Origin of the sequence: Sphaerisporangium fuscum, assembly GCF_018531465.1 — a bacterium.
GTDB lineage: Bacteria > Actinomycetota > Actinomycetes > Streptosporangiales > Streptosporangiaceae > Sphaerisporangium > Sphaerisporangium fuscum.
In genome coordinates this window covers 226,693-283,568 of the sequence record NZ_JAHDTF010000008.1, presented here as the reverse complement: position 1 = coordinate 283,568, position 56,876 = coordinate 226,693, and the positions used below count along the sequence as shown (strand labels likewise).

General features: G+C 71.1%; 55 protein-coding genes and 1 other RNA gene (2 of these 56 only partly in view). 34 read left to right on the top strand and 22 right to left on the bottom strand.

The window, feature by feature from the left end:
* Positions 1-142 carry the 5' portion of a transposase gene (locus KIK05_RS12115; RefSeq protein WP_214410773.1) on the bottom strand. Its footprint begins 101 nt before the window's first position, so the window shows 142 of its 243 coding nt (coding positions 1-142); the start codon lies at positions 140-142; the stop codon falls past the left edge of the window.
* 329 nt (positions 143-471) lie between these two features.
* Between KIK05_RS12115 and KIK05_RS12110 the strand changes: the two genes are divergently transcribed.
* The gene (locus KIK05_RS12110; protein ID WP_308249876.1) at positions 472-1,449 is read left to right on the top strand and encodes an alpha/beta hydrolase; all 978 of its coding nucleotides are present in this window, start codon (positions 472-474) and stop codon (positions 1,447-1,449) included.
* 332 nt (positions 1,450-1,781) lie between these two features.
* Here KIK05_RS12110 and KIK05_RS12105 read toward each other — a convergent pair whose 3' ends face one another.
* Positions 1,782-2,129 carry a hypothetical protein gene (locus KIK05_RS12105; protein ID WP_214410730.1) on the bottom strand — a complete coding sequence of 116 codons (348 nt, stop codon included), beginning with the start codon at positions 2,127-2,129 and terminating at the stop codon, positions 1,782-1,784.
* Positions 2,130-2,288: 159 nt separating this feature from the next.
* Between KIK05_RS12105 and KIK05_RS12100 the strand changes: the two genes are divergently transcribed.
* From KIK05_RS12100 to KIK05_RS12090, 3 genes are all read left to right on the top strand, one after another.
* On the top strand, positions 2,289-3,095 hold the full coding sequence (locus KIK05_RS12100; RefSeq protein ID WP_214410729.1) for a helix-turn-helix domain-containing protein: 807 nt from the start codon (positions 2,289-2,291) through the stop codon (positions 3,093-3,095).
* Positions 3,083-3,262 (top strand): DUF397 domain-containing protein, encoded by a 180-nt coding sequence (locus KIK05_RS12095; protein WP_214410728.1) that lies wholly within the window; start codon positions 3,083-3,085, stop codon positions 3,260-3,262. The genes KIK05_RS12100 and KIK05_RS12095 overlap by 13 nt, the downstream gene beginning before the upstream one ends.
* Positions 3,263-3,534: 272 nt before the next feature.
* On the top strand, positions 3,535-3,969 hold the full coding sequence (locus tag KIK05_RS12090) for a hypothetical protein (protein ID WP_214410727.1): 435 nt from the start codon (positions 3,535-3,537) through the stop codon (positions 3,967-3,969).
* A 101-nt stretch (positions 3,970-4,070) separates the two neighbouring features.
* Here the strand turns inward: KIK05_RS12090 and rnpB are convergent.
* From rnpB to KIK05_RS12070, 4 genes are all read right to left on the bottom strand, one after another.
* Positions 4,071-4,466, bottom strand: an RNA gene (rnpB, locus tag KIK05_RS12085) — RNase P RNA component class A.
* A gap of 49 nt (positions 4,467-4,515) precedes the next feature.
* The gene (locus KIK05_RS12080; RefSeq protein WP_214410726.1) at positions 4,516-5,760 is read right to left on the bottom strand and encodes a bifunctional RNase H/acid phosphatase; all 1,245 of its coding nucleotides are present in this window, start codon (positions 5,758-5,760) and stop codon (positions 4,516-4,518) included.
* Positions 5,757-6,497 (bottom strand): zinc ribbon domain-containing protein, encoded by a 741-nt coding sequence (locus KIK05_RS12075; RefSeq protein ID WP_214410725.1) that lies wholly within the window; start codon positions 6,495-6,497, stop codon positions 5,757-5,759. Before KIK05_RS12075 ends, KIK05_RS12080 begins: the two co-directional genes overlap by 4 nt.
* A complete protein-coding gene (locus tag KIK05_RS12070) occupies positions 6,494-7,339 on the bottom strand; it encodes a Nif3-like dinuclear metal center hexameric protein (protein ID WP_372455582.1) in 846 nt (281 codons plus the stop codon). The genes KIK05_RS12075 and KIK05_RS12070 overlap by 4 nt, the downstream gene beginning before the upstream one ends.
* Before the next feature lie 72 nt (positions 7,340-7,411).
* Between KIK05_RS12070 and KIK05_RS12065 the strand changes: the two genes are divergently transcribed.
* From KIK05_RS12065 to KIK05_RS12055, 3 genes are all read left to right on the top strand, one after another.
* Complete coding sequence (locus KIK05_RS12065) at positions 7,412-8,842, top strand: flavin-containing monooxygenase (protein ID WP_308249875.1); 1,431 nt, start codon at positions 7,412-7,414, stop codon at positions 8,840-8,842.
* 63 nt (positions 8,843-8,905) lie between these two features.
* Positions 8,906-9,955 (top strand): dipeptidase, encoded by a 1,050-nt coding sequence (locus KIK05_RS12060; RefSeq protein ID WP_214410723.1) that lies wholly within the window; start codon positions 8,906-8,908, stop codon positions 9,953-9,955.
* A gap of 204 nt (positions 9,956-10,159) precedes the next feature.
* Entirely contained in the window at positions 10,160-10,390 is a 231-nt protein-coding gene (locus KIK05_RS12055) for a hypothetical protein (RefSeq protein WP_214410722.1), read from the top strand.
* Positions 10,391-10,470: 80 nt separating this feature from the next.
* On the opposite strand, the gene KIK05_RS12050 is transcribed toward KIK05_RS12055, so the two are convergent.
* The 4 genes from KIK05_RS12050 to KIK05_RS12035 all read right to left on the bottom strand — a co-directional run bounded on the left by KIK05_RS12050 (position 10,471) and on the right by KIK05_RS12035 (position 12,176).
* The gene (locus KIK05_RS12050) at positions 10,471-10,941 is read right to left on the bottom strand and encodes a hypothetical protein (protein WP_214410721.1); all 471 of its coding nucleotides are present in this window, start codon (positions 10,939-10,941) and stop codon (positions 10,471-10,473) included.
* Between the two features lie 72 nt (positions 10,942-11,013).
* The gene (locus tag KIK05_RS12045) at positions 11,014-11,448 is read right to left on the bottom strand and encodes a type II toxin-antitoxin system VapC family toxin (protein WP_308249874.1); all 435 of its coding nucleotides are present in this window, start codon (positions 11,446-11,448) and stop codon (positions 11,014-11,016) included.
* Positions 11,411-11,692: a type II toxin-antitoxin system Phd/YefM family antitoxin gene (locus KIK05_RS12040; RefSeq protein WP_214410720.1), complete on the bottom strand. Its 282-nt coding sequence runs from the start codon at positions 11,690-11,692 to the stop codon at positions 11,411-11,413. Before KIK05_RS12040 ends, KIK05_RS12045 begins: the two co-directional genes overlap by 38 nt.
* Positions 11,693-11,744: 52 nt before the next feature.
* Positions 11,745-12,176 carry a hypothetical protein gene (locus KIK05_RS12035; RefSeq protein ID WP_214410719.1) on the bottom strand — a complete coding sequence of 144 codons (432 nt, stop codon included), beginning with the start codon at positions 12,174-12,176 and terminating at the stop codon, positions 11,745-11,747.
* Positions 12,177-12,284: 108 nt separating this feature from the next.
* On the opposite strand from KIK05_RS12035, the gene KIK05_RS12030 reads away from it, so the two are divergent.
* The 8 genes from KIK05_RS12030 to KIK05_RS11995 all read left to right on the top strand — a co-directional run bounded on the left by KIK05_RS12030 (position 12,285) and on the right by KIK05_RS11995 (position 23,736).
* Positions 12,285-12,887: a helix-turn-helix domain-containing protein gene (locus KIK05_RS12030; protein ID WP_214410718.1), complete on the top strand. Its 603-nt coding sequence runs from the start codon at positions 12,285-12,287 to the stop codon at positions 12,885-12,887.
* Between the two features lie 617 nt (positions 12,888-13,504).
* Positions 13,505-15,376 (top strand): APC family permease, encoded by a 1,872-nt coding sequence (locus KIK05_RS12025; protein ID WP_250562633.1) that lies wholly within the window; start codon positions 13,505-13,507, stop codon positions 15,374-15,376.
* Between the two features lie 367 nt (positions 15,377-15,743).
* A complete protein-coding gene (gene kdpF / locus KIK05_RS12020) occupies positions 15,744-15,833 on the top strand; it encodes a K(+)-transporting ATPase subunit F (RefSeq protein WP_214410717.1) in 90 nt (29 codons plus the stop codon).
* Positions 15,833-17,494 (top strand): potassium-transporting ATPase subunit KdpA, encoded by a 1,662-nt coding sequence (gene kdpA / locus KIK05_RS12015; protein WP_214410716.1) that lies wholly within the window; start codon positions 15,833-15,835, stop codon positions 17,492-17,494. The genes kdpF and kdpA overlap by 1 nt, the downstream gene beginning before the upstream one ends.
* Entirely contained in the window at positions 17,495-19,636 is a 2,142-nt protein-coding gene (kdpB, locus tag KIK05_RS12010) for a potassium-transporting ATPase subunit KdpB (protein ID WP_214410715.1), read from the top strand.
* Complete coding sequence (locus KIK05_RS48075) at positions 19,636-20,499, top strand: potassium-transporting ATPase subunit C (protein WP_214410714.1); 864 nt, start codon at positions 19,636-19,638, stop codon at positions 20,497-20,499. Before kdpB ends, KIK05_RS48075 begins: the two co-directional genes overlap by 1 nt.
* Before the next feature lie 10 nt (positions 20,500-20,509).
* A complete protein-coding gene (locus tag KIK05_RS12000) occupies positions 20,510-23,071 on the top strand; it encodes a DUF4118 domain-containing protein (protein ID WP_214410713.1) in 2,562 nt (853 codons plus the stop codon).
* On the top strand, positions 23,068-23,736 hold the full coding sequence (locus tag KIK05_RS11995; protein WP_214410712.1) for a response regulator: 669 nt from the start codon (positions 23,068-23,070) through the stop codon (positions 23,734-23,736). The genes KIK05_RS12000 and KIK05_RS11995 overlap by 4 nt, the downstream gene beginning before the upstream one ends.
* On the opposite strand, the gene KIK05_RS11990 is transcribed toward KIK05_RS11995, so the two are convergent.
* The gene (locus KIK05_RS11990) at positions 23,726-25,267 is read right to left on the bottom strand and encodes an AMP-binding protein (protein ID WP_214410711.1); all 1,542 of its coding nucleotides are present in this window, start codon (positions 25,265-25,267) and stop codon (positions 23,726-23,728) included. The two genes, KIK05_RS11995 and KIK05_RS11990, sit on opposite strands and share 11 nt — an antisense overlap.
* A 210-nt stretch (positions 25,268-25,477) precedes the next feature.
* Between KIK05_RS11990 and KIK05_RS11985 the strand changes: the two genes are divergently transcribed.
* Entirely contained in the window at positions 25,478-25,828 is a 351-nt protein-coding gene (locus KIK05_RS11985) for an avidin-fold protein (protein WP_308249873.1), read from the top strand.
* Between the two features lie 116 nt (positions 25,829-25,944).
* On the opposite strand, the gene KIK05_RS11980 is transcribed toward KIK05_RS11985, so the two are convergent.
* Entirely contained in the window at positions 25,945-26,619 is a 675-nt protein-coding gene (locus KIK05_RS11980) for an Lrp/AsnC family transcriptional regulator (RefSeq protein ID WP_250562632.1), read from the bottom strand.
* 130 nt (positions 26,620-26,749) lie between these two features.
* On the opposite strand from KIK05_RS11980, the gene KIK05_RS11975 reads away from it, so the two are divergent.
* The 8 genes from KIK05_RS11975 to KIK05_RS11940 all read left to right on the top strand — a co-directional run bounded on the left by KIK05_RS11975 (position 26,750) and on the right by KIK05_RS11940 (position 35,897).
* On the top strand, positions 26,750-28,360 hold the full coding sequence (locus tag KIK05_RS11975) for an ABC transporter substrate-binding protein (RefSeq protein ID WP_214410709.1): 1,611 nt from the start codon (positions 26,750-26,752) through the stop codon (positions 28,358-28,360).
* The gene (locus KIK05_RS11970; RefSeq protein WP_214410708.1) at positions 28,335-29,435 is read left to right on the top strand and encodes an ABC transporter permease; all 1,101 of its coding nucleotides are present in this window, start codon (positions 28,335-28,337) and stop codon (positions 29,433-29,435) included. The genes KIK05_RS11975 and KIK05_RS11970 overlap by 26 nt, the downstream gene beginning before the upstream one ends.
* On the top strand, positions 29,432-30,283 hold the full coding sequence (locus tag KIK05_RS46830) for an ABC transporter permease (protein ID WP_308249872.1): 852 nt from the start codon (positions 29,432-29,434) through the stop codon (positions 30,281-30,283). Before KIK05_RS11970 ends, KIK05_RS46830 begins: the two co-directional genes overlap by 4 nt.
* Positions 30,280-31,476: an ATP-binding cassette domain-containing protein gene (locus KIK05_RS11960; RefSeq protein ID WP_250562631.1), complete on the top strand. Its 1,197-nt coding sequence runs from the start codon at positions 30,280-30,282 to the stop codon at positions 31,474-31,476. Before KIK05_RS46830 ends, KIK05_RS11960 begins: the two co-directional genes overlap by 4 nt.
* Positions 31,473-32,387 carry an ABC transporter ATP-binding protein gene (locus KIK05_RS11955; RefSeq protein WP_214410707.1) on the top strand — a complete coding sequence of 305 codons (915 nt, stop codon included), beginning with the start codon at positions 31,473-31,475 and terminating at the stop codon, positions 32,385-32,387. The genes KIK05_RS11960 and KIK05_RS11955 overlap by 4 nt, the downstream gene beginning before the upstream one ends.
* Entirely contained in the window at positions 32,384-33,364 is a 981-nt protein-coding gene (locus tag KIK05_RS11950; RefSeq protein WP_214410706.1) for a M24 family metallopeptidase, read from the top strand. The genes KIK05_RS11955 and KIK05_RS11950 overlap by 4 nt, the downstream gene beginning before the upstream one ends.
* Before the next feature lie 82 nt (positions 33,365-33,446).
* Positions 33,447-34,811, top strand: coding sequence for a sensor histidine kinase (locus KIK05_RS11945; protein WP_308249871.1), 1,365 nt, complete (start codon positions 33,447-33,449; stop codon positions 34,809-34,811).
* Positions 34,812-34,913: 102 nt separating this feature from the next.
* Positions 34,914-35,897, top strand: coding sequence for an AurF N-oxygenase family protein (locus KIK05_RS11940; protein WP_214410705.1), 984 nt, complete (start codon positions 34,914-34,916; stop codon positions 35,895-35,897).
* 74 nt (positions 35,898-35,971) lie between these two features.
* Here KIK05_RS11940 and KIK05_RS11935 read toward each other — a convergent pair whose 3' ends face one another.
* The 6 genes from KIK05_RS11935 to KIK05_RS11910 form a co-directional block, all read right to left on the bottom strand.
* On the bottom strand, positions 35,972-36,229 hold the full coding sequence (locus KIK05_RS11935; protein WP_308249870.1) for a type II toxin-antitoxin system PemK/MazF family toxin: 258 nt from the start codon (positions 36,227-36,229) through the stop codon (positions 35,972-35,974).
* Entirely contained in the window at positions 36,219-36,449 is a 231-nt protein-coding gene (locus tag KIK05_RS11930) for a hypothetical protein (RefSeq protein ID WP_214410704.1), read from the bottom strand. Before KIK05_RS11930 ends, KIK05_RS11935 begins: the two co-directional genes overlap by 11 nt.
* A gap of 82 nt (positions 36,450-36,531) precedes the next feature.
* Positions 36,532-37,917 (bottom strand): glycoside hydrolase family 5 protein, encoded by a 1,386-nt coding sequence (locus KIK05_RS11925; RefSeq protein WP_214410703.1) that lies wholly within the window; start codon positions 37,915-37,917, stop codon positions 36,532-36,534.
* 72 nt (positions 37,918-37,989) lie between these two features.
* Positions 37,990-38,859 (bottom strand): carbohydrate ABC transporter permease, encoded by an 870-nt coding sequence (locus tag KIK05_RS11920; protein WP_214410702.1) that lies wholly within the window; start codon positions 38,857-38,859, stop codon positions 37,990-37,992.
* On the bottom strand, positions 38,856-39,857 hold the full coding sequence (locus tag KIK05_RS11915) for a carbohydrate ABC transporter permease (RefSeq protein ID WP_214410701.1): 1,002 nt from the start codon (positions 39,855-39,857) through the stop codon (positions 38,856-38,858). The genes KIK05_RS11920 and KIK05_RS11915 overlap by 4 nt, the downstream gene beginning before the upstream one ends.
* A 105-nt stretch (positions 39,858-39,962) precedes the next feature.
* Positions 39,963-41,255, bottom strand: coding sequence for an extracellular solute-binding protein (locus KIK05_RS11910; protein WP_250562630.1), 1,293 nt, complete (start codon positions 41,253-41,255; stop codon positions 39,963-39,965).
* Positions 41,256-41,495: 240 nt separating this feature from the next.
* Here KIK05_RS11910 and KIK05_RS11905 point away from each other — a divergent pair, with 240 nt between their 5' ends.
* The 5 genes from KIK05_RS11905 to KIK05_RS11885 all read left to right on the top strand — a co-directional run bounded on the left by KIK05_RS11905 (position 41,496) and on the right by KIK05_RS11885 (position 46,741).
* Positions 41,496-42,518, top strand: a complete 1,023-nt coding sequence (locus KIK05_RS11905; RefSeq protein WP_214410700.1) for a LacI family DNA-binding transcriptional regulator — start codon at positions 41,496-41,498, stop codon at positions 42,516-42,518.
* Positions 42,519-42,649: 131 nt separating this feature from the next.
* The gene (locus tag KIK05_RS11900) at positions 42,650-44,155 is read left to right on the top strand and encodes a glycoside hydrolase family 30 protein (RefSeq protein ID WP_308249869.1); all 1,506 of its coding nucleotides are present in this window, start codon (positions 42,650-42,652) and stop codon (positions 44,153-44,155) included.
* A complete protein-coding gene (locus KIK05_RS11895; protein WP_214410761.1) occupies positions 44,155-45,192 on the top strand; it encodes a Gfo/Idh/MocA family protein in 1,038 nt (345 codons plus the stop codon). The genes KIK05_RS11900 and KIK05_RS11895 overlap by 1 nt, the downstream gene beginning before the upstream one ends.
* A complete protein-coding gene (locus KIK05_RS11890) occupies positions 45,189-46,070 on the top strand; it encodes a DUF6807 domain-containing protein (protein WP_308249868.1) in 882 nt (293 codons plus the stop codon). The genes KIK05_RS11895 and KIK05_RS11890 overlap by 4 nt, the downstream gene beginning before the upstream one ends.
* Complete coding sequence (locus KIK05_RS11885; RefSeq protein ID WP_214410699.1) at positions 46,067-46,741, top strand: cupin domain-containing protein; 675 nt, start codon at positions 46,067-46,069, stop codon at positions 46,739-46,741. Before KIK05_RS11890 ends, KIK05_RS11885 begins: the two co-directional genes overlap by 4 nt.
* A 50-nt stretch (positions 46,742-46,791) precedes the next feature.
* On the opposite strand, the gene KIK05_RS11880 is transcribed toward KIK05_RS11885, so the two are convergent.
* Complete coding sequence (locus tag KIK05_RS11880) at positions 46,792-47,562, bottom strand: class I SAM-dependent methyltransferase (RefSeq protein ID WP_214410698.1); 771 nt, start codon at positions 47,560-47,562, stop codon at positions 46,792-46,794.
* A gap of 156 nt (positions 47,563-47,718) precedes the next feature.
* Here KIK05_RS11880 and KIK05_RS11875 point away from each other — a divergent pair, with 156 nt between their 5' ends.
* Both KIK05_RS11875 and KIK05_RS48830 read left to right on the top strand, forming a co-directional pair.
* The gene (locus KIK05_RS11875) at positions 47,719-48,306 is read left to right on the top strand and encodes a copper resistance CopC family protein (RefSeq protein ID WP_214410697.1); all 588 of its coding nucleotides are present in this window, start codon (positions 47,719-47,721) and stop codon (positions 48,304-48,306) included.
* Positions 48,303-49,361, top strand: coding sequence for a CopD family protein (locus KIK05_RS48830; RefSeq protein WP_308249867.1), 1,059 nt, complete (start codon positions 48,303-48,305; stop codon positions 49,359-49,361). Before KIK05_RS11875 ends, KIK05_RS48830 begins: the two co-directional genes overlap by 4 nt.
* A 67-nt stretch (positions 49,362-49,428) precedes the next feature.
* On the opposite strand, the gene KIK05_RS11865 is transcribed toward KIK05_RS48830, so the two are convergent.
* Positions 49,429-50,586 carry a hypothetical protein gene (locus KIK05_RS11865; RefSeq protein WP_308249866.1) on the bottom strand — a complete coding sequence of 386 codons (1,158 nt, stop codon included), beginning with the start codon at positions 50,584-50,586 and terminating at the stop codon, positions 49,429-49,431.
* A gap of 121 nt (positions 50,587-50,707) precedes the next feature.
* Here KIK05_RS11865 and KIK05_RS11860 point away from each other — a divergent pair, with 121 nt between their 5' ends.
* Both KIK05_RS11860 and KIK05_RS11855 read left to right on the top strand, forming a co-directional pair.
* Positions 50,708-53,311: an alpha/beta fold hydrolase gene (locus tag KIK05_RS11860; RefSeq protein ID WP_214410696.1), complete on the top strand. Its 2,604-nt coding sequence runs from the start codon at positions 50,708-50,710 to the stop codon at positions 53,309-53,311.
* Positions 53,312-53,372: 61 nt separating this feature from the next.
* Positions 53,373-54,242, top strand: a complete 870-nt coding sequence (locus KIK05_RS11855) for an ABC transporter permease (protein WP_214410695.1) — start codon at positions 53,373-53,375, stop codon at positions 54,240-54,242.
* A gap of 1 nt (position 54,243) precedes the next feature.
* Here the strand turns inward: KIK05_RS11855 and KIK05_RS11850 are convergent, their stop codons facing one another.
* Together KIK05_RS11850 and KIK05_RS48070 are read right to left on the bottom strand one after the other, a co-directional pair.
* Positions 54,244-54,891, bottom strand: a complete 648-nt coding sequence (locus tag KIK05_RS11850) for a response regulator (RefSeq protein ID WP_214410694.1) — start codon at positions 54,889-54,891, stop codon at positions 54,244-54,246.
* A gap of 4 nt (positions 54,892-54,895) precedes the next feature.
* The gene (locus KIK05_RS48070) at positions 54,896-56,044 is read right to left on the bottom strand and encodes a sensor histidine kinase (RefSeq protein WP_214410693.1); all 1,149 of its coding nucleotides are present in this window, start codon (positions 56,042-56,044) and stop codon (positions 54,896-54,898) included.
* 163 nt (positions 56,045-56,207) lie between these two features.
* Here KIK05_RS48070 and KIK05_RS11840 point away from each other — a divergent pair, with 163 nt between their 5' ends.
* Positions 56,208-56,876, top strand: partial view of an ABC transporter ATP-binding protein gene (locus KIK05_RS11840; RefSeq protein WP_214410692.1) — the 5' portion only. The gene runs 45 nt beyond the window's last position; only the first 669 of its 714 coding nucleotides appear in the window; the start codon lies at positions 56,208-56,210; its stop codon lies off the right edge, out of view.

Genomic DNA, 56,876 nt, shown 5'->3' with positions numbered 1-56,876 from the left:
TGCCGCCGCGGGTGATGCGAGCGGCGGTGTGCAACAAATACCGCCGGTCGTCGGGGATCTGGGCAAGCGCGTGGTCCAGGACGGTGATGTGGTCGGCGGCGGTGTTGGACCCAGCCCGCCCGGGGCGCAGGATCCCGGCCAACCCCTCGCCGGTGAAACGACACCTCGCCCGTCGGACGTTACGGACAGCCTCGAACGAGACGCTGTAGAGCTCACGTGAAACTGCTCCCGGCTGCGGCGCTTTGATCCCCGACAAGTCGGATCATCGCAGCTCAGGGTGCACTTCTGCGTTCCGGTATCAAGATCGGGACTTACTCGGTGAGACTGGTCGAGATCGAGCAGGCCCACGCCTGACCCGCGCCGCTGATCCGCCCGGCCCTGCTGCGCGATCGGCAAGGTGGTGAAATCCGGATAATGCGAAAGGAACAGGGGCGCTAGCCTGCGCGTATGGCCCTTGAACCTGGAAAGACCGTGCCCGCCGTTCCCGTTCCTCTCGATGCCGAACTCCAGGTCGCTTATGACGCCTACCTGGCGGAGGAACCGGACTTGGCACCGATGAGCCTCGAGAAGCTGTCGGTGATCCGCGCGGAGGTCGACGCCGCAGTGGCGGCGCTCGAGGACCTCAGCCATGGCGGGCGCTTCACCGTCTTCCAGCCTTCGGTGCCCGGCCTGGACGGCGCCCCCGAGATCCCGCTGCTGGTGTGCACACCCTCCGGCGCGCCCGCATCGCGGCCGGCGCTCTACTTCATACACGGCGGCGGCTTCTACGGTGGCGATCACCGCACCGGGCTCGACCAGATACTCGAGACGGCCGAGCGGTTCGGGGCCACGCTGATCTCGGTCGGCTACCGGCTCGCGCCCGAGCACCCCTACCCCGCCCAGATCAACGACGCTTACGCCGGTCTGTTGTGGGTCGCCGACCACGCGGACGAGCTCGGCATCGACTCGGAACGCATCGTCGTCACGGGCTTCAGCGCCGGCGGCGCCCTCAGCGCCGCGCTCTCTTTGACCGTGCGCGACAAGGGCGGTCCCCGCCTGCTCGGCCAGCTGCTGATTGCCCCGCTGCTCGACGACCGCAACGACAGCGCCTCGGCCCTGCAGATGGACGACGTCGAACTCTTCGACCGCAGCCGCAACGGGTTCGCCTGGAGCTCGCTGCTCGGCGACGCCCAGGGCGAAGCTGACGTGCCGCAGTACGCTGCGCCCGCCCGCGCCACCGACCTGGCCGGCCTGCCGCCCACATTCCTCGACGTCGGCTCCGCCGAGTGCCTGCGCGATGAGATCCTCGCCTACGCCGACCGGATCTGGCAGGCCGGTGGCGAAGCCGAGCTGCACGTGTGGCCCGGCGGAATCCACGGTTTCGACCGGAAAGCCCCCGAGGCGCGGATCAGCAAGGCCGCTGTCGCGGCACGCCGCAACTGGCTGGAGCACCTTCTCGCCACCAACTGACGGTCTCCTCCGGCGGTAGTCGGTCGCGGGATGGACAACGTGCCGGCCAGGCGTCCCGTAGCAACGAGGTCGAGGAACCTTGCGACGGAACTCAGGCGGATAGCTGCGTGACACGGAGCCCTCCCAAGGTTCTGGACCAACAAGTGTCCAGCATCCCGGCTCCGTCAAACCCCGAGCGCATTAGACGGCCTCGAACGAGACGTTGTGGAGTTCACGTGGCAAGTGCTCCCAGCAGCGATGCTTTGATCTTCGATAAGTCGGATCATCACAGCTCAGGGAGCACTTCTGCGTTCCGACATCAAGATCCGGACTTGCCCGGTGAACGCGTCAGGCTAGAGCGCCGGGCCGCCGGGCGGCGCGTCCCGTCCCGTGAAGAACAGGGTCATCCGCCGCGCCGGGACGTAATACGCGAGATTGGGGAAGTGCTCGATCATATTGGACGGGACATCGGCGACGATGATCCCCTTTTCGTCCCGGCGCACTCTCGCCAGGGTCGAACCGTAGGTGTAGCTTTCCGGGGTGTACATCAGACTGATCAATATGATTCGGATATCGCCCTTACCGCCCGGTATACGGCGTAGCGCGGTGAGCAGCCGGCGTTCCGCCACCGGGCACGAGTTCGTGACGCCGCACGAACCGCGCCGCGCACCCACCACTTTCCACGCATAGGCGACTTCCACTGGACGGAGGATCTCTGGTTGCATTGGTTCCTACCTGCGGAGTTGACGAATTCAGTTACCCCCGACAGTGGACCGAGCGCATGATGGGAGGAAGCGGAACCAGGACTACCTGAGAACCGCAACCCCCGCCCATCGACGTGTAACGAGGTGTATCGCGCCATGGCCGGCACCACCGGATCCCCCCGCGTCTTTCTCGGCCGAGAACTCCGCAGAGCGAGGGAGATGAAAGGCATTTCTCGCCTCGCCCTGGCGAAACATCTCTACATCAGCGAAAGCCTCGTGAAGCTCTGGGAGACCGGACATCGGATTCCCACGCCCGACCACCTGACCCGGCTGGACGACCTGTACGGCATGAACGGGATTCTGGTGCGCATCCGCGAAGACCTCGTCAAAACCTCAGTGCCCCTGGAGTGGTTCGGCCGATGGCCGGAAATCGAAGCTCGCGCGACTGCGCTGTGGTCCATTCACGCGCACGTCTTCCCCGGACTACTTCAGACCGAGGCGTACGCCCGCGCGGTCCTGCAAGCGGGAAACCACCTGGCGGAGACCGAGGACCTCGTCAATGCGCGCCTGGAACGGCAACGAGTGCTCGCCAAGGAAGACCCCCCGATGATCGTCGCGCTTCTCATCGAGAGCGCTCTGCATTACGGCATCGGCGGCCCGGAGGTGATGCAGGAGCAGCTCATGCACCTCGTGAAGCTCGGCGAACGCGACGATGTGATCATTCAGGTCGTACCGAACAAGGCTCGGGCCTGCGCCAGGTTCACCGGGCCGTTCGTCATCGCGAACTTCGAGGGCGGAGACGACGTCGCATACGTGGACAACGCCATCGCAGGCGAGGTGGTCGAAGACGCGGAGGACCTCATAAGGCTGCGCAGAATATTCGATACCCTCAGGGCCTCCGCGCTCTCCAAAGATGAATCAATCGAACTGATACAGAAAGTGGCGAGAGAATGGATGCCGTGACCTGGTGCAAGAGTTCCCACAGTTCCGCGAACGGCGGCGAGTGCGTCGAAGTGGCCAAGCTCCCCCAGCGGATAGCGGTGCGTGACAGCAAGAACCCCGGGGGCCCCGTACTGGTCACCACGCCGGACGAGTGGACGGCGTTCATCATGGCCGTGAAGGAGAACTGAAGCGACAGTGCCGCGGCGGAGAACCGAGGTGACAGTGCCACCGCTCGCGGGTCGGCGTCCTCGACCGGGGCGGACGCGGTCGGCCCCTCCCTTGCCGACCGGTTCCCACGGTCGGGTACACCCTTTCCACTCGATGAAACGCTGAACGTCACCCGCTTGACTCGAACGTGCAGGGATTCTTGCCCAGGCTTGTCCAAACACGGCAACGGAGTCAGAATCAGTTAAGTCTTCAACTACTTGGTTGGGAAGCCACCGCACGGATGAGGAGAGGCATGAAGCGCACCATCTCCGTTCTCGCCGTCGCCACCGGCGTCCTCGGCGCCACGCTCACCTGCATCAGTCCCGCGTCCGCAGCCGCCCCCGCAGTCGACTGCTCCACCGGCGGGTACACCCGGGTTCTGAACAGCTACGTCCCCACCAACGTCCAGCGGCCGGCCGTGGACGGTCGTAGCTACAACATCGCCGGTCCGACGGCGTACACGTACGAGGTCTGCCTCGACATCCCGGACACCTCGACATTCACGATCGAGGCACGGATCCGGTCCGCCGACGGGTCCACCAGCGTGTTCGTGGACGCCCGACCCGGGGACAAGGTCTTCCGCTACTCGCCCGGCGCCAACAGCTTCTGGCAGGTCTACGGCACGATGACCGGGCCTGACAGCACCTACATCTACTACACCTGGTACGAAAAGCAGATCCCGGTCTGACCTGGAACGGGGCGGCGTCCTGGGGCTCATGCCCTCCGTGTGCCCTGAAAGTGCCCTGACCTCCGGAAGGTGGGGAACCACGCCGGTCAAGCGAGCGGGGGCGGACGAGTCGGCCTGTAGGCCGGGTTCTGTCCTCTGCTTGCGCAAAGGGGCGACCATCCATCTAGGACCGCCGTTGCCGGCGGCCTCAAGCGGTCTACCCGCGCGGCTCGGGCGGGTCACCCTCGAACGTCGCGCGCGGGGCCTTCCGTGGAAGGCCCCTTCTTGACCTTGCTCCAGGTGGGGTTTACCGAGCCGCCCACGTCACCGTGGGCGCTGGTGGTCTCTTACACCACCGTTTCACCCTTACCTCCCCTGGACGGGGAGGCGGTCTGTTTTCTGTGGCACTTTCCCGCGGGTCACCCCGGGTCGGCGTTACCGACCACCTTGCCCTGTGGAGCCCGGACCTTCCTCGGCGGGGCTTGGAGAAGCCCCGACGCGGCCGCCCGGCCGGCTCGTCCGCCGTCGCCCAAGTTTAACGGATCAGCGGCCGCCACCGATCCATGATCACCGGAGGTGGGCGGTGTCGTTGAACGCCCTGACCAGCTCGGGACCATCGGCGAAGTAGTCGACCGCCGACAGGGACGCCAGGTCGAGGTGCATGCGGTAGAGCGCGGCCGGGGGCGCCAGCAGCGCGAAGCGCAGGAGCAGCTTGATCGGCGACACGTGCGAGACGACCAGGACGTTCTTGCCCTTGTGGTCGAGCAGCAGCCGGTCGCGGGCCGCCCGCACCCGCAGCGCCACCTGGTCGAAGCTCTCGCCGCCGGGCGGGGCCACCGAGGGGTCGTCGAGCCAGGCGGCCAGCTCGCCGGGCCAGCGGCGCTGGATCTCGGTGAAGGTGTGGCCCTCCCACTCGCCGAAGTCGACCTCACGGAGACCGTCGTCCACCTCGACCTTCAGGCCGGTGCGGGCGGCGACGGCCTCGGCCGTCCGCCGGGCCCGCCGCAGCGGGGAGCTGACGATCACGTCGAGGGCGTACGGCTCGCGTGACAGCCGCGCGGCGGCGGCCTCGGCCTGCGCCATGCCCTTGGGAGTGAGCTCGGGGTCGGCGCCGGTGCCGGAGAATCGGCGCTCGACCGACAGCGGCGTCTCGCCGTGGCGGAGCAGCAGCAGCGACGTCGCCGTGGCGGCCGGCCCCATCCAGCCGCTGCCGGATCCGGCCTCCGACCGGACGGCGGGCTCGCCGGCGGTGACCGTGCTCTGCCCGGCGCCGGGGGTGACGTCGAAGAGGGTTTCGGCACGGCCGGTGCCGGGGGACGTGGCGCGCCCGGTGGCCTCGGCGGAGGAAGGGCCGGGCTCGGCCGGGGGTGTGACCACCGGGAGCGTGGCGCCCTGCCACCGCTCGCCCTTGGCGGCGGCGTCCATGGCCTCGTTGGCCAGGCGGTCGGCGTCGCGGTTGCGCTCGCGCGGGATCCACTTCCAGGTCACCCGCAGGCGCCGGGCCAGGCCGGCGGCTTCGAGCGCGAGGGGACGCAGCCCTTCGTTCTTGATCTTCCACCGGCCGGCCATCTGCTCGATGACGAGCTTGGAGTCCATGCGGACCTCGACCGGGGCGCCCTCGCCGCCGAGGGCGAGCGCCGAGCGCAGCCCGGCGATCAGGCCCTGGTATTCGGCGACGTTGTTGGTGGTGACGCCGAGCGCGTCGGCCGCCTCGGCGAGCACCTGGCCGTCGGTGTCCTTGACGACCGCGCCGTACCCGGCGGGGCCGGGGTTGCCGCGCGAGCCGCCGTCGGCCTCGACGACGAGGTTCACAGCCCCGACTCGGCGGTGCGGACGAGGATGCGGCGGCACTCCTCGCAGCGCAGCACCTCGTCGTGGGCGGCGGCGCGGATGCGGCTGAGGTCGGCGATCGAGAGGGAGACCTTGCAGCCCTGGCACCGCCCGCCGTGCAGCATGGCGGCGCCCACGCCGTACTGCCCGCGGAGCTTCTCGTACAGGGCGAGCAGGTCGGCGGGGATGTCGGAGGCGATGCCGCCGCGCCGGCCCTTGGTCTCCTCGGCCTCCTTGTCGATCTCGCCGAGGGCGGAGTCGCGCTTCTCCTCCAGGGTGGACAGGCCCGCGCCGATCTCGGCGCGCTCGGCGCCCAGCTGGGCGACCCTGGCGTCGGCGGCCTCCCGGCGCTCCATGATCTCAAGGACGACGTCCTCGAGGTCGGCCTGGCGGCGGTGGAGCGAGGCGATCTCCGACTGGAGGTTGGACAGGTCGCGCGGTGAGGAGACCTGTCCGGAGTCGAGGCGCTTCTGGTCGCGCTCGGCGCGCACGCGCACCGCGTCGACGTCGGACTCGGCCTTGGCCTGCTCCCGGGCGAGGTCGCCGGCCTCGGTCTCCGCGCCGATGATCTCGGTGGCGAGGCGGGCGAGCTTGGCCGTACGCTCCTCGATCTCCGCGAGCTCGGGCAGCGTACGGCGGCGGTGCGCCAGCCGGTCGAGGACCGCGTCGAGCTCGGCGAGCTCGAGGAGGCGCTTCTGTGCTTCCGGGGCTGCTTTCACTTTTCCTCGCACTGTGCTGTTGTCGTCCAGGCGTCCGTGACCGTCTCGGAGACGCGCGTCTCAACACTAATCCCCTGCGCGGCCAACCCGGACGCGAGAAGGGCGGCCGCCTGCGGCAGCCAGGGCCATTCGGTGGCCCAGTGGGCGGCGTCGATCAGCGCCGGCCCGCCCCCGGAGAACGCCCCGGCCTCGGTGAACTCGCTGGCCGGGTGGTGCCGGAGGTCGGCGGTGAGGAAGACGTCGGCGTCGATGGCGGCGCCGAGCAGAGAATCACCGGCGCCGCCGCTGACCGCGACCCTGCGGACCGGCCGGGAGGGGTCTCCGGCGACGCGCAGGCCCCACGCGGTGCGCGGCAGCCCGCGGGCGGCCTGGGCGGCGAAGTCCCGCAGCGTCATCGGCTCCTCCAGCACCCCCACACGGCCGAGGCCCCGCGCGGGGTCGTCGGGGGACGGCCGCAGCGGGCGCAGGTCGCCGGTGAGCCCGACGGCCCGGGCGAGCGCGTCGGAGACGCCCGGGTCGGCGACGTCGGCGTTGGTGTGCGCGGTGAAGAGGGCGACGTCGTTCCTGATCAGCCGGTGGACCAGCGCGCCCTTGGCGGTGGTCGCCGCCACCGTGGTCGTCCCGCGCAGGTAGAGCGGGTGGTGGGTGACGATCAGGTCGGCGCCCCAGGCCAGCGCCTCGTCGGCGACGGTCGCGACCGGGTCGACGGCGAACAGGATCCTGCGTACGGATTGCGCCGGATCTCCGCAAACCAGCCCCACAGCGTCCCAGGGCTCCGCCCAAGCGGGGTCATACGTGGACTCAAGTTCCGCGATTATCGCGGTCAACGCTGCTGCGGACACGTGCGCAGACTACCGGCACGACTTAACGTGAGCATGTCCTGACACCTGGAGGGCTGTCGAATGGCACCGTCGGTGGCGATCATAGGGGCGGGCTTCGGTGGGCTGTGCATGGGGATCCAGCTCCAGAAGGCCGGCATCACGTCGTACACGATCTTCGAGAAGGCCGGCGGCGTCGGCGGCACCTGGCGTGCCAACACCTATCCCGGGGCCGCCTGCGACGTGCCCTCCCACCTGTACTCCTACTCCTTCGAGCAGCGTCACGACTGGACGCGCCGCTTCCCCGCCCAGCGGGAGATCCTGGCCTACCTCGAAGGGTGCGCCGACAAGTACGGCCTGCGTCCCCACCTGCGGCTGAACACCGAGGTGACCGCCGCGGCGTTCGACGAGAGCGTGAACCGCTGGCGGCTGACGACGTCCGACGGCGGCGAGGAGCTGTTCGACGTGGTCGTCTCCGGTGTCGGGCAGCTCAACCGGCCGCGCCTGCCCGACATCCCCGGCGTGGACGCCTACGAGGGCACCGCCTTCCACTCCGCCCGCTGGAACCACGGGCACGAGCTCACCGGACGGCGGGTCGCGGTGATCGGCAACGGGTCGTCGGCGGCGCAGATCATCCCCCGCGTCGCCCCCGTCGTCGATCACCTGGACGTCTACCAGCGCACGCCGAGCTGGGTGATCCCCAAGGTCAACGGCGAGTACGGGCGCAGTGAGCGGCTGGCGTTCCGGTACGTGCCGTTCCTGCAGGCCGCCAACCGCGAGCGCATCTACCGGGTGATCGAGGGCCTGGTCTATCCCGTGCTGGTCGGCGGCTGGAGCCGGCGCATGGTCACCCGGCGCGCCCAGGAGCACCTCAGGCAGCAGGTCGGCGACCCCGGACTCCGGGCCAAGCTCACGCCCGCCTACCCCATCGGCTGCAAGCGCATCGTGATCGACAGCGACTTCTATCCGGCGCTCACCAGGCCGAACGTCGAGCTCGTCACCGACCCGATCGCCCGCCTCGTCCCCAAGGGCGTCGAGACGGCGGACGGCGTCACCCGCGAGGCCGACACCCTCATCTACGCCACGGGCTTCCACACCACCGACTTCCTCGCCCCGATCGAGATCACCGGGCGCGCGGGCCGCCGGCTGCACGAGATCTGGAAGGACGGCGCCGAGGCCTACCTGGGGGTGGCCGTTCCCCACTTCCCGAACCTCTTCCTGCTGTACGGCCCGAACACCAACCTCGGCCACAACTCGATCATCCTGATGATCGAGGCGCAGGTCCGGTACATCATGGGCTGTCTGCCCCTGTTGTCCGCGCGGGGCCCGATGGAGGTCCGGCAGGCGGCCCTGGACGGCTGGCGCCGGGCCCTCGACCGGGCGATGGCCCGCACGGTCTGGCAGGCGAGCTGCCACAGCTGGTACAAGAACGCCGCGGGGCGGGTGACCAACAACTGGCCGGGCCCGACCACGCTCTACCGCCGCATCACCCGCGCCCCGCGCCCGGACGCGTACCGCTTCGGCTGACCTGCCGCGCCCCCCGTCCGCCGTCCGCCGCGTATACGGTCGGATCGGACGAGAGGAGTCACAGTGTTCGAAGACCTGCATCGGGACGCGATCGTGGCGGACACCCACAACGACCTTCTGATGGCCGTGTCGGCGCGGCCGCCGCAGAAGTGGGCGTCGTTCTTCCGGGAGCGCTGGCTGCCGCAGCTGCGTGAGGGTGGGGTCGACGTGCAGGTCCTGCCCGTCTTCATCGACCACAACTTCCGGCCCGAGGGCGCCCTCCGGCAGACGCTGCGGATGATCGAGTGCGCCCACGTGCTGGCCGAGGGCAACCCGGACGAGGTGAGCATCTGCCTGGACGCCCGGCAGATCGACGAGGCGGTCGCCGCCGGAAAGATCGCCCTGGTCCTGGCCCTGGAGAGCATGCCCGGCGTCGACGCGAGCGTGGAGCTCATCCCCACCCTGTTCCGCCTCGGCGTCCGCGTCGGCTCCATCGCGCACTGGGGCCGTACGCCGCTCGCCGACGGCAGCGGGGAGGACGATACCGGCAGCCGCCTGACGTCGCCGGGCGTCGAGGCGCTGCGGGAGATGGAACGGCTTGGGATGATCTTCGACATCTCGCACCTCGGCGCGTCCGGGGTGGCGCACGTGCTGGAGATCGCCACCCGGCCGGTCATCGCGACGCACTCCTCTGCCCGCGCGCTGCGCGACCATCACCGCAACCTCACCGACGACCAGTTGCGGGCGGTCGCGGCGAACGGGGGCGTGGTGTGCGTGAACTTCCTGGCGGCGTTCCTGTCGGACGATCCGGAGGGGTACACGGTGGAGCGGCTGGCCGACCACATCCTGCACGTGGCGGAGGTCGCCGGGATCGACCACGTGGGCCTCGGGCCCGACTTCATCCGCGAGGTCATGGACGACCTCACGCCGCCCTGCGAGACGGAGGACACCACCGGCCTCGACACCCGGGGCGCCATCCCCGGGCTCGACGGGCCGAGCGGCATGCCACTGGTCACCGAGCAACTGCTCAAGCGGGGCGTGGCCGAGGACGACATCCGCAAGATCCTCGGCGGAAACGTCATGCGGCTGTTCCACGCCGAACTCGGCCGCCCCTCCGGTCAGCCGGCCGGGTGAGGTAGGACGGGAGCGCCGCTGGCCGGTCGGCGTCAGGCCCGGTCACGGAGGAACATCCGGCGAGGGCGCGGAGTGTACGGGGTTTGGGACCGTCCCGAAATGGGAGATTCACCACATGATCTTGGTGTACGGATGATCTGGAACGGCCTGCGACGGCCGTGTAATGATCATTCGCGAGATCGAGCGATTCACCGGAGGGCTCACATGAAGAACGGTCTCAAGCGCATGTCCGCAGGTCTCGCCGTCGTCGCCGCCACGGCCGCCGCCGGCGTCGTCCTCACCGCGGGCCCGTCCTCCGCCGTGACGATCGTCAAGGAGTACCCGTACACGGCGACGGGCGCGCGGCAGTGCCAGATCGACCTCAAGACGGCCCCGGCCGGCTACTACTGCGGCCTCATCTACCGCCCCATGGGTTACGCCCTCATGCACAACTGATCCAGGCGGCCTTACCGAACGCCGCCCCGGCCCCCGGAGGCGGCGTTCGGCATCCAGGGGTTCCCGTTCCGTGCCGCCCTTCACGAGTCCGTGGACGTGTTCCTGTCGTAGCCGGCGACTCTGGCCTCGTTCTCGGTGCAGAAGAGGTGGGATTCCAGCGGCGTGATGCCGTAGTCGTCGTCCCTGGGGATGGAGTAGGTCATGGGGGAGGCGAAGTCGGTCGTGACGACGGGCAGCCCGCCGCATCTCAGCACGTGAATCGGGTAGCTCGCCATCAGGGCGGTCGAGGGGGTGACGAGCGCGGCCAGGTAGACCACGGCCACGGCGACCAGCGCCCGCAGCCAGTCGGGCAGGGCCCGCACGCGGACCATCAGGAGCACGATCAGGCCCGCGAGGTAGGCGGCCACCAGGAGCAGGCCGTACGGCAGGACGAACCGGAGGACGCCGCCCGGGGCCAGCACCACGATCATCACGGGCAGGAACAGCGCGGGAACGCCGAAGACGAACACGGCCAGCCAGCCGCTCGCACGTCCAAATGATCTGTGCTTCACATGTTGTCGGACGCCCCGGAGCAACGGTTGGTTCTGACCGGAAGGGCCTCGTCACCCATGTTGGGGGCGCCGTCACACGGTAACCACGGTGAGCGAGCTGTGCAGTCCCTTGAAGTCGGCGCCGTTACGCGTGAAGAGCGGCAGGCCGCGGGTGGACGCTACCGCCGCGATCATCAAATCGAGCTTACGAGGACGAGGATCTCGCCCAGCCGCGATCGTCAGGGCCACCAGGGTGCCATAGCGCGCGGCTGCGTCGGAATCGAAAGGAAGCGGCTCGAAGTCGGTGACCGCCGCCCCAAGCTTCTCCATGCGGGCGGCCCTGCTCTCCGCGTCCTTCGCCATGGCGACGCCCTGATGAAGCTCCGCCAGCGTGATAGCGGTGATCTCAGGAATGACAGGCAACCGCACTGGATCGATCAGAGCGAGGTCGATGTACGTGCAGGTGTCCAGGACTCCCACATCGGCACGCTCAGCCACGGCGACGCTCCCACGGATCGTCGTCTTCACCCACTCGCTCGTCACTGCCGAAGAACTCCTCGGCCTCTCGCCTCATTCGCTCGTAATCGACCACAGGCAGCCGCCGGTGCCGAGCCACGAGTTCCTCAGCCGTCAGACGTCTCTTACGTGCCAGCGGACGCAATTCGGCGACTTCCACACCGTTGCGGGTGATGTGGTAGACCTCACCAGCTTCAACGGCGTCCATCACGGCCGCGGAATTATTACGGAACTCACGTTGGGTGATTATCTTCATACATCGAATGTAGCCCTACGTGTCTCACCGCGCTACGCCATCTGCGAGAAAGTCAACGGCGGCGGGGGGACAGGAGCCAGGCGAGGTCGATGACGGTGATGGCGCCCCAGATCCAGCAGACGACGGTCACTCCCCCGGGTGCCAGTGCCGTGGCGAGGGCGCCGAGTGCGACGGTGGCCAGGACGACCTTGGCGCCGCTCCGGGCGGCCAGGGCCGAACGCAGCGGGCCGGGTTCGGCCAGGCGGTCGGCCAGGTAGGCGTCGAACGCCTCGGCGACCTGGTCGTCGATCTCGTCCCGGAGGCGGGAGTCCAGAACGTCGGGGCCGCCGGTCTCCCCGGGCGCCCGGGACGGGACGCCGACCCCCAGGGGCACGGCGGCGGGCCGGGAGGGGACGGTGGACTGTTCCGGGCGGGCGCCGGAGATCCAGGTCCCGCCGGGATCTTTGGGAACCGGAAGCCGGCATCCGATCACCTTTTCGCGCATCTCCACCCCTTGGTCCGGCGCCTTCCCCTCCACGGTAGCCATTGCAGAGAAGCTCTGCAAATAATTTCGGTGATGACTGCAGAGGTTCTCTGCAGTAGGCTGGTCGGCATGGTCGAGCGTTCCGAGACGAGAGTTCTCACAGGTCCGGAGCTCAAGGCCTTCTACAAGGCACTGTCCAACCCCGTGCGCCGCGACATCCTGAGCTACCTCGGCGAGCACGGCGAGGCGAACTCCACCAGCGTCGCCAAGGCGCTCGGCGAGAGCACCGGCACCACCAGCTACCACCTGCGCAAACTCGCCGACCTGAAGCTGATCGCCGAGATCGCGGAGCGCTCCACCGGTCGCGAGCGCTGGTGGAGGTCGCTGATGACCGACATCTTCACGCCCCCGGGACTGGAGATGACGGACGACGAGCGCGAGGCCGCAACGAAGATCGGCGCCCTCAAGCTGACGCACGACCTGAACCTCGTCGTGCGGGCGTACGCCGGCTACGACAGGTCGGAGGGCTGGAATCACATCTTCCGCGCCGGACTCCGGATGACCAAGGAGCAGGTGGCGGCGTTCGCCGAGGAGTACTACGCGCTGCTGCGCAAGTACGCGACCGAGCCGGGCGACCACCCGCCGGGCTCACGCCAGATGGCCGTCCGCCTGGTCGTCCTGCCCGACGACGGCCCCGGTCCGCCCGTGCCGGAGGACCTGGAAGGCGAGTGACGCCCCCGCGGGGCCTCCAACAGCGCGATGTGCCTCAGTGGGCGCGGAGCCAGCCGAGGACCTCGGCGGCGTGCCGGTCCGGCGGGAACACCGGGTAGAAGACGTGCTCGACGACACCGTCGTTCACGATCATGGTGAGGCGGCGATAGAGGGTCAGGGCGCGCCTTCCTCCAGGTGCGCGGCGAGCGTGTCCCTGCGTTCGGTCAACAGCGTGATCCTTTCCGTGAGATCGTCGATCGCGTGGCGGAGAGTGGCCCGGCCCTGCGCGCCAGCTCCCCCACTCGCATGTCTCGACGCTAAACCCGCACCTTGAGGTCCAGGTCAACCCATCCGCCGTACGACGGCGCCGGAACCACCGCCCCGCACCTCACCGACGCGGCGCCGAGAGGAGCACGAGCGCGACGGGAGGGAGAACCCTTGACTCGGGCCATGGACGCCATGGCCGAACCTCCGTCGGTTACGGCCGCCTCGGGCGAATATTGACGTTTTCTTGACGGCTTGATCGCGATCTCCCGGCGTCCGCCCTTTGTAGGGTCCAAATCGTCTTTACGGGCCTTTACGCGGGGGTGGCGGCTTTGGCTGGAGTGTCAGGGTCTGTCGTGGCGGGTGAGCGACCGTTGCGAAGGTGGTTGCTGGAGGGCCTGCAGGCCGACTCCCGGCAGGTGGACCAGGGGCCGCATCGTAAGCACCCGTGGTGGCAGGTGATGTGCCTGACGGGGCTCGACTACTTCTCCACGCTCGGCTACCAGCCGGGGATCGCGGCGCTGGCGGCCGGGGCGCTGTCGCCCGTGGCGACGCTCCTGCTGGTGACGCTCACCCTGCTGGGGGCGCTGCCGATCTACCGGCGGGTGGCGGTGGAGAGCCCGTACGGGCAGGGGTCGATCGCCATGCTGGAGAAGCTGGCGCCGCAGTGGTGGGGCAAGCTCTTCGTCCTGGCGCTGCTCGGCTTCGCGGCCACCGACTTCATCATCACCATGACCCTGTCGGCCGCCGACGCCACGGCCCACATCCTCGAGAACCCCTTCGTCCCCGATTTCCTGCACGGCCGGCAGGTCCTGGTGACGTTGGTGCTGCTCGGCCTGCTCGGCGCGGTGTTCCTGCGCGGCTTCAGCGAGGCGATCGGTATCGCCGTCCTGCTGGTGGCCGTCTACCTGGTGCTCAACGCGATCGTCGTGGCGGTGGCGGTGCTGCACGTGCTGGAACGGCCGCACGTCGTCGTCGACTGGCAGCGGCTGCTCAGCTCCGGCTACAGCAGCCCGATGGCGATGATCGGGCTGTCGCTGCTCGCCATGCCCAAGCTCGCCCTCGGCATGTCGGGGTTCGAGACGGGTGTCGCGGTCATGCCGCTGGTGAAGGGCGACCTGGGCGGGCGGATCAAGGGCACCAAGCGGCTGCTGACCGTCGCCGCTCTGATCATGAGCGTCTTCCTGATCCTCAGCAGCTTCGCCACGACCATGCTGATCCCGGCGAAGGAGTTCGAGGAGGGCGGCAAGGCGAGCGGCCGCGCCCTGGCCTACCTGGCGCACGGTTTCCTCGGCGACTGGTTCGGCACGCTGTACGACGTCAGCACGATCGCGATCCTGTGGTTCGCCGGCGCCTCCGCCATGGCCGGGCTGCTGAACCTCGTGCCGCGCTACCTGCCCAGGTACGGCATGGCGCCGGACTGGACCCGCGCGGTCCGGCCGCTGGTGCTGGTGTTCACCCTGATCGCGTTCGCGATCACGGTGATCTTCGACGCGGACGTCGAGACGCAGGGCGGGGCGTACGCGACGGGGGTGCTGGTGCTGTTCATGTCGGCGAACGTCGCGGTGGCCCTGGCCGCCCGCAGGCGGCGGCAGCGCCGGCTGTTCCTCGCCTTCGCCGCGATCGGCGTGGTGCTGGCCTACACCCTGGTCGCCAACGTCATCGAACGCCCGGACGGCGTGAAGATCGCGTCGTTCTTCATCGTGGCCATCGTCGCGACGTCGCTGATCTCGCGGGCCACCCGCTCCACCGAGCTGCGTGTCACCGAGGTCCACCTCGACCCCCAGGCCGAGAGGTTCGTCCAGGACGCCTGCGGCGAGATCCACCTGATCGCGAACGAGCCGCACGAGCGCGACCAGACCGAGTACACCGAAAAGCGCCGCGAGACCTGGCTCAACCATCGCCTGGGCAGCAAGGACCCGACCATCTTCGTCGAGGTGACCGTGCCGGACGCCTCGGAGTTCGAGACCGAGCTGCGCGTGGTGGGCGAGGAGCGGTACGGGCACCGGGTTCTGCGCGTCGAGGGTTCGACGGTCCCCAACGCCCTGGCCGCGCTCCTGCTGTACCTGCGCGACCGCACGGGAAGGGTGCCGCACATCTACTTCCACTGGGCGGAGGGCAACCCGATCGCGGCGATGCTGCGCTACCTGGCGCTCGGCGGGGGCGACGTGCCGCCGCTGACCCGGGAGGTGCTCAGGCAGGCCGAACCCGACCCCCTGCGCCGCCCGCACGTCCACGTCGGCTAGTGCCCTGCGCCGGGTTCCCCGACATAGGGCGGCGCCGGCTTCGCCGCACCACGTCTCGCCGACCCGGCGCCGATGCGAAGCAGCACACGGAGCGGGAGGAAAGGGCACACACCCGCACCCGACCGGCGCCGGCGCGTTCGGTGGGGGGTGTAAGAGAGGCGTCAATAATCACCTCTGGGGCGTATGGAACCCGTTAAGACGTGCCAAGCAGCTACAAACCCCGCGATTTGCTGGCTTTGTGGCCGCCCGTCCCGGGCGGCCGGAAGGTATTGATTCGAGGAGTGGGGATGGCTGACGTCATCTTCGTCGCCCTGACGGTCGCGATATTCGTGATCATGGGCTTCGTCGTCAAGGCGGTGGAGCGGCTGTGAGTGCCGTCAACGCCGCCGGGCTCGCGGTCACCGCGGCCCTGGTGATCTTCATGGTCGTGGCCCTGCTGTTCCCGGAGCGTTTCTGATGTCGCCGTCCGTCGCCGGGATCCTGTTCATCGGATCCCTCGTCGCCGCCCTGGCGCTCACCCACCGGCCGCTCGGCGACTACATGTACCGGGTCTACAGCGGCACCCGGCACCTGGCCGTCGAGCGGGTGGTCTACCGCCTCGTCGGGGTACGCCCGGAGAGCGAGCAGCGCTGGAGCGTGTACGCGCGGAGCGTGCTGGCGTTCTCGGCCGTGTCGATCCTGTTCCTGTACGCCCTGCAGCGCCTGCAGGACAAGCTGTTCCTGAGCCTGGGCCTCCCCGCCGTCCCCGGCCACATCGCCTGGAACACCGCGGTCAGCTTCGTCACCAACACCAACTGGCAGGCGTACTCGGGCGAGTCCACGATGGGCCACCTGGTGCAGATGGCCGGGCTGGCCGTGCAGAACTTCGTCTCCGCCGCCGTGGGCATGTCCGTCGCGATGGCGCTGGTGCGGGGGTTCGCCCGCAAGCAGACCGAGGAGCTCGGCAACTTCTGGGTGGACCTGGTCCGCGGCACGGTCCGCATCCTGCTGCCGATCGCGTTCGCCGGCGCTCTCGTCCTGGTCGCGGGCGGCCTGATCCAGAACTTCTCCGGCGTCCACGACGTCACCACGCTGGCCGGGGCCACGCAGAAGGTCACCGGCGGGCCGGTGGCGAGCCAGGAGGCCATCAAGGAGCTCGGCAACAACGGCGGCGGCTTCTACAACGCCAACTCCGCCCACCCCTTCGAGAACAGCACGAACTGGACGAACTGGCTGGAGATCTTCCTGATCCTGGTGCTGCCGTTCGCCCTGCCTCGGACGTTCGGCCGGATGGTGGGCGACAAGCGCCAGGGGTACGCGATCGCGGCGGTGATGGGCGTCCTCGCCTTCGCGGGCGTCGCCGTGCTCACCGGGCTGGAGCTCGCCCACCACGGCACCGTCCCGCAGGCGGTGGGCGCGGCGATGGAGGGCAAGGACGTCAGGTTCGGCGTCCCGAACTCCGGCACCTTCGCCGCGGCCACCACGTTGACGTCCACGGGCGCGGTGGACTCCTCCCACGACTCCTTCACCGCCCTGGGCGGCATGATGACGATGGTCGACATGATGCTGGGCGAGGTCGCGCCCGGCGGGGTGGGCGCCGGCCTGTACGGCATGCTCGTGCTCGCGGTGATCACCGTCTTCGTCGCCGGCCTCATGGTGGGCCGCACGCCGGAGTACCTCGGCAAGAAGATCGGCTCCCGCGAGATCAAGCTGGCCTCGCTGTACTTCCTGACCACCCCCGTGCTCGTGCTGCTCGGCACGGCCCTCGCCATGGCCTCGCCCGAGCGGCGGGCGAGCATGCTGAACCCCGGCGCGCACGGCCTGTCGGAGGTGCTCTACGCCTTCACCAGCGCCTCCAACAACAACGGATCGGCGTTCGCCGGCCTGACGGTCGACACCCCCTGGTACGACACGGCGCTCGGCCTGTGCATGGCGTTCGGCCGTTTCCTGCCGATCGTCTTCGTCCTCGGCCTGGCGGGCTCGCTGGCCCGGCAGGCCCCGGTGCCCGCGTCGGCGGGCACGCTGCCGACGTACCGGCCGCAGTTCGCCGGCATGGTCGCCGGCGTGACGGTCGTCCTCGTGGCGCTGACCTTCCTCCCCGCCCTGGCGCTCGGGCCGCTCGCAGAAGGAATCCGATAGATGACCTCCCCAGTACTCCAGGTGCCGGGCCGCCGCGCGGCCGCCACGAAGAGGATCGGCGGCGGCCTGCTGGACCCCGGGCAGCTGCTCACGTCCCTGCCGGACGCCCTGCGCAAGCTCAACCCCGCCACACTGTGGCGCAACCCGGTGATGTTCATCGTCGAGATCGGCGCGGTGTTCACCACGGTGCTCGCCGTCACCGGCCCCTCCTTCTTCGCCTGGGCCGTCGTCGCCTGGCTCTGGCTGACGGTGATCTTCGCCAACCTGGCCGAGGCGGTGGCCGAGGGCCGGGGCAAGGCGCAGGCGGCCACCCTGCGCGCCGCCAAGCGGGACACCGTCGCCCGCCGGCTCAAGGGCTGGCGGCCGGGCCAGGCCACGGTGTCGTGGGACGACGTGGGCGCCCCCGAGCTGAAGCAGGGCGACCACGTGGTCGTCGAGGCGGGGGAGATCATCCCGGGGGACGGCGACGTGGTCGAGGGCATCGCCAGCGTCGACGAGTCGGCGATCACCGGCGAGTCCGCTCCGGTCATCCGCGAGTCGGGCGGCGACCGCTCGGCCGTGACCGGCGGCACCAAGGTGCTGTCGGACCGCATCGTCGTCCGGATCACCCAGAAGCCGGGCGAGAGCTTCATCGACCGCATGATCGCCCTGGTGGAGGGCGCGGACCGGCAGAAGACCCCGAACGAGATCGCCCTCAACATCCTGCTGGCCGCCCTGACGATCATCTTCCTGGTCGCCACCGCGACCATGCAGCCGCTGGCGATCTACTCCAAGGCCCAGAACCCCGGCGTCCCCGACTCCCTGTCCCTGACAGGGGACGGCGTCACCGGCATCGTCCTGGTCTCGCTGCTGGTCTGCCTGATCCCGACCACCATCGGCGCGCTGCTGTCGGCCATCGGCATCGCCGGCATGGACCGCCTGGTGCAGCGCAACGTGCTGGCGATGAGCGGCCGCGCGGTCGAGGCCGCGGGCGACGTCGGCACCCTGCTGCTCGACAAGACGGGCACGATCACCCTCGGCGACCGGCAGGCGTCGGAGTTCACGCCGGCGGACGGGGTGTCCCCCGAGGAGCTGGCCACCGCGGCCCAGCTGGCCAGCCTCGCGGACGAGACGCCGGAGGGCCGTTCGATCGTCGTGTACGCCAAGCAGGCGTACGGCCTGCGCGAACGGGAGCCGGGCGAGCTGGCCCACGCCTCATGGATCCCCTTCACCGCCCAGACCCGCATGTCGGGGGTGGACGTGGACGGCCGCCAGGTGCGCAAGGGCGCGGCCACCGCCGTGATGAAGTGGGTGCGCGACGGCGGCGGCCACCCCACCGGCGACGTGGGGCACATCGTCGACGGCATCTCGGCCTCCGGCGGCACGCCGCTGGTGGTCGGCGAGGTGCTGGACGGCAAGGCGCGCGTCCTCGGGGTGGTCCACCTCAAGGACGTCGTCAAGCAGGGCATGCGCGAGCGGTTCGACGAGATGCGCCGCATGGGCATCCGCACCGTCATGATCACCGGTGACAACCCCCTCACCGCCAGGGCCATCGCCGACGAGGCGGGGGTCGACGACTTCCTCGCCGAGGCGACGCCGGAGGACAAGCTCGCCCTGATCCGCAAGGAGCAGCAAGGGGGACGGCTGGTCGCGATGACCGGCGACGGCACCAACGACGCCCCCGCGCTCGCCCAGGCCGACGTCGGCGTCGCCATGAACACCGGAACGTCCGCCGCGAAGGAGGCCGGCAACATGGTCGACCTCGACTCCAACCCGACCAAGCTCATCGAGATCGTCGAGATCGGCAAACAGCTCCTGATCACCCGCGGCGCGCTGACGACCTTCTCGATCGCCAACGACATCGCCAAGTACTTCGCGATCATCCCCGCGATGTTCGCGGCGGTGTACCCGGGCCTCGACGCACTGAACGTCATGCGCCTGGCCAGCCCGCAGTCGGCGATCCTGTCGGCGGTGATCTTCAACGCGGTCGTCATCGTGGCGCTGATCCCGCTCGCGCTGCGCGGCGTGCGGTACCGCCCGTCCAGCGCGTCCAAGCTGCTCAGCCGCAACCTCTACGTCTACGGCCTGGGCGGCATCGTGGTCCCGTTCATCGGGATCAAGGCCATCGACCTGCTCATCCAGTTCCTTCCGGGGATGTCGTAATGGAACGCCTGCCAAGCTGGATCCGTCAGCACCTCGCCGCGCTGCGCGCGCTGCTCGTGCTCACCCTGCTCACCGGGGCGGTCTACCCGCTGCTGGTCACCGGGGTCGCCCAGGCCCTGTTCAACGACGGCGCCAACGGCTCGATCGTCCGGAAGGACGGCAGGGACGTCGGCAGCGCGCTCATCGGCCAGTCCTTCACCGACGCCCGCGGCAAGCCGATCGGGAAGTACTTCCAGAGCCGCCCGTCGGCGGCGGGCGCCGGGTACGACCCGGCGGCGAGCGGCGCGAGCAACCTCGGCCCCGAGAACATCGTGGACACCCTCCCGGCGCCCGGGGCGAAGGGCACCCAGGGAAAGCAGAGCCTGCTCACCCAGGTCTGCGCGCGGAGCAAGGCCGTGGGTGAGCTGGAGGGCGTCAGCGGCGCGCGGCCGTACTGCACCCCCGACGGCGTGGGCGCCGTGCTGAAGCTCTTCCCGGCCGTCGGCACGCCGGCGCGCGCGGTGAGCGTCAACCAGGCCTGCCCGGCGACGCCGTTCATCGCCGAATACCAGGGCGTGAAGGTGGAGTGCGGCAGGCCCGGGGAAGACTACTCGGCGGGCCGTACGGTCGCCGTCCGCGGCTCGGCCAGGGCCGTGGTGCCCGCCGACGCGGTCACCGCGAGCGGCTCCGGTCTCGACCCGCACATCTCGGTCGCCTACGCCGAACTGCAGGTCGCCAGGGTCGCCAGGGAGCGCGGCCTCGGCCCCGCAGAGGTACGGAGCCTGGTGGCCGAGAACACCGCCGGCCGGGGGCTGGGGTTCATGGGCGAGCCCGCGGTGAACGTCCTGCGGCTCAACCTGGCCCTCGATCGGCTCAAGGGATAGGGAACCGACGATGAACCCGCCCCGTGGACGGTTGCGGATCTACCTGGGCGCGGCGCCCGGCGTCGGCAAGACCTACGCGATGCTCGCGGAGGGACGCCGGCGCCTGGACCGCGGCACCGACGTCGTCGTGGGCTTCGTCGAGCCCCACGGGCGTCCCCGTACTGAGTCGCTGCTCACGGGCCTGGAGGTGGTCCCGCGCAAGGCCATGGTCCACCGCGGGGCCGCCTTCACCGAACTCGACGCCGACGCCGTCATCGCGCGCCGCCCCAAGCTGGCGCTGATCGACGAGCTCGCGCACACCAACGTGCCGGGTTCCAGGAACGTCAAACGCTGGCAGGACATCGAGGAGATCCTCGACAAGGGGATCGACGTGATCTCCACCGTCAACATCCAGCACCTGGAGTCGCTCAACGACGTGGTGTACCAGATCACCGGGGTCCCGCAGCGGGAGACCGTGCCGGACGAGGTGGTGCGGCGGGCCGACCAGGTGGAGATCGTCGACATGGCGCCCGAGGCGCTGCGCCGCCGGATGGCCCACGGCAACATCTACCCGCCGGAGAAGGTCGACGCGGCCCTGTCGAACTACTTCCGGGTCGGCAACCTCACCGCGCTGCGCGAGCTGGCCCTGCTGTGGGTGGCGGGGAAGGTCGACGAGCAGCTCGACCGCTACCGGGCCGAGCACGGCATCGCCGGCACGTGGGAGGCGCGCGAACGCGTCGTGGTGGCCCTGACGGGCGGCCCGGAGGGCGAGACGCTGGTACGGCGGGCGGCCCGCATCGCCGCCCGCACCAAGGGGGCCGACCTGCTCGCCGTGCACGTCACCCGCTCCGACGGCCTCGGCGGCACGGACCCGGCGCGACTGGCGCGCCAGCGGAGCCTGGTGGAGAGCCTCGGCGGCACCTACCACCAGGTCGTCGGCGACGACGTGCCGCGCGCGCTGCTGGACTTCGCGCGCGGCGTGAACGCCACCCAGCTGGTGCTCGGCGCCTCGCGGCGGGGCAGGCTCGCCCAGCTGATCTCCCGGGGCGTCGGCGTCACCACCACCGCGATGTCCGGGTCCATCGACGTCCACATGGTCACGCACCCGGAGGCCGGCAAGGGCGCCCGCCGCCAACGCTCCCGCGCCGCCCTGACCCGTACCCGCCGGGTGGCGGGATGGGTGATGGCGCTGCTGGCGATCCCGGCGCTGACCGCCGCGCTCGTGCCCTTCCGCGACGACCTGGCGCTGCCGAGCGAGATCCTGCTGTTCCTGCTGATGGTGGTCGGGGTCGCCCTGGTGGGCGGCATGTGGCCCGCCGTGACCGCGGCCGTGGCCGGCTCGCTGCTGCTGAACTATTTCTTCACGCCGCCCATCGGCCGGTTCACCATCTCCGAACCGCAGAACCTGCTCGCGCTGGTCGTCTACGTGCTGGTGGCCGCCATGGTGAGCGCCGTGGTGGACCTGGGGGCCCGCAGGACCAGGGAGGCCGCGCGGGCGGGAGCGGACGCCGAGGTGCTGTCCGCGCTGGCCGGGCACGTGCTGCGCGGCGACGCGGCGCTGCCGTCCCTGCTGGCGCGGCTGCGCGAGACCTTCGGCCTGTCCTCGGTGACGCTGCTCGAGCGGATCGGCGAACCCAGTCCGGACGACGTGTCCGAGCCTCAGGCGTGGCGGGTCGTCGCCACCTCGGGCGGCGCGCCCTGTACGTCCCCGGCCGCCGCCGACTCCGACGTGCCCATCGACGACCGCCTGGTGCTGACGACGACCGGGCGGCTCCTGGACGCCTCCGACCGGCGGGTGCTGGAGGCGTTCGCGGCCGAGGCCGCCATCGCCCTGCGCCAGGAGCGGCTGCGCGAGGAGGCCGAGCAGGCCAGGCCCCTGGCCGAGGCGGACCGGATGCGCACGGCGCTGCTCGCCGCGGTCAGCCACGACCTGCGGACCCCGCTCGCCTCGGCCAAGGCCGCCGTGGAGAGCCTGTCGAGCACGGACGTGCAGTGGAGCGAGGCCGACCGCAAGGAGCTGCTGGCGACCGCCGACGAATCGCTGGCCAAGCTCGACCGGCTGGTGGCGAACCTGCTGGACATGAGCCGCCTGCAGGCCGGCGTGCTCGGGCTCACCCTGCAGCCGACCGCGATCGAGGACGTCGTGCCGCGCTCCGTCGACGACCTCGGCCCGCTCAGGGACCGCGTCGAGGGCGACATCTCCCCCGACCTTCCCGAGGTCGTCGCCGACCCCGCGCTCCTGGAGCGGATCCTGGTCAACGTGATGACCAACGCGGTGCGCTACAGCCCCGCGGGCGCCAAGGTCCTGGTCACGGCGAGCTGGCACGGCGAGCACGTGGAGATCCGCGTGATCGACCGCGGCCCGGGCATCCCCCGGGAGGCCTACGACCAGATCTTCATGCCGTTCCAGCGCCTCGGCGACCGCGACAACCACAGCGGCGTCGGACTCGGCCTCGCGCTCTCCAGGGGGCTGGCCGAGGCGATGGGCGGCGCGCTCGAGCCCGAGGAAACCCCAGGAGGAGGTCTCACCATGATCATAAAGCTGGCCATCCACACCCGTGAGCGGGCCCTTCCCCCCGAGGAGACCGAGTGACCCGCGTCCTGGTCGTCGACGACGAACCGCAGATCCTGCGGGCGCTGCGCATCAACCTCGTGGCCCGGCACTTCGAGGTCGCCCTCGCCGAGGACGGCGGCTCCGCCCTGCGGGAGGCGGCCGACTGGCACCCCGATCTCGTGCTGCTCGACCTCGGGCTGCCCGACATCGACGGCGTGGACGTCATCCACGGGCTGCGCGGCTGGAGCACGACGCCGATCATCGTACTGTCCGGCCGCGCCGGGAACCAGGACAAGATCGAGGCGCTGGACGCGGGCGCCGACGACTACGTCACCAAGCCGTTCCACATCGACGAGCTGCTCGCCCGCATCCGCGCGGTGACGCGCCGCACCTCGGCGCAGGAGGCGGAGCCGGCGCGGGTCCGGATCGGCGAGCACACCGTGGACCTGGCCCGCAAGACCGTCTCCAGCGGCGTGCGGCTGACCCCCACCGAGTGGCACATCCTGGAACTGCTGCTGCGCAACCCCGGCAAGCTGGTCAGCCAGCGCCAGTTGCTCGCCGAGGTGTGGGGCGGCGCCTACGTCAAGGAGACCCACTACCTGCGCCAGTACATGGCCCAGATCCGCCGCAAACTCGAACCCGACCCCGCCCGCCCGGCCCACCTCCTCACCGAACCCGGCATGGGCTACCGCTTCACTCCTTGAGCCGCCGGAGGTAGTCGTCGCGGAGCTTGTGGCGCGACAGCTTGCCCGTGGGGGTCCGCGGGAGTTCGTCGCGGTATTCGATCTCGCGGGGGTGCTTGAAGCGGGCGATGCGGGGGGCGCAGTGGGACAGCAGGTCGGCGGTGAGGCCGGGGCCGGCGGGCGTGCCGGGCACGGGCTGGACCAGGGCGACGACCCTCTGCCCCCACTCCTCGTCCGGGACGCCGATCACGGCGACGTCGGCCACGGCCGGGTGCTCCAGGAGGGCCGCCTCGATCTCGGCCGGGTAGATGTTCACCCCGCCCGAGATGATCAGGTCGGTGCGGCGGTCGCACAGGAAAAGGTAGCCGTCCTCGTCCAGATAGCCGATGTCGCCCGGCGCGTACCATTCGCCCCGCTTGCTGGCGGCCGTCTTGCCCGGGTCCTTGCGGTACTCGAAGGTGGTCATGGGCGACTTGACGTAGACCGTGCCGGCCTCGCCGGGCGGGAGCTCGCCACCGTCCTCGTCGAGGATCCTCGCCTCGAAACCGGGGGCCGGCCGGCCGACGGTGCCGGGACGGGCCAGCCAGTCGAGGGGCTTGACGGAGAAGGCGATCGCCGCCTCGGTGGAGCCGTAGTACTCGTACAGCACCGGCCCCCACCACTCCATGATCCCCTTCTTGACGGCGACCGGGCAGGCGGCGCCGGTGTGCATCACCTGCCGGAGGGAGGACACGTCGTACCGCCGCCTGACCTCCTCGGGGAGCCGCAGCATCCGGTGGAACATCGTGGGGACCATCATCGAGTTGGTCACCTGGTGCCGCTCGATCAGTTCGAGGATGTTCACCGGGTCGAACCTCGGGGTGATCACGACGGTGTGGCCGAGGTGGAACGCGATCGCGACGTGCGCGCACGGCGCCGAGTGGTACAGCGGTGAGGTGACCAGGTGGACGGCGTCCCCGGGCCGCAGGTCGCACACCTCGCCGACGAACCACCTGCTGGCCGGGACGACGTCCTCGGGCGCGGCGTCCGGCAGGCGCCGCTGCACGCCTTTCGGGAAGCCGGTGGTGCCGGAGGTGTACCACATGACCGATCCGTAGGAGCGGTCGCCGGGCAGGGCGTCCGGCATCCCCGCGGCGAGGCCCGCGTACCCGGCCACCGCCGCCTCCGCCGGCACCTCCGCCGCCGCGCACGCCTCCTTCACGGTGCCGGGCAGCATGGCGTCCGTCTCGCCGTACACGACGACCTTGGCGTCGCAGTCGCCCAGGATGTACCCGATCTCGGCGGGGGTGAGATGCCAGTTGACCGGCACGTAGTACAGGCCGATCTGACCGGTGGCGAGCAGCATGACCACCGCGTCGAGCCCGTTGGGCAGGACGCCCGCGACCACGTCGCCCCGGACCAGCCCGCGTGCCCGCAGACCGTGGCACACCTGGTTCACCCGGGAGAGCAGTTCGCCGTACGTGGTGACGGACCCGTCGGTGTCGATCACGGCCCGCCGGCCGGGGTCGGCCTCGGCGATCCTGTAGAAACCGGGCAACTCGCTGATGTCCATGGGGCTCCTCGCGGACGACCGTTCAGACGAAACGCCCCCGGATCTGGAGGGATCGGGGCGTACGAATCACCCAACCCGTATCCGCCACTCGTACAGAACAAACCTCTGTACGGTCGCTCGGCGAGACAGATCACCCGGCGGCGGGGCGGTGGCGAGCGAAACGTCCAGCCGGGGTTGCGCGCCCCGCCTGGCGCGGCACGATGCGGATACGTGAGCGACACGAAATCTCTCAACGGCCGCACGTTCGTCATGGTGAGCTCGACGGCGAGCGAAGTGAACCACGAGGCGCCGACCCGGTTCGTCTACGAGGAGGCCGACGGCCTCGTCTGGGGCGGCTACACCGGCGACACCGTCACCCAGGGCCGCTTCGTCGGCACCCGGGACGGCGACGTCATCGACATCACGTACGTGCACGCGCTGAAGGCCGGCACCCGCGCCGGGGGCCGCAGCAGCAGCCGCATCGAACCGCTGCCCGACGGGCGGCTGCGCCTGGTGGAGGAGTTCCGCTTCGACGGCGACGACACCCTGCACGTCAGCGTCTGCGAAGAGGTCTCTGCTTGATTGCCGAGCTCCGCTCGGCGGGCGAGGGGCGCTCCTGGAGGCGGCGGCCTTCGTCGTCGTACGGGCTCGTCCCTCACCCTCCCTCCTCCTCAGACCACCGCCGCGCCCCTCGCGCGTCAGTCGTCGTCCTTGTGCATGTCGGCGCGGCCTTCGGCGGCGCCGACGAACCGCATCTTGCCGAGGGGGATGGTGGACGGGCCTTCAGGATCGATGCCGGAGGGCCTGCGGGGGCTCTGCTCGGGAGCGGGCGCCTTCCGCGGGTTCTGGCGGGGCTGCTGACGGCGGTCGGACGGGAGAACGTACGGCCGCCTGAGCACCTCGTCGAGGATGAAGACCGTCTCGGTCGCCTTGACGGCGGGGATGTTGGCCAGACGCTCGGTGACCAGGGTGTGCACGGCGGCGACGTCCGGCATCCTGACCTGGATCATCGCGTCGTGCTGGCCGGTGGTGATCGCGCAGTACTCCACCTCGGGCATCTGCGCGAGCTGGGCGCGGAACTGCTTCCACATCTGCTGCCGCACGGTGACGAAGAGGAGTGCGGTGATGCCGAGACCGGCTCGCACGTGGTCGACCTCGGCGGTGAACCTCTTGATCACCCCGTCGGCGCGCAGCGCGTCGAGCCTGGTGTAGGCGCTGGCCCGCGAGATGCCCACTCGTTCGGCCAGGGCCGCCACCGAGATCCGGGCGTTCTCCCGAAGGATCTCGAGCATCTTCATATGGATGGCGTCCATCTGGAGGCCGATGCCGATCCGTCCAGGGACCCCGGTCCCGGAGGGTGACGAGCTTGACATTTCGGTCATTGTGACGTTCCTAAACCTGATATACGTCTCGGCTTGCAGCCATGGGCTGGATCATTAGCGCACAATCCTGCGCGACACGGTAACAATCGTCTACTTCCCACGTGATACCGGAGGACATAGCATGGCGACCCGTTCACGGCGCCGCACCATAGGGCAGGCGAAGGCGGCACTGCTGCCGGTCCTGCTGACCGGTGCGCTCTCCCTCGCCGCCTGCTCCACTGGCGGTTCGTCCAGCACCGCCTCACCGAGCGGCGCGAGCAAGACCCTGGTGATGGACACGTCCTTCACTATCAAGACCGTGGACCCCGGCCGCACGTACGAGCCCACCGCTCTCATCGCCGAGAAGGCCCTCTACGATACCCTGCTCACCTTCAACGGCTCGGACCTGACCAAGCCGGTGCCGGCCCTCGCCGAGTCCTACGAGCTGAGCGTCGACGGTAAGAAGCTCACCCTGCAGCTCAAGCAGGGCGCGACCTTCGCCGACGGCTCGCCGGTGACCGCCGACGACGTGGTGTTCTCCCTCAACCGCGTCCGCGACATGAAGGGCACCCCCTCCTTCCTGCTCGACGGCGTCGAGGTCGCCAAGACCAACGACACGACGGTCACCCTGACCTCGAAGGTCGCCAACGCGGCGCTCCCGTACATCCTGCCCAACCCGGCGCTGGGCATCGTCAACTCCAAGGTCGTCAAGGCGAACGGCGGCAGCGCCGACGCCAATGACAAGGCCGAGCAGTTCCTCAACAAGACCTCGGCGGGCTCCGGGCCGTACACGCTGGAGTCCTTCAACGCCCAGACGCAGATCGTGCTGAAGAAGAACCCCAAGTACTGGGGGGCGACCAAGCCGACCTACGAGAAGGTCATCATCCGCAACGTCCCGGCGGCCACCCAGAAGCTGAACGTCCAGCGGAACGAGAGCCAGATCTCCCTGGACCTCAACGGTGACCAGGTCAAGGGCCTCCCCTCGACCCTGCAGACGATCAAGACCGCGTCCGCGAACGTGGTGTTCCTGTTCGCCAACCAGGACCCGGGCGTCAGCAAGGCCACCAGCAACCCCAAGATCGTCGAGGCCATCCGCAAGGGCATCGACTACAACGGTCTGGTGGAGCTCGCCGGTGAGGGTTCGGTCGCGTCGCCGGGCGTGATCCCGTCGATGTTCCTCGGCGCCCTGCCCCAGGACCAGGCCGTCAAGCGTGACGTCGAGGCCGCCAAGGCCGCCGTCGCGGCGAGCGGCGAGAAGAATCCGACGGTGAAGCTGGAGTACCCGAGCGACCTCACCCTGCAGGGCCTGGTGTTCCAGCCGTTCGCCGAGCGGATCCAGGCCAACCTCAAGGAGGTCGGCATCAACGTCGAGCTCGTCCCCGCCCCGGTGGCGACCGCGCTGGAGAACTACCGCAAGGGCAAGGAGGAGATCGGCCTGTGGTACTGGGGCCCGGACTACCCGGACCCGAGCGACTACCTGGCCTTCCTCCCCGGCAAGACGGTCGGCCTGCGCGCCGGCTGGAAGGCCGGAGCCGACAAGGATCTCGAGTCGACCGGCGAGAAGGCCGCGGCCGCGATCGGCGACGACGCGCGCACGCAGCTGTACGCCGACATCCAGACGAAGCTGAACGCCTCCAGCCCGTTCATCCCGCTGCTCCAGCCCAGCCAGAACGTGGTGGCGGCGGCCTCCGTCACCGGCATCGCGTTCAACCCGGTGTGGTCCATCGATGTCGCAACCCTCGGCGTCAAGTGACAGCCCGGCGGGCGGTGCGGCCTCCGGCCGTGCCGCCCGCCGCGGCGGCACCCGGCACCCGCTGGCGAAGTTCCTGCTCCGCAGGATCGCCGTCGCGCTGCTGCTGGGCCTCGGTATCACCCTCGTGACGTTCATCCTGACCAACCTCGTGCCGGGCGACCCGGTCACGGCCAACCTCGGTCAGGCGGCGCTCGGCGATCCCACGATCGTCGCGCAGTTCCGCGCCCAGCACGGACTCGACAAGCCGCTCCCCGCGCAGTACCTCACCTACCTCGGTGGTCTGCTGCACGGAGACCTCGGGATCAGCCAGCAGAGTCACCGTGCCGTCCTGGACGACATGGCGGAGTTCGTTCCCTCCACGATCGAGCTGGCCGGCGCGGCCATCGTCATCTCGCTGATCCTCGGCGTCGCCTTCGGCGTCATCAGCGCGCTGCGCCGTGACCGGCTGTCGGACCAGGCCCTGCGGGTGCTCAGCCTGGTCGGCATCTCGGTTCCGACGTTCTGGCTGGCCCTGGTGGCGTTCTACGTCTTCTTCTTCCGCCTGCAGATCACCCCGGGCAGCGGCCGCGTCGCTCCCGACATGTCCGCCCCGCCGGCCGTCACCGGTCTCTACACCGTGGACGCCGCGATCGCCGGCCAGTGGGACGTGTTCTCCTCCGCCGTGGGGCACCTGATCACGCCCGCGCTGGTGCTGGCCCTCTACACGATCGGCCTGCTCACCCGCTTCACCCGCTCGGCGGTGCTGGAGGTGCTCGGGCAGGACTACGTGCGCGCGGCGCGGGCCAAGGGGCTGCCCGGACGGACGATCCTGTTCCGGTACGTGCTGCGGTCGGCGCTGGTGCCGATCATCACGGTGGCCGGTCTGGCGTTCGGCAGCCTGCTGTCGGGCACCGTGCTCGTCGAGTCGGTCTTCGCCCGGCCGGGCATCGGCCAGTACGCCTACAAGAGCGCCACGACCCTCGACCTGCCCGCGGTCATGGGCGTCGGCCTGGTGGTGGGCGCCGTGTACGTTCTGATCAACCTGGTGGTCGACATCCTGTACGGCGTGATCGACCCGAGAGTGAGGCTCGCGTGAGGATCCTCTCGCGACTCCCCGAGGCGTGGCGCCAGCCGCTCGCCGTGGTCGGCTGCGTGGTGGCCGCGGCGTGGCTGGTGGTCGCGGTGGCGGCTCCGCTGCTCGCCCCGCACGACCCGCTGGCCCAGGACCTCCCGCGCCTGGCCTCCCCCGGCCCCGGCCACTGGCTGGGCACCGACCAGCTCGGCCGCGACATCCTTTCGCGGATCATGTACGGCGCCCGCGTGTCGATCCCGCTGACGCTGCTGCTGGTCGTGCTGTCCCTGCTGGTCGGCGGCATCCTCGGCGCGTGCGCCGGATACTTCGGCCGCTGGATCGGCGAGGGGATCATGCGGCTGGCCGACCTGGTCTTCGCGTTCCCCACCGTGATCCTGGCGATGGTCGTGGCCGCCGCGCTCGGCGCGAGCCTGACCAACGCGGTGCTGGCCGTCCTGGTGGTGGCCTGGCCCGCGTACGCCCGCGTGACGCGCGGCCTGGTGCTCGGCATGCGCGAGCGGGAGTTCGTGCTCAGCGGACGGTTGCTCGGCTTCTCCGCCTGGCGGTCGCTGCGGGTCGACGTCCTTCCCAACGTCACCGGCCCGGTGCTGGTGCTCGCCACGCTGGACATCGGCACGGCGCTGCTGCTGCTGTCGGGCCTGTCCTTCCTCGGGCTCGGCGCCAAGCCGCCGTCCCCGGAGTGGGGGGCGATGGTGGCCTCCGGCGTGGAGGTCTTCGACAGCTGGTGGGTCGCGACCTTCCCCGGCCTCGCCATCCTGACCGTGGTGCTCGCCTTCAACTTCCTCGGCGACACCCTGCGCGACGCCCTCGACCCCCGTACGGCCCGCGCCATCAAGGAGCGTGCGCTATGACCGCGAGCGACCCTGCGAAGACCGCGGAGGCCCCCGCGACGACCACCGGCGAGGCCGCGGAGCCGGCCGAAGCCTCGGCGACGACGGTCAGTGAGGTCTCGGAGCGCGCGAGCGGCGCCGCCGGCACGGTGGCGGCTCCGGTGCTGAGCGTCGAGGGCCTGAAGGTCTCCATCGGCGCGCACGACATCCTGCACGGCGTCGACATCACCCTGATGCCCGGCCGGGTGCACGGCCTGGCGGGCGAGAGCGGCTCGGGCAAGACCATGACCGGGCTCGCGACGCTCGGCCTGCTCCCCCACGGCGCCCGTACGTCGGGCCGGATCCTCCTCGAGGGGCGGAACCTCCTCGACCTCCCCCAGCGCGAGCTGAACAAGGTCAGGGGACGCGAGGTGGCGATGGTCTTCCAGGACCCGGCCACCAGCCTGCACCCCATGCTGTCGATCGGCCGCCAGCTCACCGAGCACATGCGCCACCACCTCGGCCTCGGCAAGGCCGAGGCGCGGGCGCGGGCGATCGAGCTGCTCGGGCAGGTACGCATCCCCGGAGCCGCGGCGGCCGTCGACCGGTACCCGCACCAGTTCTCCGGCGGCATGCGCCAGCGCATCGCCATCGCGGTGGCGCTGGCGTGCGGCCCGAAGGTACTGATCGCCGACGAGCCCACCACGGCCCTGGACGTGACCGTGCAGGCCGGTGTGCTGCGGCTGCTCAGGAGCCTCTGTGACGACCTCGGCCTTGCCGTGCTGCTGGTCACCCACGACCTCGGCGTCATGTCGGCCGTGGCCGACGAGGTCAGCGTCATGAAGGACGGGCTGGTGGTGGAGACGGGCCCGCGCGGCAAGGTGCTGCGCGATCCGGAGCACCCCTACACCCGCGCCCTGCTGGACGCCCTGCCCAAGGAGGGCTCGGCGACGGCCTCCACCGAGACCGGGGAAGCCGTCCAAGACGCCGAGACCGACAAGGCCGCCCCGGACGTCAAGACCGACACGACCGACGAGACGGTCGCGGACGTGAAAGCCGACGAGACCGACGAGGCCACGGCGGACGCCGAGACCGACGAGGCCGTCGCGGACGCCGAGATCGACAAGACCGCCCCGGACGCCGAGACCGACACGACCGACGAGGTCGCGGCGGACGCGGCGGAGGGCGCCGGCGCCGATGACACCACCGACTCACCGCCGAAGGAGGGCTCGTGAGCCTGCTGACCGTCGAGGACCTGGTCGTCGACCACCGCACGCCGGGCCGTCCGGCCGTACGGGCGGTGGCGGGGGCCAGCCTGGCCGTTGAGGCCGGCGAGGTGGTGGGCCTGGTCGGCGAGTCCGGCTGCGGCAAGTCGACGCTGGCCCGCGCGATCTGCGGCCTCGCCCCCACCAGCGGCGGGAAGATCGCGTTCGAGGGCGGCAACGTGACCCGGCTGGGCCTGCGCCGCCGGGACGCGGGACTGATGAAGATCCAGATGGTCTTCCAGGACCCGTACGCCTCCCTCAACCCCCGCCGCCGGATCGGCGCGCAGATCGCCGACGGCCTGGAGACCGCCCGCGACCGCGAGACGACGCCCGGCGGCATGCTGGAGCGGGTGGGCCTGCCCGGCGCGATGGCCGAGCGGTACCCGCACGAGTTCTCCGGCGGGCAGCGCCAGCGCATCGCGATCGCGCGGGCGCTGGCCGCGCGGCCGTCGCTGCTGATCGGCGACGAGCCGATCTCCGCGCTGGACGCCTCCGCGCAGGCGCAGGTGGCGACCCTCATGCGCAACCTCGCCGTGGAGTCGGGCGCGGGACTGCTGTTCATCAGCCACGACCTGTCCGTCGTGCGGCTGATCGCCGACCGCATCGCCGTGATGTACCTGGGCAAGATCGTGGAGACCGGGCCCACCGCCGAGGTCTGGGAGAACCCGCGCCACCCGTACACCCAGGCGCTGCTGCGGGCGATCCCGGAGCCGGACGGGCTCGGCACGCTGCCCGCCGAGCTGCCCGGTGACGTCCCCGACCCCGCCGACCCCCCGCAGGGGTGCCGTTTCCACCCGCGCTGCCCCATGGCCATGGACGTCTGCGCCGAGAAGGAGCCCGCCCCCGGGCCGGTGTCCTGCTGGCTACACCAGCAGCCATGACCGGGGAGGTCCTGGCAGCCGTCCTCGATGGGATGGCCGCGGCGAGGCTCGACGCGCTGATACTGCGTCCGTCCCTGGGCCTGCGATATGTCGTGGGCCACGACACCTCGGGGTTCCTGGTCCTGGTCCCCGGTCTGCCGCCGGTGTTCGCCGCCGACGCCGCCGAGGCGGCCGCGCTGGTGCCGCCGGGGGCGGGTCGGGTCGGCGTGGACACCGAGATGCGGGTGCACGAGCTGTTCGCGCTGGGCGTGGAGGCGGACCTGGTGCTGGCGTCCCGCGTGCTGGACCCGCTGCGGATCCGCAAGCGGCCGGAGGAGCTCGCCGCCATCGAGCGGGCCGCGACCGCCGCCGACCGGGTCTTCCGCGCGGCGGCCAGGATGTCCTGGTTCGGCGCGGCGGAGTCGGACATGGCCGTGCGGCTGGCCAGCATGCCGTGGACGGGCGAGCAGGTCTCGGTCGTGGTGGCGGCCGGGGAGAACACCGCGCGTCCCGAGCACAAGCCGGGCCCGAGGGTCATCAACCCCGGCGACGCGGTCACCATCCAGGTGACCGCGCAGCACGACGGCTACCACGCGCACGCCAGCCGGGCGTTCGTCGTGGCCGAGCCGCCCGAGGACTTCGACGCGCTGCACGCCGTGCTGCTCCTGGCCCGGGCGGCCGCCATCGAGGCCGTACGGCCGGGGGTGACGGCCGCCGAGGTCGACGCCGCCGCGTGGACCGTGCTCGACGAGAGCGGTTTCGGCCGCTACGCCGAGCGGGGCACCGGCCACGGCGTGGGCCTGGACCGCCGGGAGGCTCCGTGGCTGACCCCGGACGATCCCACGGTGCTCGCCCCGGGCATGACGGTGACGATCGCGCCCGCCATCCACGTTCCGGAGCTTTACGGTGCGCGGGTGGGAGATGTGGTGGAATGCACCGCGAACGGAGCCAGGACGCTGAACCAGGCCCCCCTCACGCTGCATGTCCTTGATCCATAGTTTCTGACACCTTGCCCTTTCACTGCTCCGACCTCGACAGACTCCGTTTTAAGGTGATCTACGAGGCGGACAGGGGGGCGCGGTGAGGCTCGGGCGCGACTGCTCCGTACGGGCTCGGCTGACGTTGGTCGCCGGCGCCGTCACGGCAGTGGCGTGCGCCTGCGTGAGCCTGCTCGTCCTCGCCGGCACCCGGAACGTGGCGTTGAACCAGCGGCTGCACGAGGTCCTGCTCGTCGACCTCAACGTCACCCGCCTGATCAGGCTGGGCGCTCTCCCGCGCCTGCTGCCCCCGCAGAAGGATGTGATCGTCCAGGTCCTCGACGAGCACGGCCGCGTCGTCTCCGCCACCCAGGAGGCCGCCGGCCGTGCGCCCGTCGTGAAGTTCGCACCGGCGGTGGGGCAGATCGAGATCCACAAGATCCTCTGCAACGTGCCGGTGCCCGGGTACCAGGACACGTGCATGCTGGTGACGGCGGCACGGGTGTACCGGCCCGAGGGCGACTGGTTCATCGAGGCGGCCGCCCCGGTCATCCCGTGGTACGTCGACCTCCGGCTGGTCGGGATGCTCCTCGGCGGCTCGGTGCTCCTGGTCGCGGCCACGGCCTTCGGCACCTACCGCATCGTCCGCCGGTCCCTGGCGCCCGTGGACACCGTGCGGCGGGAGCTCGCCGAGATCACCGCCTCCGACCTCAGCCGCCGCGTGACCCCGTCCCCGCACCACGACGAGATCGGCAACCTGGCCGAGACCGTGAACCAGACGCTGGACCGCCTGCAGGAGGCGGTGGAACGGCAGCGGCGCTTCGCCTCCGACGCGGGCCACGACCTGCGCAGCCCCATCACCGCCATGCGCACGCAGGTGGAGGAGGCGCTGATGCACCCCGAGGACACCGACTGGATCAAGATGTCCGAGGCGCAGCTGCTGAGCCTCGACCGCCTCCAGGCGATCGTGACCGACCTGCTGGTGATCGCGCGGCTCGACGCGGGCGCGAAGGTCAGCCGGGAGTACATCAACCTCGCCGAGCTGGTGCGCACCGAGGTCGGCCGTCGTTTCCGGGGCAAGCGCATCGTGCTCGACCTCCAGCCCGGCGTGGTGGTCTGCGGCGACCGGCTCCAGCTCGTCCGCCTGCTCACCAACCTGCTGGACAACGCCGAGCGGCACGCGACCTCGACGATCACGATCACGGCCCGGCGGGGGAACGACCACGCGGAGCTGGAGGTGATCGACGACGGTGAGGGCGTCGCGCCGGAGCACCGCGAGATCGTCTTCCAGCGCTTCACCCGCCTGCAGGAGGCGAGGGAGCGGGACAAGGCGGGCACCGGCCTCGGGCTGGCGATCGCCAGGGACGTCGCCGAGCAGCACGGCGGCACCCTCAGGATCGAGGACTCCCCGAAGGGCGCCCGGTTCGTCCTGCGGATGCCCCTCCTCGCCGTACGACGGCCGAGCTGATGCGGGCCCGGCGCGGACGGCGGCGGACATGGAGATGTGGCCTTTCCGCGCTATTGGATCGCCCGTACAATTGTCTTCCGGGCGATGCGATGGGAGTGCGCGATGACGGTCGCCAGGGATCACACTCCGGAAACGCGACACGACGGCGAGGCCGCCGCCCAGCGGGCCTACGAGACGGTGATCGAGCGCCTGTCGAAGGCCTCGGTCGACAAGCACTGGGAGCCGTACGTCGACATCCCGTGGGACGACCCGGAGTTCGCGGTCGTCCAGACCGATCCCCGGTGGGAGATGCCGCTGGTCGACGCCCTCGGGTCCCACCCTTGGTACCGGGCGCAGCCGCAGGAGGTCCGGGCCCGGATCGGCCTGTGGCGGGTGGCGACCGCGATGAAGATCGGCCTCCAGTTCGAGAACCTGCTGAAGCGGGGGCTGCTCAACTACGCCTACCGGCTCCCGAACGGCTCACCGGAGTTCCGGTACGTCTACCACGAGACCATCGAAGAGGGACATCACGGGATGATGTTCCAGGAGTTCGTCAACCGCACGAAGCTCCCCATCCGCGGCATGCCCCGGCACCTCAGCCTGATGGCCCAGGTCGTGCCGTGGATCCCGCTCATCTCCACCGAGCTGTTCTTCGTCTTCGTCCTCGGCGGCGAGGACCCCATCGACCACGTCCAGCGCCGGATGCTCAAGGAAGGCCGGGTGCGCCACCCGCTGGAGGAGGCGATCATCCGGATCCACGTGGCCGAGGAGGCCAGGCACATCTCGTTCGCCCGCCACTACCTGCGCCGCCGCGTGCCCGCCCTCCCCCGCGCCCGGCGCCTGGCCCTCTCGCTGATCGCCCCGGTCATCCTCGGCATCATGGCGAGGGTCATGCTGTCGCCGCCCGGCGCCATGATCAGGAGGTTCGCCATCCCCGAGGACGTCGTCCGCGAGGTGTACCTCGACAACCCCGAAACGGCCGCGCAGACCCGCGCCTCCCTCGCCAGGACCCGCGAACTCTGCACCGAGATCGGCCTGATCAACCCCCTGAGCCTCCGGATCTGGAAGACCATGGGCATCTGGCCCGCCCACGAGCCGGCCCAGTGAGCCACCCGTGTTCACTGCGAGGTCTCAACCGCCGCTCGGGTGAGACCACTCGCACCACTCCTTCGGCCGCCCCCTCAGGTCAGCAAGCCGAGCATGACGTGGAGCGCTTCATCGATCTCTTCCATCTCGGCCGGATCCAGTCGCCCCGCGAAATCCCCGAGCCGCGACGTGTCCACGGCCTTCAGCTGGTCCACGAGGACGCGTGTGGCCTTGCCGTTCAACTCGGATGACGTAAGCGCATCGGACTGCAGAAGTACGGCGAAGCGTTCGCCGCGCTGCTCATGGCCGACCGCGTCCATCGCTGTGCGCAAGCGGTATACATCACCACGCACAGTCTTCTCCCAGATCACGGCGAACGGCTTTTAGCTCTGCCAGTTCCTCGGGGTCGCCGGCCAGGTCCTGGGCCTCAAGCCGGGCCACCTCCATGCGGCGAAGGCGGCTGGCGATGAGAAGAGCTTCACGGACGACATCAGTGATGGATCTGCCGTCGGCGGTCAGTTCGGCCAGAGCTTTCTCTGTCCTCGCGTCGATCTGCACAGTGAGCACGCCCATATCTTCACTCTACGACCGGTCATCCCGCAGACCTTTCAGCGCATTGTGAAGTCATTCGAATGCTTACTGTGACCAGCCCGCGTCAGGCGGTGGGGCGGGACAGGTTCTCGGTGAGGAGGTCGATGAGCGGGGCGCGGCGGACGCAGTTGGCCAGGGCGAAGGAGTCGGCCAGGGCGGTCAGTCGCTCGTCGTCCAGGCCGCGGAACAGTTCGGCGTACTCGGGCAGCAGCGCCTGCGCGATCAGGATGTGCCGGACGAGGTCGTCGGTCTGGTAGCGGGCGCCCCAGGGGTAGGGGTTCCACGAGGGGGACTCGCTCTGCAGCAGCCGGTACAGCGGAGCCAGCGCCTCGGCGGTCTCCTCCATCGTCGAGCCCCACCGATCGGCGCCCAGCCGGCGCTTCTTGGCGATGAAGTCGCCGAAACGGGACAGGTAGTCCCCGGAGGGGTCGGCGTGCACCAGGCCCTGCAGGCCGACGTCCTTGTAGGTCCACAGCGACCAGCCCGCCCGGTGGGCGTCGAAGATCTCCAGCTGGTCGCGCAGGATCCGGTACCGCTGCCCGTCCACCCGGGCGTCCCCCGTGTAGACCGGGCCGAACTCCCCCACCCAGATCGGCGTGCCGGTCTCCCGCTGGAAGACCGTGCGCCGCTCGAAGGTGGCCTCCAGCTGGGCCCGGTCCACCCACTCCCCGCGCGTGTACCCGGGGTACGGCCCGCCGTGCGCGAAGCCGGCCAGGGCGTAGTCGTGGCAGACGAAGACGGTGTTCTCGTAGACCTCACGGAAGATCGAGAAATCGGTGGAGTAGGTGTTGCCGTCCAGGAACAGCACGTGCGAGGGGTCGACCGCGCGAAGCGCCTTCACCAGCCGGTCGTAGAACGGCCCCACGACCCGCCCGCCGACGTCGCCGGGCTCGTTGACCGGGTTGTAGCCCGCCACCCACCGGTGGTCCTTGTACCGGTCGGCCATGAACTCCCACAGGTGCACCACCCGGTCCTGGAAGTGCCGGTGCCGCCAGAAGGAGGCCACGTGGGTGGGATTGTCGGAGTGCCAGTGCTGGTTCTGCGCCCCCGGCACGGCGTGCAGGTCGATCACGCTGTAGATGCCGTGCGCGCCGAGCAGGCCGATCACCCGGTCCAGGTGCCGGAACCCGTCCTCGATGATCTCCATGGGCCGGTCGTCGGACTCGAAGTGATGGTAGTTCACCGGGATTCGGACGCAGTTGACCCCCATCTCCGCCAGCAGGGCCGCGTCCGGCTCCCCGAAGAAGGAGGTCAGCAGGCGGTCGAAGAACAGCTCCGCCCGCTCCTCCCCCAGGACCTCGCCGACCGCCTCCCGCATGGCGGACTCGTTGGCCGGGTAGCCGGTGATGAAGTTCTCCATGTTCATCCAGCCGCCCAGGCCCACGCCGCGCAGCCGCACCGGGCCGCCGGCCTCGTCCACCAGGCTCGATCCTGAAACCCGCAGCGTCATCGACACTCCTTCGAGGGAAGCCGCGCCGGCCCTGGGCGGGCCGGCGTCTTGGAAACGGGACGGACGGCGGGCTCAGCCCTTCGTCGCCCCTGCCGTCAGGCCGCCGATGAGCTGCCGCTCGGCGACGGAGTAGAACGCGAGGGCGGGCACCATCGCGAGCACGACGTAGGCGAGGATGCGCGCGGTGTCGGAGGAGTACTGGCCGTAGAACTGCTGGACGCCGAGCGGGATGGTCCACCAGTTGGGGTCGTTGAAGACGACCAGCGGCAGGAAGAAGTTGTTCCAGCTCGCCACGACCGCGAGCACCGACACGGTGGCGAGGGCGGGCCGGGCCATCGGCAGCAGGATGCGCAGGAAGAAGCCGAAGCTCGTGCAGCCGTCGATGGTCGCGGCCTCCTCGACCTCGCGGGGGATGGTCCGGAAGAACGACCGCAGGATGATGATCGTCATCGGCAGGCCGAACGCCGCCTGCGGCAGGATCACCCCGAGCGGGTTGTCCAGCAGCCCGAGCATGCGCAGCAGGACGAACAGCGGCAGGATGGCCACGGTGAACGGGAACATCAGTCCCATCGTGAACAGCGTGAACAGGAATTCCCTGCCCCGGAAGGCGAAGCGCGCGAACACGAACGCCGCCATCGCCGACAGGCCGACCACGATGAGCGTCGTGGCGAGCGCGATCAGGACGCTGTTCAACAGCTGCCGCCAGAACGACCCCGAGGAGAGCGGGACGGTGTAGTTCTCCGGGACCCACGGCGAGGGCGGGCCGAACGGGTTGGTCGACAGCTGGCTGGTGTCCTTGAACCCGCCCACCAGCGCGAACAGCAGCGGCACGATCACGAACGCGGCGATGACGATCACGACGGTGTGCAGGGCCAGGGACCTCGCCCAGGAGCGCCGGGCACGCGGGCGGACGTGGCCGGCCGTACGAGCGGGCGCGCTCATCGCTGGTCTCCCATGGAAGTGATCGCTCCTTGAGTGTCGCGGCGCAGGACGAACCGCTGGTAGCCGAGCGCGAAGACCATGCTGATGAGGAACATGACCACGCTGATCGCGCTGCCGTAGCCGAGCTGGGACCGCTTGAAACCGAACTGGAACATGGTGACGGCCATGGTCTCGGAGGAGTGGATGGGGCCGCCGGCGGTCAGCACCCACACCAGGTCGAACAATTGGATCGCCCCGATGACCGACAGGAAGACGCTGATGCGGATCGTCGGCCCGAGCAGCGGCAGCGTGACGTACCGGAACTGCTGCCAGCTGCCGGCGCCGTCGATCGCGGCGGCCTCGCCGAGTTCCTTCGGGATCCCCTGCCGCCCGGCCAGGTAGAGGATCATGTGGAAGCCGAAGTACTTCCACGTCATCACGAGGAACAGCGACATCATGACCGTGTCCGGGTCGGCGAGCCAGGTCGACTGCAGCGACGAGAGCCCGGCCGCGGAGAGGATCTGGTTGGCCAGCCCCTCGTCCGGCGAGAGGATCATGCCGAACAGGACGCCGGTGATCACCTCGGACAGCACGTACGGCGCGAAGAAGAGCAGCCGGTAGAACGCCCGCCCGCGCATCTTCTGGTTCAGAAGCATCGCCAGGGCCAGCGACAGCGGCAGCTGGATCACCAGTGACAGCACGATGAGCAGGGCGCCGTGCCGCAGGTCTCCGATGAAGACCTCGTCGGCGAACATGCGGGTGAAGTTGTCCAGCCCGACGAAGTCCGTCGGCAGGCCGCCGAGGCCGTTCCACTTGAACAGGCTCGTGTACGCCGCGACGGCGATCGGCGCCAGCACCAGCAGCCCGAACAGCACCAGCGCCGGCAGGACGAACAGCGTGATCGTGACCAGGGTCCCGAACCTGCGGCGGCGCGCGGACGGCGCGACCGGCCGCCCGGTTCTTCGCGGCGGCCCCGCCACCGCCCGCGGTGGTGCATCCGTCAGCGCCGGACGTGTCATCTCGCTCCACTCCCGCCCGCGGGCCCGGACGTCCGTCCGTCCCGTTCCTCATGACCGCGCGCGGTCCCCGCCGCCTGCCCGGCGGGGACCCTCCGGGGCGCGTCCCTATTCGTTCTTGGCCGTCTCGGTGATGGCCTGGGTGACCTGCTCGGGGCTCTTGGAGCCGGCGATGAGCGCGGCCACGCTGTCGTTGACCTCCTGGCCCACGGCCGGCGGGTAGGCCTGGTCGAGGTAGAGCTGGAACCCGCTGGCGCCCGCGAGGGCCTTGGCCACCACGGCCAGGTTCGGGTCCTTGACGGCGTCCTCCTCGCCCTTGAGCACCGGCAGGACGGCCCCGGTCTCCACGGCCTGGCGGTGCACCTCCTTGCTGGAGATGAACTTCAGGAAGTCGACCGCCTCCTTGGGCGCGCCGGCCCCGATCGCGTACCCTCCGCCGCCGCCGAAGACGTCACCGGCCGAGCCCTTGCCGCCCTCCACCGTGGGGAAGGGGAAGAAGCCGAGGTCCTTGCCGATGCCCTTGCCGGCGTCCTTCTCGACGGTGGGCGCCCACTGGCCCATCAGCTCGATGGCCGCCTTGCCGTTGCCCATGGTCGCCGCCTGGCCGTCGGGGGTGGAGTAGGCGGCGCCGAGGAAGCCCTTCTGGAACGGCTGCAGGTCGACGAGCTCCTTCAGGTGGGCGCCGGCGGCGACGAAGCCGGGCTTGGTGAAGTCGTGGTCGACGGCGGCCTGCTTGAGCGCGTCCAGGCCGGCGACCCGCATGGCGAGGTAGGCCCAGTAGTAGTGCCCGGGCCACTTCTCCTTGCCGGCCAGGGCGATCGGCGTGATGCCCGCCGCCTTGAGCTTCTTGACGACGTCGAGGAACTCGGCCCAGGTCGTCGGGGGCGTGGTGACTCCGGCCTTGGCGAACAGCGCCTTGTTGTACCAGAACCCCACCATGCCGATGTCGGTGGGGATCCCGTAGGTCTTGGCGTCGAACTGGTAGGCCTGGAGGGCGGCCGTGGTGAAGTCGGCGATCCAGGTCGCGGCCTCGGAGGAGAGATCCTTGACCAGTCCGGCGTCGACCTGCTGTTTCAGCACGCCGCCGCCCCAGGTGGTGTAGATGTCGGGCGTCTTGCCCGACTGGGTGGCGGTAGCGATCTTCGCCTTGAAGGCCTCGTTCTCGATCGGGACGTTCTTGATCGTCACGTTCGGGTGCGCGGCCTGGTACTCCTTGACCTTCTGCGCCCAGAACGACTTCAGCGGCTCGGTGGTGGAGATGTTCCACCACTCCACGGTGACCTTCCCGCCGGAGGAGGCCGGCCCGCCCGCCGTACCGCCGGCGCCTCCCTGGCCGCCGCACGCCGCCAGCACCAACGTGCTCACCGCCAGCGCCACCACACCTCGCCGACTCAACGACATCTCCGTGGTTCCTTCCTCATCTGACGGATCGCTCCGGAAGCGCGCCGGGTTTCTTGAAAGTTTCTTTTGAACCCCCGAATATTTCGTGACCCGGAGAGTACGTAAAGTGCTCGTAACCCGTCAATAGCCGCAGAGAGACTGATTGGGCGAGCCCAGGACAGCACCCGTCGCGCCATGGACGGCGGCGGCACCTCAGGCTCGAGGGAGAGATCCCGAAAGCTTTCGGATAAACTCCGTGGCATGTCAGCGAAGAGACGGGTCACCATCGCCCTGATCGCGGAGGAGGCCGGGGTCTCCGTCCCCACGGTCTCCAAGGTCGTCAACGGCCGTCCGGAGGTCGCCCCGGAGACGCGCCGCCGCGTCGAGCGCCTGCTCCACCAGCATGGATACAAGCGGCGCACCGGGCAGAGCGACGGCCCGGTGGGCCTGGTCGACCTCGTCTTCGCCGAGATCGAGAGCCCGTGGGCCATGGAGATCATCCGGGGCGCGGAGACCGCCGCGCGCGAGGCGGAGGCCGGCGTGGTCGTCTCGGTCCTCCACACCCACTCCGGCCCCGGCCGCGACTGGCTCGACCGCATCGCCGCGCGGCGGACCGACGGCGTCGTCCTGGTCGCCTCGCGGCTCACCCGGCGCCAGCACGGCCAGCTCCTGGCCCGTTCCATCCCGTTCGTCATCGTCGACCCCGAGGGCGAGCCGGCACCCGACGTCGCCTCGGTCGGCGCCACCAACTGGCACGGCGGCCTCGCCGCCACCCGCCACCTGCTGGAGCTCGGGCACCGCCGCATCGGCATGATCGGCGGGCCGCCCGAGATGCTGTGCAGCCGCGCCCGCATCGACGGCTACCGCGCGGCCCTGGAGACCGCCGGGGTCCCGGTCGACCCCGAGCTCATCCGGCACGGCGACTTCCTTGTCGACTCCGGCTACGTGCACGGCAAGGCGTTCCTGGAGCTCCCCGACCCGCCGACCGCCATCTTCGCGGGCAGCGACATGCAGGCGTTCGGTGTGTTCGAGGCGGCCCGGCGCGCGGGGCTGCGCGTCCCGGACGACCTCAGCGTGGTCGGGTTCGACGACCTGCCGCTGGCCCGCTCGGCGTGGCCGCCGCTGACGACGGTGCGGCAGCCGCTGGAGGAGATGGCCGCCCTCGCCACGCGCATGGCCCTGGAGATCTCGCGCGGCGATACGCTCGAGACCCGCAGGGTCGAGCTGGCCACCGACCTGCTGGTCAGGGACAGCACGGCTCCCCCGGCCCCGCGGCGGGCTTGACGAAACCTTTCACCAGCCTCCGGGCGTCCTGACAGAGGGAGCCGGGAGGTCTTGACGCACGCGGCGAACCCACCTAGGTTTCAGGGCACGAAAAGTCTCGTCAATCTTCTGAAACTTTCGGGAGGGTCCGGGTGCCCAGACGAGCGTACGTCTCCCTCGCCGCCGCGCTGGCCTTGGCGACGCCGGCCGCCGCGCACGCCTCGGCCGCACCGGCGGACGCTGCCGCCGAGGTGCCCCTGGAAAGCGCTTACACGACCCAGGAAAGCGCTTCCCCTCAGATCGTGGTGGACGGGCGCACCCGATACCAGCCGATCGACGGGTTCGGCTTCTCGCAGGCGTTCCAGCGGGCGGCGCTGCTGCACGGCGCCCGGGGCCTGTCCCCCGAGCACCAGAAGGAGATCCTCGACCTGCTGCTCAGCCGTACCAAGGGCGCGGGCCTGAGCATCCTGCGGCTCGGCGTCGGCTCCTCCTCCGACGACGTGTACGACCACATGCGCTCCATCGCGCCCGACGACCCCGGCGGGCCCGGCGCCGAACCCGCCTACCAGTGGGACGGCGACGACGGCGGCCAGGTGTGGCTCGCGCGGCAGGCCAAGGCCTACGGGGTGCGCCGGTTCTACGCCGACGCCTGGAGCGCCCCGGGCTACATGAAGGACAACGGCACCGACGCCGGCGGCGGCACCCTGTGCGGCCTGAGCGGCACGAACTGCGCGAGCGGGGACTGGCGGCGCGCCTACGCCGACTACCTGGTGCAGTACGCCAGGTTCTACGCCAAGGAGGGCATCAGGATCACCGACATCGGGTTCACCAACGAGCCCGACCTGACGGTGTCCTACGCCTCGATGCGCTTCACCCCGCAGCAGGCCGCCGAGTTCGTCAAGATCCTCGGCCCGGTCGCGGCGAAGGCCGGGCTCAAGCTCGCCTGCTGCGACGCGGCCGGCTGGGCCGTCCAGGAGTCCTTCACCAAGGCGATCGAGGCCGACCCAGAGGCCCGCGGATGGGTGACCACGCACACCGGCCATCCGTACGTCGACCCGGCCGACCACCCGCTGCCCACGCGGCGGAACACCTGGATGTCGGAGTGGTCGCCCAACGGCACCACCTGGAACGAGAGCTGGGACGACGGCAGCGGGTACGACGGCCTCGCCGTGGCGTCCGCGATCCACCAGGCGCTGACCGGCGCGGGGGTCAGCGGGTACGTGTACTGGTTCGGCACGTCGCTCGGCGCCACGCGCGGCCTCATCCAGCTCGACGGCGACGCCTACCACGTCTCCAAGCGCCTGTGGGCCCTCGCCGCCTACAGCCGCTTCATCCGGCCCGGCGCGGTCCGCGTCGGGGCGAGCGTCACCGGCGACGGGCTCAAGGTGTCGGCCTTCCGCAACGCCGGCGGCGGCACGGTGGTCGAGGTCATCAACACCGGAACCGAGGCCGTCACGGCCGACCTGGGCCTGGCGACCGGCGACGCGCGCCGCGCCACCGCCTACCTCACCGACTCCGCCCACTCGCTGGCCCCGGTGGACGCCGTCCACGGCAGAGGCTCACGCCTGCGGGCCGAGCTGGCCCCGCGCTCGCTGACCACCATCGTCCTGGGCGACCGGCGCGACGGCGCCGGCCCCGCCGGCGAGGAGGCCCCGTGATCCGGGTCGCGATCGTGGGGACGGGCGGCATCGCGGGCGCCTGCCACATGCCCGCCCTCGCCGGCGAGCGCCACCGGGCGGAGGTCGTCGCGGCGGTCGACGTCGACGGCGACCGCGTGAAGGCGTTCTGCGCCGAGCACGACATCCCCCAGGCCTACACCGATCTCGGTGAGATGCTCGCCCGCGAGCGTCCCGGCCTCGTGCACGTCTGCACCCCGCCGTACCTGCACGCCCGGCAGGTGGTGGAGTGCCTGCGGGCCGGGGCGTGGGTGTGGTGCGAGAAGCCGCTGTGCCTGTCACTGGCGGAACACGATCGGATCACGGCGGCGGAGAACGGCGCCTACGCCGCCGTGGTCTTCCAGCACCGCTTCGGCTCGGGCGCCCGCCACCTGCGCGCCCTCGCCGCCGGCGGCGAGCTCGGCCGTCCCATGGTCGCCCTGTGCGTGACGGCATGGTACCGCGACGCCGCCTACTACCAGGTGCCGTGGCGGGGCACCTGGGCCACCGAGGGCGGCGGCCCCACGATGGGGCACGGCATCCACCAGATGGACCTCATGCTGTCGGTCCTCGGCGAGTGGGAGGAGATTCGGGCCATGGCGCGCCGCGTCGACCGCCCCGTGGAGACCGAGGACGTCTCGCTGGCGTCGGTACGGTTCGCCAGCGGCGCCGTGGCGTCGGTGGTCAACAGCGTGCTGTCGCGCCGCGAGGAGAGCTACCTGCGCTTCGACTTCGCCGAGGCGACCGTCGAGCTGCGGCATCTGTACGGCTACCGCAACGCCGACTGGACGTGCACCCCCGCGCGGCCGTGGCGGCCCCCGGACGATGTGCCGAGCTCCCATGCCGCCCAGCTCGCCGCCCTGCTCGACTCCTACGAGCGCGGCGAGCGGCCCGCGCTCAGCGGGGCCGAGGCGCGGCGGACGCTGGAGTTCGTCACCGGGCTGTACGCCTCGGCGTTCACCGGCAGGCCGGTGCGGCGCTCCGAGATCACCCTGGACGACCCCTTCTACCACCGCCTGGACGGAGGCCTGACGCCGTGAGCGAGCCCACGGTCGAGGACACCGGGACCGAGCTGGTCGCCGGGGCGGGCGGCGTGGAGCTGATGCGCTACGTCTACCGGCCCGAGATGCCCGCCTTCGAGGCGCCCAAGCCGTACGCCCACCCGCTGCGCACCCTGCGGGGTGACGTGGTGACCGCCTACCGGCCGCACGACCACCGCTGGCACAAGGGCCTGCAGATGACGGCCTCCCACCTGTCGGGCCAGAACTTCTGGGGCGGCGGCAGCTACGTGCGCGAGCGGGCCGGGTACGTCGACCTGCCCAACGTCGGCACGATGCGGCACGAGGAGTTCACCTCCCCCGGCCGCGAGCGGCTCACCTGGCACACCCAGGCCGGGGAGCACTGGGTGGACGAGGTGCGCGAGCTGGCCGTGCACGACGTCGAGGACGACTCGTGGGCGCTGTCGATCTCCACCTCCATGACGAACGTGCGGGGCGAGCCGCTGCGGTTCGGCAGCCCGGCGACCGAGGGCAGGCCCATGGCCGGGTACAGCGGGCTGTTCTGGCGGGGCCCGCGGTGCTTCACCGACGGCCAGGTGATCGCCGAGGACGGCCGGGGCGGGCCGGAGATGATGGGCCGGACGGCCTCGTGGCTCGCCTACACCGGCCCCCACGACGAGGTCGACCGCGCCTCCACGCTGCTGTTCATGGCGGCGCCGGGCACGACGTGGTTCGTCCGCACGACGCCGTTCGCCGCGGTCAACCCCTCGCTGGCGTTCCACGAGGAGGTCGAACTGCCCGCGGGCGCGACATGGAGCCTCCGCTACCGGGTGGTGGTCGCCGACGGGGCCTGGGACCGCGACCGGCTGGAGGAGTACGTGCTCGCCCACCCGATGAGCGGCGAGGAGGGGGACCTGTGAGCTTCCCCGGCGGGGTCGGGGTCTCGGGGCTGCGCGTCTACGACTGGCCCGCGGCCGACGGCGTCTGCGGCGGCTCCCCGCACATGCACCTGCTGTGCTCGGAGGCGTACGTCGTGGTCGAGGGCAACGGCGCGGTGCAGACGCTGACGTGGGACGGGTACGCCGAGACGCCGCTGTGGCCGGGTGCCGTGGTCTGGTTCACCCCGGGGACGATCCACCGGCTGCTGAACGACGACGGGCGGCTGCGCATCGTGGTGATCATGCAGAACAGCGGCCTTCCCGAGGCCGGGGACGCGGTGTTCACCTTCCCGCCCGCCGTGCTCGCCGACCCCGACCGGTACGCCCGGGCGGCCGCGATCGACGGCGAGGAGGGGGCCAGGCGCCGCCGCGACCTGGCGATGGAGGGCTTCCTGGAGCTGCGCCGGGCGGGCCGCGACGCCCTGGCCGCCTTCCACCGGCAGGCCGTCGAGATCGTCTCGGGGAAGCTGGACGCGTTCGAGAAGCGGTGGCGCGAGGGGGCGCTGCGCACGGCCGAGGACACCGGCGCCCAGCTCCGCGCGCTCCGCCGGGGGGACCCGGCCCACCTCAGGCGGGCCCGCGTGGTCTCCGCCCCACCCGAACCCCGCCTCGGCATGTGCGGCCGCCTCGAGACCTATCCCCACGGTGAGTGACCTTCTCCTGGTGGTGAGGCGGGCCGCGACGGCACCGGACGGGCAGGCGGTCAGGGGCGGCGGGCGGTCGTCACGGCGGTGACGATGTCCTCCGTCCACACGCCGGACGGATTGGCCGCCTCCAGCGCCCGGGCCAGCGCCTCGACGAACTCCGGCAGCCGCTCCCCCAGCCGCGCGGGGGTGGAGTAGGAGTACGACAGCTGCAGGCCGATCACGCCCTCGACGTCACGCGGCGCCGTACGGCGGAAGGTGTGCGTGGACATGCGGCTGAAGACCGACTCGGCGAGCACCTCGTCGTGATGGCGCCCGGTCTGCTGGTACGACTCGCTGTTCGCCCGCCACTCCAGGCCGAACGCCTGCCGCACGGCGTGCACGACCGGCTCCCACGGCGGCTCGCCCGGGTCGCGGGTGGGGCCGACGAGCACGACGGCGCCGTCCGGCGGGAGCAGCACGTCGAGGTCGGCGAGCACCCGGGCGCGGTCCATCCAGTGGAACGAGCGGCCCATCAGGACGTGGTCGATCCGCCCGAGGCGCAGCGCCTTCAGGCGGGAGGAGTCGCCCTGGACCCACTGGACGTTGGGCGGGCCGAGGCGCGCCCCCTCCGAGAGCATGTCGCCGCTCGGGTCGACGGCCACGACCCGGCCGGCGTGGCGCGCCAGCGGGATGGCCAGGGTGCCGGGGCCGCAGCCCAGGTCGAGCACCCGGGAACGCCGGCCGAGGCCCAGCTCCCGGGCGATGTGGTCGATGACCTCGTCGCCGTACCCCTGGCGGTACCGGCTGTAGTGCGCCGCCGCGCCGTCGAACAGCAACCGGGATTCCACGCCGACAGCCTACGGCCACGGGCGGCACCAGCGGGACGCCTCCGGCGGCGGGGGAAAGGTAAGCCTTCCGTCCACGCGGACCCTTGGATACGGGGCGGCGTCCAAAGATGGGACCATGGCCGGGTCGGATGAAGACGAAGGAAAGGTCATTTCCCGGTGAGGCGACTCCTTACGGTCCTGCTGGCGGCCTGCGCGGCGCTGGCCGTGGCCGCCGGGCCCGCCCAGGCTCACAACGTGCTGACCGGCAGCGATCCGAAGGACGGCGCCCGGCTGGCCTCCGTCCCGAGCCGGGTGACGCTGACGTTCGACCAGCCGGTCCGGGCCGACTTCGCCCAGGTGGTGCTCACCGGGCCGGACGGGGTGGCCACCAAGGCCGAGGTGGAGGTCGCGGAGGAGAAGGTCATGGCGACGGTGCCGGGGGCGTCCCCGGCGGGCTCCTACCTCGTCGGGTACCAGATCGTCTCCAACGACGGCCACCCGGTGAGCGGACAGATCCGCTTCACCGTCGGCGACGCCCCCGCGCAGTCCCCGGCCGCGCAGCCCACGGGTTCGCCGTCCCCGGCGGCGCAGGCGCCTTCCGCCGGTCCGTCGTCGGCGGGTGCCCCCGGCGGGACCGTCGCGGTCTCGGCCGCCCCGCCCGCCTCGAGCGGGTCCTGGGTGTGGGGGCTGCTCCTGGTGGCGCTGCTGCTGTCCGGGCTCGGCATCTGGGTCGTCGCCCGCGGGCCGAAGGGGCAGGGCGCGTGACCTCCGTCGACCAGACCACCGCCTCCGGCGGCGGCACCGCACGCGGGACGGGCTCTCCCGGCCGGGCGGGGGCGCGGTGGCCTGCCGCGTGGACGGCCGGGGCGGGGGGACTGCTGGCGATGCTGGTGTCCACCTGGTGGACGCTCCCGCGGGCCGTGCCGGGGATCGCCTTCCCCGGGCCTGTCGTGGAGTACGGGCTGCCCACCGCCCGCCTGGTCCTCGATCTGTGCGCCCTCGCGGCCGTCGGGCTGAGCCTGCTGCCGAGGTTCCTCGGTTTCGACGACCCCGAGCGCACCGAGCCCGTCCTGTCCCGCGCGCGCCGCTGGGCCGTCCTCGCCGCGTTCGGATGGACGATCTCCGCGCTGGTGGCCATGCTGCTCAGCGCCGCCGAGGTCACCCCCGGCCGGATCCCCGACCCGGCGACGTACGTCGACCTCATCGGCTCGGGGCAGGGCCTGGTGATCAGCGCCGCCTGCGCCCTCGTCTACACGTTCTTCGGGCTGCTGGCGGTGCGCTTCGGCGAGAAGGTGCCCGCCGAGCTGCGCGTCGTGGTCGCCCTGTTCGGCCTGCTCCCCCTGCCGGTCAGCGGCCACGCCTCGAACTGGTACTGGCACGACATCAGCATGGTGTCGATGGAGCTGCACGTGATCGGCGCCTCGGCCTGGGTGGGCGGCCTGGTCGCCCTGGCCGTGCTGCTGACGCGCGACCGCGAGCTGCTGGCCCGCGCCCTGCCGAAGTTCTCGCGGCTGGCGACGGCGGCGCTGGTGGTGGTCTCGGTCTCGGGGCTGTTCAACGGCCTGGTGGAGCTGGCGCTCTCGCCGACGACGCAGCTTCCGGGGTCGCTGTTCACCACCCGCTACGGGCAGCTCGTCGTGGCCAAGACCGTCTTCGCGGGGCTGATCGCCCTGCTCGGGGCCAACATCCGCTGGCGCCTGCTGCCCGGTGTGGCGCGGCGGGAGGCGACGGCGTTCGCGGCCTGGGCGACGCTGGAGGTCGGGGTGATGGGCCTGGCGTACGGGGTGGCGGTGGCGCTGACCCGCTCGCCGGTCGCCTGACCGCCGCCGAGAACGGACGTGCCCCGGCCGGGAGTCTCCGGCCGGGGCACGTCGGTGACGAGCGGGGTTATGGTGTCGCGGGGGCGCCGAGCGGGAGGGCGTCCGGGCTGGGCGAACGGCCCGCGCGCCTGCGGCCGTACCACTCCACGCCGTACCAGGCCGCGCCGAGCAGGACGGCGCTCGCCGGGGCCGACAGCAGCATGAACGGCGGGGCCTCCAGCACCCGGTCCTGCAGCAGCAGCGCGCCGTACAGGCCGGCGGTGACCAGGACGGCGCCGAGCGCGGGCCGCAGGGCGGGCGGCCGCACCATGAAGGCCACGTCGACGCACACGGCGCCCGCGAGCAGGAAGAACGGGACGGCGGACGGCGGGAACGTGCCCACGACGAGCAGCGGCCAGATCAGGGCGCGGTAGCCGACGTAGACGCCCGCGGCGGCGGTGGCGGTCCACCTGCGGCCGACCAGCGCGCGCGCCGTGACGAGCACGATCATGGCGGCGACGCCGAACCACACCGGGTACACCCAGTCGGGGACGGGCAGCGAGAACTTCTCGACCATGCCGCGGTCGACGGGGCGGCCCATCTGGTTGGCGGCGAAGTCCAGCAGGGTCGGCTCCGCGTACGGCTTCCCCCGGTCCCAGGAGGCGAGCTCCAGCACGCCGTACTCCTGGTGCTCGCTGGGGAACAGGACGTTCTCCAGGAAGAAGATGAAGAACGCTCCGAGGACGATGTCGCGCCGCCCGCCCTTGGGCGCGTAAACGTACCAGCCCCGGATGACGCCGCTGATCATGAACGCCGTGCCGACGTACAGCAGCATGTGGGAGGGGCTCCACGAGGTGATGTCCACCCCGTTGATCCGGTGGTTGATCAGGTCGATCGGGATCGCGATCAGGAACGCGCCCGTGCCCCACTGGATCAGCCGTTGGGCGGCGCGGTCGACGCCGTACCCGGTGTAGGTGTGGACGATCGTCAACGCCACGACGATCGCGGTGCCCACGCTGTTGAGCAGGTGCGGCGGGGCGAGGTCGTCACGGAGCCACTTGAAGTGCCAGGACACGTCCCAGGACGCACCGAGAACCTTCAGGACAAAGGCCACGATCCACCCCGTGTACATCACCCGGAACAGGTCGGGCGGCGTCTGGCGGCCCGCCTCGCCCCGTGTCCAGTACGGGAGGGCCCACTCCACGGCCTGAGTGGCCCTGACCTTGATCGTTGCGCCTGCTTTCACGCGCAAATGATGCCGGGTCCTCGACATGCTCCGCAATCGGGGATGACCCGGAGATAACCCGCATCGATCTCCAGCCGGGTGTCTCAGGGATCTCTCAGCCGGGCGTAAGTAGGCTCTCGGCATGAGATTTGCGGGCAGGCGGCCGGTCGTCGTCGCGTTGATCGTCACGGCGCTCCTGGTGGCCGGCGCGGCGGCCTGGGTCCTGTGGCCGTCGTCCCCGCACGTCAAGGCCCTCGACCTGAAGATCCCCGTCGTCGACGGCCCGCGCGACGACCAGCACGTCACCCTGGACGCCACCTTCTTCCCGCCGGCCGGAGGCGGCAGGGCACCGGCCGTCCTGCTCGCCCACGGGTTCGGCGGCAGCAAGCGGTCGGTGCGCGACGAGGCCGAGCGCCTGGCGGGCGAGGGGTACGCCGTGCTCACCTGGTCGGCGCGGGGCTTCGGGGCCTCGACCGGGCAGATCGCGCTCAACTCCCCCGACTACGAGGTCAAGGACGTCCGGCAGCTGATCGACTGGGTGGCCCGGCGTCCCGAAGTGCTGCTCGACTCCCCCGGCGATCCCCGCCTCGGCCTCGCCGGCGGCTCCTACGGCGGCGCGATCACGCTGATGTCGGCCGCCTACGACGACCGGATCGACGCGATCGTCCCGCAGATCACCTGGTACGACCTGGCCGACGCCCTGTTCCCCGAGGCGAGCGGGCAGGGACCGGACAAGGGCGTCTTCAAGCGCATGTGGGCGGGGCTGTTCTTCAGCAGGGCCGTCGACTCCCCGCTCGCCCCGGGGGCCTCCGGCGGCCTCGCCGGCGCGTCGTCCGGCGGCGACCGGACCGGCGCGCCCGATCAGGGGGCCGCGGGTCGCCCCGGCGACGCCCCGAACGGGAACACCGGTCCGCCGCAGGACGTCCAGTGCGGGCGGTTCCTGCCGGAGATCTGCGCGATGTACCAGAAGGCCGCCGAGACCGGGCGCGCCACCGCCGGCACCGTCGACACGCTGCGACGGTCGAGCCCGATCTCCGTCCCCGGGAAGATCCGCGTGCCGGCCCTGCTCCTCCAGGGCAAGCGCGACTCGCTGTTCCCGCTCGCCCACGCCGACGCCAACGCCAGGGCGATCGCCGCGACCGGCGCCCCCGTGGAGGTCGCGTGGTTCGACGGCGGCCACGACGGCGGCGACGGCGAGATCGACTGGGTGGCCGACCGCACGATCGGCTGGTTCGACCACTGGCTGAAGAAGGACGGCACGCCCCTCGGCGACGCCTTCACCGTCACCCGCGACGGCGGCCGCGACCCCGGCACCCGCCGTCCCGTCCTCGTCCACGCCGGCACCGGCCGCTACCCCGGCCTGTCCGGGACCGCGCGGGCCCAGGTCGCCGTCGCCGGGCCGGACCAGCAGGTGGCCACCCCGCCCGGCGGCTCGCCCGCCTCGATCTCCTCGGTGCCGGGCATCGGCGGCCTGCTCGGGGCGACGGCGACGGCCGGGTTCTCGCTGGACATGCCGGGGCAGGCGGCCGCGTTCGAGTCCGCGCCGCTCACCGAGCCGTTGGAGATCACCGGCGCGCCCGCCGTGAAGGTCCGCGTGCACGGCACCGGTGAGGTCACGCTCTTCGCCAAGCTGTACGACGTGGGGGGCCAGCGGCCCGTGCTCCCCCAGGGCCTGGTGGCCCCGTTCCGCGTCACCGCGACCGAGACCGGCACCACCGCCACGGTCACGCTCCCGGTGATCGACCACCGGTTCGCGGTGGGGCACCGGCTGCGCGTCGTGGTGAGCACCACCGACATGGGGTACGCCGCGCCGGCCGCCCCGGCCGTGCACCGCGTCGGGCTGGCCTCGCCCACCCTCACCGTGCCCACCGACGTCTCGCTGCGGGCCGCCACGCCGGGCCTCCCCTCGTGGACCTGGGCGATGCCGCTGGCCGCGCTGGCCCTCGCCGCGGTCCTGCTGCTGCTCGGCCGCGCCCGCCGCTCCGAGGCGCCGGACACCGGCCTCGCCGAGGTCCCGCTGCAGATCACCGGCCTGACCAAGAAGTACGGCAACGGCGAGCTCGCGGTGGACGACCTGTCGTTCCGGGTCGAACAGGGCCAGGTGCTCGGCCTGCTCGGGCCGAACGGCGCGGGCAAGACGACCACGATGCGCATGATGATGGGCCTGATCCACCCGGACGCGGGCGAGATCCGCATCTTCGGGAACCGGGTCACCCCCGGCGCGCCGGTGCTGTCGCGGCTCGGCTCGTTCGTGGAGGGCCCCGGCTTCCTGCCCCACCTGTCCGGGCGGGAGAACCTCGAGCTCTACTGGCGGGCGACCGGGCGCCCGCGCGGCGACGCCCACATGGAGGAGGCGCTGGAGATCGCCGCCCTCGGGACGGCGCTCGACCGGGCGGTGCGCACCTACTCCCAGGGCATGCGCCAGCGCCTCGCCATCGCCCAGGCCATGCTCGGCCTGCCCGACCTGCTGGTGCTCGACGAGCCCGCCAACGGCCTCGACCCGCCGCAGATCGCCGAGATGCGCCGGGTCCTGATCCGGTACGCCGCCCGCGGGCGCACGGTGATCGTCTCCAGCCACCTGCTGGCCGAGGTGGAGCAGACCTGCGACCACGTGGTGGTGATGAACCGGGGCCGGCTGGTCGCCTCCGGGCCGGTCAGCGACCTGCTCGGCGGCGCGGCCCCGTCCGACGGCGCCAGGGGCCGCCTGGAGGACGTCTTCCTCGACCTGATCGGAGAGAACGCGTGAACGCCGTCCTGCGTCATCGGCGGCGTGGCGCCGCAGGCCTCGAGCCGATCGGAGAGAACGCATGAGCGCGGCGCCCGTGGAGAAGGCGGCGGGCCGGACGGGCGCGGCGTACGCGCCGGGGCGCACCCTGCCGCTGCGCGTGGAGATCGTGCGGCAGTTCAAGCGGCGCCGCACGCTGGTGATGTTCGGCCTGCTGCTCGCGCTGCCGTGGATCCTGGTCGCGGCGTTCTCGCTCGGCCCCGCGCCCGCGCAGAACTCCCTGCGGCTGTCGGACCTCGCGACCCAGGGCGGGCTGAACTTCGCGGCGTTCACCCTCTCGGTGTCGGCCACGCTGCTGCTGGTGGTGGCCGTGGCGCTGTTCTGCGGCGACACGGTGGCGAGCGAGGCGAACTGGTCGTCGCTGCGTTACCTGCTCGCGGCCCCCGTGCCCCGCGACCGGCTGCTGCGGCAGAAGCTCGTCGTCGCCCTCGGCTACTCCACGGCGGCGGTGGTGTCGCTGCCGCTGATGGCGCTGCTCGCCGGCACGGTCGCCTTCGGGTGGAACGACATCCGGCTGCCGGGCACCGGGGAGCTGGTCCCGGCGTCGGCGGTGCTGCCGAGGTTCGGCATCGTCATCGGGTACGCCCTGGTCAGCCAGCTGGTGGTCGCGGCCCTGGCGTTCCTGCTGTCGGTGAGCACCGACTCGCCGCTCGGCGCGGTGGGCGGGGCCGTGGGGCTGGTCATCGTGAGCAACATCCTGCAGGCCGTCGAGGCGCTCGGCGGGATCCGCGAGTTCCTGCCGACGTTCTGGAACGCGGCCTGGACCGACGCCCTCATGCCGGAGCTCGACTGGAGCGGCATGATCAAGGGGGCGTCCCTGTCGGTGACCTACGCCGCGATCCTCATCGCCCTCGCCTTCCGCCGCTTCCGCCGCAAGGACGTGGTGTCCTGAGTCACAGGAGGCCGGCGTCGCGGACCTTCATGGCGACGTGGACGCGGTTGTCGGTCCCGAGCTTGGCGAATATGCGGGTGATGTTGGCCTTCACCGTCGCGACGCTCATGTAGAGGGCCTGGGCGATCTCGGCGTTGGAGCTGCCCCTGGCCACCTCGATCGCGACCTCGCGCTCGCGTCCGGTGAGCCTGGCCAGCTCCCGCAGCGCCTCCGGGCGGCGCGGGTCCGCCCTGTCGGTGGCCGCGGCGATCACCTGGTGCATGACGCCCGGCGACAGCACCGGCTCGCCCCTGGCGACCGCGCGGACCGCCTCGATCATCTTGGGCGGCGGGGTGTCCTTCAGCAGGAAGCCGGCGGCGCCGAGCCGCAGCGCCCGCATCACCATGTCGTCGGCGTCGAAGGTGGTGAGGACCAGGACGCGGGGCGGGTCCGGCCGGGTCAGGAGCAGGTCGGTGGTGACCAGGCCGTCCTGGACCGGCATCCGGATGTCCATCAGGACGACGTCGGGCCGCAGGCCGGCGATCACCTCCATGGCCTGGCGTCCGTCCCCGGCCTCGCCGGCGATGTCGATGTCGGGCTCGCCCCCGAGGATGAGGCGCAGCCCGGTGCGCACCATCGGGTCGTCGTCCACGATGACCAGGCGGATCACGGTCTCAAGCCTCCCATGGCAGCCGGACGTCGAGGACGAAGCGGCCGTCCCGGACGGTGTGACTGATCGTCCCGCCGGCCATGCGGGTCCGCTCGGCCAGGCCGACCAGGCCCAGCCGCCCGCCGGGGCCCGCGGCCGTGCCGGACGGCACCGGGTTGCTCACCCGGATCCGCAGGCCCTGGCCCGGCCGTCCGCGCAGCTCGGCCGTCACCCGGCTGCCCGGGGCGTGCTTGCGCGCGTTGGTCAGGGCCTCCTGCACGATGCGGTAGGCGTGCCGGGCGGTCTGGGCCGGCAGCAGGTCCCGCCGCTGGACCGCGTCGTCCATCTCGACCCGCTGGCCGGCGGCGCGGACCTCCTCCAGCAGGGCCTCCACCTGGGCCAGGGCCGGCTGCGGCGCCTCCAGCCCGCCGTCGCGGCGGAGCGTGCCCAGCACGGCGCGCAGTTCGTTCATCGACTGGTGCGCGTTCTCCTGGATCGCCAGCGCGGTCGCCCGGGTCTCCTCCGGGGTGAGGTCGCCGCGGTAGGCCAGGCCGCCGGCGAGCATCGCCAGCAGGGAGATCCGGTGGGCGAGGACGTCGTGCATCTCCTGGGCGATCCTGACCCGCTCGGCCAGCCTGGCCCGCTCGATCCGCTGGAGCTGTTCGCGCTCCGCGGTCCGCGCCGCCTCGTTCCGGGAGGCGGCGAGGTCGCGCCAGGTGCGCAGATACAGGCCGAAGACGGTGAGCCCGCCGAGGACGGCCGTCCCGGTCACGAGGGTGACGACGGTGGGCTGGGTGACGCCGTTCCACGCCGACCGTCCCGCCAGGCACAGCCACCACAGCGCGGCCACCGGGACGATCTGGCGCCACCGGCGATGCGTGCACAGGGACACGTACGCGACCTGGGCGGGGCCGTTCGCCGTGTCGGAGAAGGCGGTGAGCAGGACGATGACCAGCGCCACCTGCCACGGCCACCGGCGCCGCCACCACATGACGACCAGCCCCGCCACGCCGAGCGCCACGTCGGCCAGCGCCGTCGTGAGCCGGTCGGGATAGTGGGCGACCATCCAGACCAGGGTGGCGCCGTAGAACAGCATCGTCGGCGCCGCGCACAGGTAGCGCAGCGCGGTGCCCGCCCGGTCCGGTTCCGGCGGCTCGTAGGTGCGGTCGTCCACACCGAACAGGGTATGGACCGCCGGGGCGGTCACCCCAGCGACCTGGGTCGATGTCCCTATGGACCTGGGTCGAGAAAGGGGACGGCGGAGCGCGCCCCCGGGCGGGCGGAGCCTCGACCCGCGTCCGATGACCGGCGGCCGCCCTGACCGGTGAACTGAAGAGGTGATCCAGTTCAACCGCGTCACCAAGACGTACAGAGGCGTGAAGGCGCTGGACGAGGTGTCCTTCACCGTCGGACCGGGCGGCGTCACCGGATTCCTCGGGCCCAACGGCGCCGGGAAGTCGACCGCCCTGCGCATCCTGGCCGGGCTCTCCCGCGCCACCTCGGGCACCGCCACCGTACTCGGCCGGCCGTACGCCGAGCTGGCCTGCCCCGGCCGTCAGGTGGGCACGCTGCTCGACGCCGGGGCCCAGCATCCGGGCCGCACGGGCCGGGAGATCCTGACCCTCGGCGCGATGACGCTCGGCCTGCCGGCGTCGCGGGTCGAGGAGGTCCTCGACCTGGTGGGGCTGTCGCGCGGGGAGGGCGGACGGCGGGTGGGCGGCTACTCCCTCGGCATGCGGCAGCGGCTCGGCATCGCGCACGCCCTTCTCGGCCGTCCCGGGGTCCTCATCCTGGACGAGCCCGCCAACGGGCTGGACCCGCAGGGGGTCCGCTGGATGCGGGAACTGCTGCGGGACCTGGCCGCCTCGGGATGCTCGGTGCTGCTGAGCTCGCACCAGTTGCACGAGGTCGAGCAGGTGGCCGACCAGATCGTGTTGATCGCCCGCGGCCGGGTGGTGGCCCGTGGCGGCATCGGCGAGCTCACCCGGGGCCGCAGCCTGGAGCAG

What these genes read in the sequence shown, in the direction of transcription:
- KIK05_RS48075 (WP_214410714.1), top strand. Translation starts at nt 19,636, where the DNA reads ATGGAACGCCTGCCAAGCTGGATCCGTCAGCACCTCGCCGCGCTGCGC.
- KIK05_RS12090 (WP_214410727.1), top strand. Translation starts at nt 3,535, where the DNA reads ATGAAGCGCACCATCTCCGTTCTCGCCGTCGCCACCGGCGTCCTCGGC.
- KIK05_RS12035 (WP_214410719.1), bottom strand. Translation starts at nt 12,176, where the DNA reads ATGCGCGAAAAGGTGATCGGATGCCGGCTTCCGGTTCCCAAAGATCCC.
- KIK05_RS11960 (WP_250562631.1), top strand. Translation starts at nt 30,280, where the DNA reads ATGACCGCGAGCGACCCTGCGAAGACCGCGGAGGCCCCCGCGACGACC.
- KIK05_RS11940 (WP_214410705.1), top strand. Translation starts at nt 34,914, where the DNA reads ATGACGGTCGCCAGGGATCACACTCCGGAAACGCGACACGACGGCGAG.
- KIK05_RS12100 (WP_214410729.1), top strand. Translation starts at nt 2,289, where the DNA reads ATGGCCGGCACCACCGGATCCCCCCGCGTCTTTCTCGGCCGAGAACTC.
- KIK05_RS11915 (WP_214410701.1), bottom strand. Translation starts at nt 39,857, where the DNA reads ATGACACGTCCGGCGCTGACGGATGCACCACCGCGGGCGGTGGCGGGG.
- KIK05_RS11910 (WP_250562630.1), bottom strand. Translation starts at nt 41,255, where the DNA reads ATGTCGTTGAGTCGGCGAGGTGTGGTGGCGCTGGCGGTGAGCACGTTG.
- KIK05_RS12040 (WP_214410720.1), bottom strand. Translation starts at nt 11,692, where the DNA reads ATGAAGATAATCACCCAACGTGAGTTCCGTAATAATTCCGCGGCCGTG.
- KIK05_RS11855 (WP_214410695.1), top strand. Translation starts at nt 53,373, where the DNA reads ATGAGCGCGGCGCCCGTGGAGAAGGCGGCGGGCCGGACGGGCGCGGCG.
- kdpB (WP_214410715.1), top strand. Translation starts at nt 17,495, where the DNA reads ATGACCTCCCCAGTACTCCAGGTGCCGGGCCGCCGCGCGGCCGCCACG.
- KIK05_RS12055 (WP_214410722.1), top strand. Translation starts at nt 10,160, where the DNA reads ATGAAGAACGGTCTCAAGCGCATGTCCGCAGGTCTCGCCGTCGTCGCC.
- KIK05_RS11950 (WP_214410706.1), top strand. Translation starts at nt 32,384, where the DNA reads ATGACCGGGGAGGTCCTGGCAGCCGTCCTCGATGGGATGGCCGCGGCG.
- KIK05_RS11930 (WP_214410704.1), bottom strand. Translation starts at nt 36,449, where the DNA reads ATGGGCGTGCTCACTGTGCAGATCGACGCGAGGACAGAGAAAGCTCTG.
- kdpA (WP_214410716.1), top strand. Translation starts at nt 15,833, where the DNA reads ATGTCGCCGTCCGTCGCCGGGATCCTGTTCATCGGATCCCTCGTCGCC.
- KIK05_RS12000 (WP_214410713.1), top strand. Translation starts at nt 20,510, where the DNA reads ATGAACCCGCCCCGTGGACGGTTGCGGATCTACCTGGGCGCGGCGCCC.
- KIK05_RS11860 (WP_214410696.1), top strand. Translation starts at nt 50,708, where the DNA reads ATGAGATTTGCGGGCAGGCGGCCGGTCGTCGTCGCGTTGATCGTCACG.
- KIK05_RS12030 (WP_214410718.1), top strand. Translation starts at nt 12,285, where the DNA reads ATGGTCGAGCGTTCCGAGACGAGAGTTCTCACAGGTCCGGAGCTCAAG.
- KIK05_RS11990 (WP_214410711.1), bottom strand. Translation starts at nt 25,267, where the DNA reads ATGGACATCAGCGAGTTGCCCGGTTTCTACAGGATCGCCGAGGCCGAC.
- KIK05_RS11920 (WP_214410702.1), bottom strand. Translation starts at nt 38,859, where the DNA reads ATGAGCGCGCCCGCTCGTACGGCCGGCCACGTCCGCCCGCGTGCCCGG.
- KIK05_RS11905 (WP_214410700.1), top strand. Translation starts at nt 41,496, where the DNA reads ATGTCAGCGAAGAGACGGGTCACCATCGCCCTGATCGCGGAGGAGGCC.
- KIK05_RS11970 (WP_214410708.1), top strand. Translation starts at nt 28,335, where the DNA reads ATGTCGCAACCCTCGGCGTCAAGTGACAGCCCGGCGGGCGGTGCGGCC.
- KIK05_RS11980 (WP_250562632.1), bottom strand. Translation starts at nt 26,619, where the DNA reads ATGTCAAGCTCGTCACCCTCCGGGACCGGGGTCCCTGGACGGATCGGC.
- KIK05_RS11925 (WP_214410703.1), bottom strand. Translation starts at nt 37,917, where the DNA reads ATGACGCTGCGGGTTTCAGGATCGAGCCTGGTGGACGAGGCCGGCGGC.
- KIK05_RS11975 (WP_214410709.1), top strand. Translation starts at nt 26,750, where the DNA reads ATGGCGACCCGTTCACGGCGCCGCACCATAGGGCAGGCGAAGGCGGCA.
- KIK05_RS12095 (WP_214410728.1), top strand. Translation starts at nt 3,083, where the DNA reads ATGGATGCCGTGACCTGGTGCAAGAGTTCCCACAGTTCCGCGAACGGC.